This is a genomic window from Paracoccus sediminilitoris, from assembly GCF_003259195.1.
GTDB lineage: Bacteria > Pseudomonadota > Alphaproteobacteria > Rhodobacterales > Rhodobacteraceae > Paracoccus > Paracoccus sediminilitoris.
In genome coordinates, this window is record NZ_QJPK01000011.1 from 57,672 (window position 1) to 115,342 (window position 57,671).

At 64.5% G+C, this 57,671-nt stretch carries 50 protein-coding genes and 4 pseudogenes (1 of these 54 only partly in view); 25 read left to right on the plus strand and 29 right to left on the minus strand.

Going from position 1 to position 57,671, the window contains the following annotated elements; all coding sequences use genetic code 11:
• From DKT70_RS10930 to DKT70_RS10950, 5 genes are all read left to right on the plus strand, one after another.
• Positions 1-343 carry the 3' end of a LamB/YcsF family protein gene (locus tag DKT70_RS10930; RefSeq protein WP_111559166.1) on the plus strand. Its footprint begins 425 nt before the window's first position, so 343 of the gene's 768 nt are visible here — the last part of the coding sequence; its start codon lies off the left edge, out of view; the stop codon is at positions 341-343.
• Positions 340-1,110: a putative hydro-lyase gene (locus DKT70_RS10935; RefSeq protein ID WP_111559167.1), complete on the plus strand. Its 771-nt coding sequence runs from the start codon at positions 340-342 to the stop codon at positions 1,108-1,110. Before DKT70_RS10930 ends, DKT70_RS10935 begins: the two co-directional genes overlap by 4 nt.
• Entirely contained in the window at positions 1,107-2,675 is a 1,569-nt protein-coding gene (locus DKT70_RS10940; protein WP_111559168.1) for a 5-oxoprolinase subunit B/C family protein, read from the plus strand. Before DKT70_RS10935 ends, DKT70_RS10940 begins: the two co-directional genes overlap by 4 nt.
• Complete coding sequence (locus DKT70_RS10945; protein ID WP_233490534.1) at positions 2,672-4,441, plus strand: acetyl/propionyl/methylcrotonyl-CoA carboxylase subunit alpha; 1,770 nt, start codon at positions 2,672-2,674, stop codon at positions 4,439-4,441. The genes DKT70_RS10940 and DKT70_RS10945 overlap by 4 nt, the downstream gene beginning before the upstream one ends.
• 162 nt (positions 4,442-4,603) lie before the next feature.
• Positions 4,604-4,849, plus strand: coding sequence for a hypothetical protein (locus tag DKT70_RS10950; RefSeq protein ID WP_146612619.1), 246 nt, complete (start codon positions 4,604-4,606; stop codon positions 4,847-4,849).
• On the opposite strand, the gene DKT70_RS10955 is transcribed toward DKT70_RS10950, so the two are convergent.
• From DKT70_RS10955 to DKT70_RS10985, 7 genes are all read right to left on the minus strand, one after another.
• Positions 4,834-6,303 carry a mannitol dehydrogenase family protein gene (locus DKT70_RS10955; protein ID WP_111559170.1) on the minus strand — a complete coding sequence of 490 codons (1,470 nt, stop codon included), beginning with the start codon at positions 6,301-6,303 and terminating at the stop codon, positions 4,834-4,836. The genes DKT70_RS10950 and DKT70_RS10955 overlap by 16 nt on opposite strands.
• A gap of 84 nt (positions 6,304-6,387) precedes the next feature.
• A complete protein-coding gene (locus DKT70_RS10960) occupies positions 6,388-7,392 on the minus strand; it encodes an ABC transporter ATP-binding protein (protein ID WP_111559171.1) in 1,005 nt (334 codons plus the stop codon).
• A 10-nt stretch (positions 7,393-7,402) separates the two neighbouring features.
• A complete protein-coding gene (locus DKT70_RS10965) occupies positions 7,403-8,227 on the minus strand; it encodes a carbohydrate ABC transporter permease (RefSeq protein ID WP_111559172.1) in 825 nt (274 codons plus the stop codon).
• Between the two features lie 10 nt (positions 8,228-8,237).
• The gene (locus DKT70_RS10970) at positions 8,238-9,107 is read right to left on the minus strand and encodes a carbohydrate ABC transporter permease (RefSeq protein ID WP_111559173.1); all 870 of its coding nucleotides are present in this window, start codon (positions 9,105-9,107) and stop codon (positions 8,238-8,240) included.
• Between the two features lie 63 nt (positions 9,108-9,170).
• Positions 9,171-10,496: an ABC transporter substrate-binding protein gene (locus DKT70_RS10975; protein WP_111559174.1), complete on the minus strand. Its 1,326-nt coding sequence runs from the start codon at positions 10,494-10,496 to the stop codon at positions 9,171-9,173.
• Between the two features lie 144 nt (positions 10,497-10,640).
• The gene (locus DKT70_RS10980; RefSeq protein ID WP_111559175.1) at positions 10,641-11,597 is read right to left on the minus strand and encodes a sugar-binding transcriptional regulator; all 957 of its coding nucleotides are present in this window, start codon (positions 11,595-11,597) and stop codon (positions 10,641-10,643) included.
• Positions 11,594-12,262, minus strand: coding sequence for an HAD family hydrolase (locus DKT70_RS10985; RefSeq protein WP_111559176.1), 669 nt, complete (start codon positions 12,260-12,262; stop codon positions 11,594-11,596). The genes DKT70_RS10980 and DKT70_RS10985 overlap by 4 nt, the downstream gene beginning before the upstream one ends.
• A 260-nt stretch (positions 12,263-12,522) precedes the next feature.
• Between DKT70_RS10985 and DKT70_RS10990 the strand changes: the two genes are divergently transcribed.
• Complete coding sequence (locus tag DKT70_RS10990) at positions 12,523-13,536, plus strand: nucleotidyltransferase family protein (RefSeq protein WP_111559177.1); 1,014 nt, start codon at positions 12,523-12,525, stop codon at positions 13,534-13,536.
• Here DKT70_RS10990 and DKT70_RS10995 read toward each other — a convergent pair.
• Positions 13,533-14,294: a DeoR/GlpR family DNA-binding transcription regulator gene (locus DKT70_RS10995; RefSeq protein ID WP_111559178.1), complete on the minus strand. Its 762-nt coding sequence runs from the start codon at positions 14,292-14,294 to the stop codon at positions 13,533-13,535. The two genes, DKT70_RS10990 and DKT70_RS10995, sit on opposite strands and share 4 nt — an antisense overlap.
• A gap of 268 nt (positions 14,295-14,562) precedes the next feature.
• Between DKT70_RS10995 and glpD the strand changes: the two genes are divergently transcribed.
• From glpD to DKT70_RS11040, 9 genes are all read left to right on the plus strand, one after another.
• Complete coding sequence (glpD, locus tag DKT70_RS11000; RefSeq protein ID WP_111559179.1) at positions 14,563-16,158, plus strand: glycerol-3-phosphate dehydrogenase; 1,596 nt, start codon at positions 14,563-14,565, stop codon at positions 16,156-16,158.
• A gap of 29 nt (positions 16,159-16,187) precedes the next feature.
• Entirely contained in the window at positions 16,188-17,273 is a 1,086-nt protein-coding gene (locus DKT70_RS11005; protein WP_111559180.1) for an ABC transporter ATP-binding protein, read from the plus strand.
• Positions 17,274-17,288: 15 nt separating this feature from the next.
• Entirely contained in the window at positions 17,289-18,359 is a 1,071-nt protein-coding gene (locus DKT70_RS11010; protein ID WP_111559181.1) for an ABC transporter ATP-binding protein, read from the plus strand.
• 27 nt (positions 18,360-18,386) lie between these two features.
• A complete protein-coding gene (locus DKT70_RS11015; protein WP_111559182.1) occupies positions 18,387-19,253 on the plus strand; it encodes a carbohydrate ABC transporter permease in 867 nt (288 codons plus the stop codon).
• Between the two features lie 3 nt (positions 19,254-19,256).
• Positions 19,257-20,066: a carbohydrate ABC transporter permease gene (locus tag DKT70_RS11020; RefSeq protein ID WP_111559183.1), complete on the plus strand. Its 810-nt coding sequence runs from the start codon at positions 19,257-19,259 to the stop codon at positions 20,064-20,066.
• Between the two features lie 15 nt (positions 20,067-20,081).
• The gene (locus DKT70_RS11025) at positions 20,082-20,354 is read left to right on the plus strand and encodes a DUF2160 domain-containing protein (RefSeq protein ID WP_072298019.1); all 273 of its coding nucleotides are present in this window, start codon (positions 20,082-20,084) and stop codon (positions 20,352-20,354) included.
• A 77-nt stretch (positions 20,355-20,431) separates the two neighbouring features.
• Positions 20,432-22,135 carry an ABC transporter substrate-binding protein gene (locus DKT70_RS11030; RefSeq protein WP_111559184.1) on the plus strand — a complete coding sequence of 568 codons (1,704 nt, stop codon included), beginning with the start codon at positions 20,432-20,434 and terminating at the stop codon, positions 22,133-22,135.
• Positions 22,136-22,207: 72 nt separating this feature from the next.
• Positions 22,208-23,686, plus strand: a complete 1,479-nt coding sequence (gene glpK, locus DKT70_RS11035; protein ID WP_111559185.1) for a glycerol kinase GlpK — start codon at positions 22,208-22,210, stop codon at positions 23,684-23,686.
• A gap of 73 nt (positions 23,687-23,759) precedes the next feature.
• Positions 23,760-24,836: an FAD-dependent oxidoreductase gene (locus tag DKT70_RS11040; protein ID WP_158530005.1), complete on the plus strand. Its 1,077-nt coding sequence runs from the start codon at positions 23,760-23,762 to the stop codon at positions 24,834-24,836.
• On the opposite strand, the gene DKT70_RS11045 is transcribed toward DKT70_RS11040, so the two are convergent.
• Complete coding sequence (locus DKT70_RS11045; protein ID WP_233490535.1) at positions 24,833-25,735, minus strand: endonuclease/exonuclease/phosphatase family protein; 903 nt, start codon at positions 25,733-25,735, stop codon at positions 24,833-24,835. The genes DKT70_RS11040 and DKT70_RS11045 overlap by 4 nt on opposite strands.
• A gap of 132 nt (positions 25,736-25,867) precedes the next feature.
• Between DKT70_RS11045 and DKT70_RS11050 the strand changes: the two genes are divergently transcribed.
• From DKT70_RS11050 to DKT70_RS11070, 5 genes are all read left to right on the plus strand, one after another.
• A complete protein-coding gene (locus DKT70_RS11050; RefSeq protein ID WP_111559187.1) occupies positions 25,868-26,818 on the plus strand; it encodes a nucleoside hydrolase in 951 nt (316 codons plus the stop codon).
• 155 nt (positions 26,819-26,973) lie between these two features.
• Positions 26,974-27,225, plus strand: a complete 252-nt coding sequence (locus tag DKT70_RS11055; RefSeq protein ID WP_111559188.1) for a hypothetical protein — start codon at positions 26,974-26,976, stop codon at positions 27,223-27,225.
• Positions 27,225-28,244, plus strand: coding sequence for a LysR family transcriptional regulator (locus DKT70_RS11060; protein WP_111559189.1), 1,020 nt, complete (start codon positions 27,225-27,227; stop codon positions 28,242-28,244). Before DKT70_RS11055 ends, DKT70_RS11060 begins: the two co-directional genes overlap by 1 nt.
• An 83-nt stretch (positions 28,245-28,327) precedes the next feature.
• The gene (locus DKT70_RS11065; protein WP_158530011.1) at positions 28,328-29,251 is read left to right on the plus strand and encodes an NAD(P)/FAD-dependent oxidoreductase; all 924 of its coding nucleotides are present in this window, start codon (positions 28,328-28,330) and stop codon (positions 29,249-29,251) included.
• Positions 29,244-30,566: an ABC1 kinase family protein gene (locus DKT70_RS11070; RefSeq protein WP_111559191.1), complete on the plus strand. Its 1,323-nt coding sequence runs from the start codon at positions 29,244-29,246 to the stop codon at positions 30,564-30,566. Before DKT70_RS11065 ends, DKT70_RS11070 begins: the two co-directional genes overlap by 8 nt.
• On the opposite strand, the gene DKT70_RS11075 is transcribed toward DKT70_RS11070, so the two are convergent.
• Positions 30,559-30,819: a hypothetical protein gene (locus tag DKT70_RS11075; protein WP_111559192.1), complete on the minus strand. Its 261-nt coding sequence runs from the start codon at positions 30,817-30,819 to the stop codon at positions 30,559-30,561. The genes DKT70_RS11070 and DKT70_RS11075 overlap by 8 nt on opposite strands.
• 139 nt (positions 30,820-30,958) lie before the next feature.
• Between DKT70_RS11075 and DKT70_RS11080 the strand changes: the two genes are divergently transcribed.
• Positions 30,959-31,558: a hypothetical protein gene (locus DKT70_RS11080; protein ID WP_111559193.1), complete on the plus strand. Its 600-nt coding sequence runs from the start codon at positions 30,959-30,961 to the stop codon at positions 31,556-31,558.
• 3 nt (positions 31,559-31,561) lie between these two features.
• On the opposite strand, the gene DKT70_RS11085 is transcribed toward DKT70_RS11080, so the two are convergent.
• Positions 31,562-32,737, minus strand: a complete 1,176-nt coding sequence (locus DKT70_RS11085) for a nucleotide sugar dehydrogenase (RefSeq protein ID WP_111559231.1) — start codon at positions 32,735-32,737, stop codon at positions 31,562-31,564.
• Positions 32,738-32,831: 94 nt separating this feature from the next.
• Positions 32,832-34,973, minus strand: coding sequence for a malate synthase G (locus DKT70_RS11090; RefSeq protein ID WP_111559232.1), 2,142 nt, complete (start codon positions 34,971-34,973; stop codon positions 32,832-32,834).
• A 197-nt stretch (positions 34,974-35,170) separates the two neighbouring features.
• Between DKT70_RS11090 and DKT70_RS11095 the strand changes: the two genes are divergently transcribed.
• The 4 genes from DKT70_RS11095 to DKT70_RS11110 all read left to right on the plus strand — a co-directional run bounded on the left by DKT70_RS11095 (position 35,171) and on the right by DKT70_RS11110 (position 39,403).
• On the plus strand, positions 35,171-36,154 hold the full coding sequence (locus tag DKT70_RS11095) for a siderophore-interacting protein (RefSeq protein WP_111559194.1): 984 nt from the start codon (positions 35,171-35,173) through the stop codon (positions 36,152-36,154).
• 73 nt (positions 36,155-36,227) lie between these two features.
• Positions 36,228-36,971, plus strand: coding sequence for a hypothetical protein (locus tag DKT70_RS11100; RefSeq protein ID WP_111559195.1), 744 nt, complete (start codon positions 36,228-36,230; stop codon positions 36,969-36,971).
• A 118-nt stretch (positions 36,972-37,089) separates the two neighbouring features.
• The gene (locus DKT70_RS11105; RefSeq protein ID WP_111559196.1) at positions 37,090-38,322 is read left to right on the plus strand and encodes an aromatic ring-hydroxylating oxygenase subunit alpha; all 1,233 of its coding nucleotides are present in this window, start codon (positions 37,090-37,092) and stop codon (positions 38,320-38,322) included.
• A gap of 4 nt (positions 38,323-38,326) precedes the next feature.
• A complete protein-coding gene (locus DKT70_RS11110; protein WP_111559197.1) occupies positions 38,327-39,403 on the plus strand; it encodes a hybrid-cluster NAD(P)-dependent oxidoreductase in 1,077 nt (358 codons plus the stop codon).
• A 222-nt stretch (positions 39,404-39,625) separates the two neighbouring features.
• Here DKT70_RS11110 and DKT70_RS11115 read toward each other — a convergent pair.
• The 17 genes and pseudogenes from DKT70_RS11115 to DKT70_RS11195 form a co-directional block, all read right to left on the minus strand.
• Positions 39,626-39,970: pseudogene (locus DKT70_RS11115) on the minus strand (calcium-binding protein); the annotation flags it as partial.
• Positions 39,946-40,347, minus strand: coding sequence for a calcium-binding protein (locus DKT70_RS11120; protein WP_111559199.1), 402 nt, complete (start codon positions 40,345-40,347; stop codon positions 39,946-39,948). The gene DKT70_RS11120 and the pseudogene DKT70_RS11115, both read right to left, overlap by 25 nt.
• A 418-nt stretch (positions 40,348-40,765) precedes the next feature.
• Positions 40,766-41,638: pseudogene (gene rfbA / locus DKT70_RS11125) on the minus strand (glucose-1-phosphate thymidylyltransferase RfbA).
• A 41-nt stretch (positions 41,639-41,679) separates the two neighbouring features.
• Positions 41,680-42,482, minus strand: a pseudogene (gene rfbD, locus DKT70_RS11130) (dTDP-4-dehydrorhamnose reductase).
• Positions 42,482-43,518: pseudogene (rfbB, locus tag DKT70_RS11135) on the minus strand (dTDP-glucose 4,6-dehydratase). Before rfbB ends, rfbD begins: the two co-directional pseudogenes overlap by 1 nt.
• Positions 43,515-44,072: a dTDP-4-dehydrorhamnose 3,5-epimerase gene (gene rfbC, locus DKT70_RS11140; protein ID WP_111559200.1), complete on the minus strand. Its 558-nt coding sequence runs from the start codon at positions 44,070-44,072 to the stop codon at positions 43,515-43,517. The pseudogene rfbB and the gene rfbC overlap by 4 nt, the downstream one beginning before the upstream one ends.
• A gap of 53 nt (positions 44,073-44,125) precedes the next feature.
• Positions 44,126-45,610 carry a hypothetical protein gene (locus DKT70_RS11145; protein ID WP_111559201.1) on the minus strand — a complete coding sequence of 495 codons (1,485 nt, stop codon included), beginning with the start codon at positions 45,608-45,610 and terminating at the stop codon, positions 44,126-44,128.
• A gap of 45 nt (positions 45,611-45,655) precedes the next feature.
• A complete protein-coding gene (locus DKT70_RS11150; protein WP_158530015.1) occupies positions 45,656-47,866 on the minus strand; it encodes a tetratricopeptide repeat protein in 2,211 nt (736 codons plus the stop codon).
• 5 nt (positions 47,867-47,871) lie between these two features.
• Positions 47,872-48,834: a GDP-L-fucose synthase gene (gene fcl / locus DKT70_RS11155; protein ID WP_111559203.1), complete on the minus strand. Its 963-nt coding sequence runs from the start codon at positions 48,832-48,834 to the stop codon at positions 47,872-47,874.
• A gap of 8 nt (positions 48,835-48,842) precedes the next feature.
• Positions 48,843-49,964: a GDP-mannose 4,6-dehydratase gene (gene gmd, locus DKT70_RS11160; protein ID WP_111559204.1), complete on the minus strand. Its 1,122-nt coding sequence runs from the start codon at positions 49,962-49,964 to the stop codon at positions 48,843-48,845.
• Positions 49,965-50,191: 227 nt separating this feature from the next.
• Positions 50,192-51,049: an SMP-30/gluconolactonase/LRE family protein gene (locus DKT70_RS11165; RefSeq protein WP_111559233.1), complete on the minus strand. Its 858-nt coding sequence runs from the start codon at positions 51,047-51,049 to the stop codon at positions 50,192-50,194.
• Positions 51,046-51,651, minus strand: a complete 606-nt coding sequence (locus DKT70_RS11170; protein ID WP_111559205.1) for a 2-dehydro-3-deoxy-6-phosphogalactonate aldolase — start codon at positions 51,649-51,651, stop codon at positions 51,046-51,048. The genes DKT70_RS11165 and DKT70_RS11170 overlap by 4 nt, the downstream gene beginning before the upstream one ends.
• Before the next feature lie 15 nt (positions 51,652-51,666).
• Complete coding sequence (locus DKT70_RS11175; protein WP_111559206.1) at positions 51,667-52,554, minus strand: 2-dehydro-3-deoxygalactonokinase; 888 nt, start codon at positions 52,552-52,554, stop codon at positions 51,667-51,669.
• Positions 52,551-54,599 (minus strand): alpha-galactosidase, encoded by a 2,049-nt coding sequence (locus DKT70_RS11180; protein ID WP_111559207.1) that lies wholly within the window; start codon positions 54,597-54,599, stop codon positions 52,551-52,553. The genes DKT70_RS11175 and DKT70_RS11180 overlap by 4 nt, the downstream gene beginning before the upstream one ends.
• Positions 54,596-55,441: a carbohydrate ABC transporter permease gene (locus tag DKT70_RS11185; protein ID WP_111559208.1), complete on the minus strand. Its 846-nt coding sequence runs from the start codon at positions 55,439-55,441 to the stop codon at positions 54,596-54,598. The genes DKT70_RS11180 and DKT70_RS11185 overlap by 4 nt, the downstream gene beginning before the upstream one ends.
• Before the next feature lie 4 nt (positions 55,442-55,445).
• A complete protein-coding gene (locus tag DKT70_RS11190) occupies positions 55,446-56,357 on the minus strand; it encodes a carbohydrate ABC transporter permease (RefSeq protein WP_233490536.1) in 912 nt (303 codons plus the stop codon).
• Positions 56,358-56,429: 72 nt separating this feature from the next.
• Positions 56,430-57,662, minus strand: coding sequence for an ABC transporter substrate-binding protein (locus tag DKT70_RS11195; RefSeq protein ID WP_111559209.1), 1,233 nt, complete (start codon positions 57,660-57,662; stop codon positions 56,430-56,432).
• Positions 57,663-57,671 lie beyond the last annotated feature (9 nt).

Sequence of the window (57,671 nt, forward strand, 5' to 3'; positions counted from 1 at the left end):
GATGGGCTTGGCCGGCGCGCCGATCCTGGACCGCGCCCGCGCCGCCGGTCTGCGCGTCGTGGCCGAGGCTTTTGCCGACCGCGCCTATACGCCCGAAGGGGCGCTGGTCTCGCGCCGCCAGCCCGGCGCCGTGCTGCATGATCCCGAAACCGTCGCCGCGCGCATGGTTCAGCTGGCGACCACCGGGGTCATCCAGGCCGTGGACGGGTCGGACCTGCATCTGCAGGCCGACAGCATCTGCGTGCATGGCGACAGCCGGGGCGCGGTGCAGATGGCGGCGCAGATCCGTCAGGCGCTGTTGGCGCAGGGCGTGACCATCGCAGCCTTCGCAGGTGCCGCATGACCCCGGCCGAGGCACGGGCCATCTGCCGCAACGGCCCCCCGCGCCCGACCGCCGGAATGGCGCGCGGGTTCACCCAATGCAACATGATATCTCTGCCGCGGGATTGGGCCTGGGATTTTCTGCTGTTCGCGCAGCGCAACCCCAAGCCCTGCCCGGTTCTGGATGTCACCGACCCCGGCAGCCATGTGACCGCACTGGCCCCCGATGCCGATCTGCGCCGGGACATTCCGCTCTATCGCATCTGGCGCGACGGCGTGCTGGCGCAGGAAACGCCCGATGCGACCGATGCGTGGGCCGAACACCCCGATCTGGTCAGCTTCCTGATCGGCTGTTCCTTCACCTTCGAGGCAGGTCTGCTGGCGGCGGGCATTCCCGTCGCCCATGTCGAACAGGGCTGCAACGTGCCGATGTATCTGACCGACCGCGAATGCCGCCCCGCGGGTCGGCTGTCGGGGCGGATGGTGGTGTCCATGCGACCCATCCCGGCCGATCGCGTGTCCGAGGCCGTGATGATCTCGGGGCGGATGCCTGCGGTGCATGGGGCACCGGTGCATGTAGGCGACCCAGCCACACTGGGCATCACCGATCTGTCGCGGCCCGATTTCGGCGATCCGGTGGCGATCGAACCGGGACAGGTGCCGGTCTTCTGGGCCTGCGGGGTGACGCCGCAGGCGGCGGTCATGGCATCGCGTCCGCCCTTTGCCATCACCCATGCACCGGGGCACATGTTCATCACCGACACGCCCGACACGCGGTGGCAGACATGACCGCGCGTTTCCTGCCCGTCGGCCCCCGCTGCCTGCTGGTCGAGCTGGCCGATCTGGATGCGACCCTGGCCCTGTTCGACGCGCTGCGGGCCGATCCCGTTCCCGGCGTGGCCGAGATCGTCCCCGCAGCCCGCACGCTGATGATCACCACGGGTCCCGGGGTGGCAGCTGATGCGACGTTGGCAGGGGCCATCGCCCATCGCCAGCCCGCCCCCGGCACGGTCCCTGCGCCGCGCAGCACCGAGACGGTGGAAATCCCCGTCACCTATGACGGCGAGGATCTGCGTGACGTGGCCGACCATATGGGCCTGACCACCGATCAGGTCATCGCCGCCCACCAGGAGGTGCTGTGGCAGGTGGCCTTTTGCGGCTTTGCACCCGGTTTTGCCTATATGACCTGCGACGATGCCCGCTTTGACCTGCCGCGCCGTTCCGCGCCGCGCACCCGCATCCCGGCAGGGTCGGTCGCGCTGGCGGGCCGGTTCTGCGGCGTTTATCCGCAGGAAACGCCCGGTGGCTGGCAGTTGATCGGCCGGACCGAGCTGCCGATGTTCGACCTGACCCGCGACCCTTCGGCCTTGCTGCGTCCCGGTGTGCGGGCGCGCTTTGTCGAAGGGGCTGCCAAAGTTCATGTCGTGCCAACACCCGCGCCCGCGACAACCCAGACCGGCTTGGCCGTGGTCCAGACCGCCTTTCCGATTCTGGTGCAGGATGCAGGGCGGATGGGGCAGGCGGGGCAGGGGGTCTCGGCCTCGGGGGCGTTGGATCTGGGGGCGCTGCGGCGCGCGAACCGCGCGGTGGGCAATCCTGCAAACGACCCGGCGCTGGAAATCACCCTTGGTCCTGTCCGCCTGCGCGCCGATTGCGCCATGACTTTGGCCTTGGCCGGCGCGGGGCAGGCGTTGGTGATCCATCCGCAGGGCCGCACGACCGTTGCGCCGGGCGCAGCCTTTGCGCTGGATGCGGGCGATGAGGTCCAGATCGATCCGCCCGCGCGCGGCATGCGCAGCTATCTGGCGCTGCGCGGTGGGTTCGATGTGACGCCGGTTCTGGGGTCCGCCGCGACGGACACGCTGGCCCATGTCGGCCCGCCCGCGCTGACATCCGGCGACGCCATCGCGCCTGCCGGACGTCCCGCCGGCGCGGTGGCGGATCCGCAACCCGCCCCCATCCTGCCCGCCGGCGATCAGGTCGTCGAACTGCCCGTGACGCTTGGACCGCGCACGGATTGGTTCAGCGCCGAGATGGTCGCACGGTTCCTGGATCAGGACTGGCAGGTGACGGCCCAATCCTCGCGCGTGGGGATACGGCTGTCGGGTGATGCGCTGAGCCGCGATGCCAACGAACTGCCGTCCGAGGGCACGGCCACCGGTGCCATCCAGATCCCGCATTCCGGTCAGCCGGTGCTGTTTCTGGCCGATCACCCGCTGACCGGCGGCTATCCCGTCATCGCCACGGTCCAGCCGCAGGCGCTGGATCTGGCCGGTCAGATCCCGCCCGGCGCGCGCATCCGCTTCGTCACCGACGCTCCCTTCGCCCCCATCACCCCGGAAGGCCAACCATGACCCTGTTCCATGACAGCGCCGATCTGCGCCCCATCGACCGCCTGCTGATCGCCAATCGCGGCGAAATCGCTCTGCGCGTGATCCGCGCCTGCCGCGATATGGGGATCGAAACCATCGCCGTCTATGCCGATCCCGACCGGGATGCACCCTTCGTGCGCATGGCCGACCACGCCTATGCGCTGGACGGGTTCCGACCAGGCGACACCTATCTGGATCAAGGCAAGATCCTGAAGATCGCGGCACGCGCGGGCGCCGACGCGATCCATCCGGGCTATGGCTTCCTGTCGGAAAACGCTGATTTCGCCCGCGCCGTGCAGGATGCGGGCCTGATCTGGGTCGGGCCCGATCCAGATGTCATCGACGCACTTGGCGACAAGATCCGTGCGCGCGAGATCGCGCAGGCGGTCGGGGCGCCTCTGGTTGCGGGCAGTCCGGGTCCGGTGGACAGCGGCGCGGATGCGCTGGCCTTTGCGCGCGAATACGGGCTGCCCATCGCCATCAAGGCGGCCTTCGGCGGCGGCGGTCGCGGCATGAAGGTCGCGTGGGATCTGGACGAGGTCGAAGAGCTGTTCGACAGCGCGGTGCGCGAGGCCGTGACGGCCTTTGGTCGCGGCGAATGCTTCATCGAGCAGTTCCTGGACCGCCCCCGCCATATCGAGGCGCAGGTCTTGGGCGACCGCCACGGCACGGTCAAGGTCCTGGGCACCCGCGATTGTTCGCTGCAACGGCGCAACCAGAAGCTGGTCGAGGAAGCGCCCACCCCTTTCCTGACCGACGAACAGCGCGGCCGCATCCATGATTCCGCCCGAGCAATCTGCGCCTATGCGGGTTACAGCGGTGCCGGTACCGTCGAATTCCTGCTGTCGGCCAATGGCACGATCTCGTTTCTTGAGGTGAACACCCGATTGCAGGTCGAACATCCGGTGACCGAGGAAACGACCGGCATCGACCTGGTCGCCGCGATGATCCGCGTGGCGCAGGGTGCCGCGATTGCCGATGACAGCGTGCCCACCCCCCGCGGCCATGCGATCGAGTTCCGCATCAATGCCGAGGATCCGGGCCGCGGCTTTCTGCCGACCCCCGGCCCCATCGACCTGTGGCAGCCGCCGGGTGGTCCCGGCATCCGCTTGGACAGCGGTGTCGAACAGGGCGGGCAGGTCGCCGGCAGCTTTGACAGCATGATGGCCAAGCTGATCGTGACGGGGGCGGATCGCCGGCAGGCCTTGGCCCGTGCGGTGCGCGCGCTGGACGAATTCCGGATCGGGGGCGTGGCCTCGGTCCTGCCCTTCCATCGCGCGGTCGTCATGGCGCCCGAGTTTCGGGCCGAGGATGGCGATTTCGGCGTTCACTGTCGCTGGATCGAAACCGATTTCGCCGAACGGCTGGCGGCCGCCGTCGCGCCTGCCGACCGTGTGACACCCGCCCCCGAAACCCCCATGCTGCGGCTGTCCATCGAGATCGACGGCAAGCGCCATAACCTGTCCCTGCCGCAGGGCATCCTGTCCGCCGCCCCACCGTCGGGCGGGCCTGAAAAGGCTGAAACCGCGCCCGAACCGGGCGCCGTCACCGCCCCCGTAGCCGGCATCCTGTCCCTGTGGCAGGCCGAGGACGGGGCCCAGATCACCGAAGGCCAGGTCATCGCGGTGATCGAGGCGATGAAGATGGAAACGCGAATTGAAGCCCCCCGCGCGGGCCGACTGACGCACAAGGCCAGGCAGGGCGAGACCTTGGCCCATGGCGCGCCGATCGCGGTGATCGAGGCCTGACGACCCTAGTCCTGCCCATGAAACCGGGCAGGACCCTTGGTCGGGGGTGCAGGACGTGCAGATTTATGCGCGCGATCCCGCCCAAGCGATACCGACTTGTGGCTTCATGCGCTTTGTATTGCTAGCTTTAACTTTTAAGCGTTGCGATTTTACGAGGCCATGATGACCCAGACCGTCGACATGATAGGCCACGATTCCCCATCCTTGGTGGGTCGGGCGGATTTCACCCTGGAGATGATCCGAAATCTGCTTGTCGTGGCCGAAGCGACCGGAGAGGGGCGGCCGATCACGGTCGAATTCCGCAGTTTCGGCATCTGGGCCCTGACCCCCGAAGGACACAGGCTGTTTGTCGGCCATGTCGAACGCACGCATCCCGACACGGCCGAACCGCCTCAGCCCGCCACATAGGCCGCAAGCGTCGGCGCGACCCCCTTTTCGTGCAGCCCGCGAAGCTGCGCGGCAAAGGCCTGTTGCAGGGACGCGTCGTCCGAAAGATTTCCGAAGATCGCGGCATTGGCCAGGAAGGCGGCCGGATCATTCCGGGCGGCCAGCGCATTGGCCTTCAGCTGTTCATGCTGGGCGTCGTTCGGTGCGATTGGCGCGCCGTCCTGCGTCGTGCCCTCGCAGTAACGGCACCACAGGGCCAGTTCCAGGGCCAGCCCGTCGATGGAGGCATCCGCCGCCAACCTGTCGCGCAGTGTCGGCAGGATGAATTTGGGCTGGCGGTTCGACCCGTCCAGGCAAAGCCGCGGAATGGTGTCGCCGATGCGCGGGTTCGAGAAACGCTGCAGGATCAGCTGCAGGTAATCGTCATAGCTGACGCCGGGAATGGGATGCAGGGTGGGGATCACCTCGCGCGTTTCAAGAGCGGTCAGCCAGTCGACGATGCGCGCGTCGGCCATGGCGTCATGCACAAAATGATGCCCCAGCAGCGCCCCGGCATAAGCAATGGCCGCGTGGCCGCCATTCAGGATGCGCAGCTTCATCAGCTCATGGCGGCTGACGTCCTGGACAAATTCGGCGCCCACCTGTTCCAGCGCAGGACGGCCTTGCGGGAAATTGTCCTCCAGCACCCATTGGCGGAACGGCTCGCAGACGACGGGGGCGGCATCGGTGATGCCGAAGCGGTCGCGCACCAGGTCGCGTTCCCGGTCCGAGGTCGCGGGCGTGATGCAATCGACCATCGAATTGGGAAAGGCGATGTTGGCGGCGATCCAGTCGGCCAGATCGGGGTCGGACAAAGCCGCAAGCCCGCGCAGGGTGCGCGCGCAGACATGGCCGTTCTCTGGCAGGTTGTCGCAGGACAGCACGGTGAAGGGCGCGTGACCGGCATCGCGGCGGGCGCGGATCGCGGCCAGCATCATCCCGAAGACGCTGCGCGGGGTATCGGGATGGGCCGCGTCATGGACCATGTCGGCATGGGACGCATCGAAACCGTCGGTCTTGGCATCGACATAATAGCCGCCCTCGGTAATCGTCAGCGACACGATCCTGATGGCCGGATCGGACATGGCCGAAATGACCGCCTTGGGGTCGATCGGCAGAAAGTCGATCATCGACCCCAACACCCGGGCGGACAGCCCCTCCGGATCAAGTTCGACTAGGGTGCTCAGCCAATCCTGGGCAGCCAGGCGGTCGCGCATGTCGGCATCGCCGGGACGGACGCCAGCGCCCACCAGGGCCCAGTCATGGTCGCAACCGGTCGCGAAAAGCCGGTCAAGATACCATGCCATGTGGGCGCGGTGGAAATTGCCCACCCCGACATGCAGGATGCCCGCCCGCAGCGCGCTGCGGTCATAGTCCGGGCGGCCCACATCCGCGGGCAGATCGGAAAGGGTGGATTGGCTCAGGGCAGTGGTCATGGTCGGACCTTTCGTCAAGGCGACCCATGCCGCGATACGTGATGCATGCGCGGGGGTCGGCAGATCATGGGGCGGGCTGGGGCATCAGGCGATGCGGTCGCCCTTGTCGTCAAAGCGGTGCATTTCGGCGGTGTCGGGCGTCAGCCAGACCGTGTCGCCGTGATGCAGGTCGATATTGCCGCCCGAACGGACGGTGATCGTCTCGGCCAGGCCGGTATCCTCGACATAGAGGAAGGTGTCGCTGCCCAGATGTTCGCTGACGCCGATGCGGCCCTTCCACTTGCCCTCGGTCGCCGAGACCGAGATGTGTTCGGGACGAATACCGATGGTGGTGGCGCCGAATTCGGCAGCGGCGGGGCCGCCGATCAGGTTCATCTTGGGGCTGCCGATGAAGCCCGCAACGAACAGGTTCTTGGGCGCGCGATAAAGATCCATCGGGCTGCCCACCTGTTCGATCCGCCCCGCATGCAGCACGACGATCTTGTCGGCCATGGTCATCGCCTCGACCTGGTCATGGGTCACATAGACCATGGTCGTGCGCAGGCGGTTGTGCAGTTCGCTGATCTCAAGGCGCATGCCGACGCGCAGGGCGGCATCCAGATTGGACAGCGGCTCGTCGAACAGGAACGCTGCCGGTTCGCGCACGATGGCGCGGCCGATGGCCACGCGCTGGCGCTGGCCGCCCGACAGCTGGCCCGGCTTGCGGTCCAGATAGTCGGTCAGGTTCAGCGCCTTGGCGGCGGCGCCGATGCGGCGGGTCTGCTCATCCTCGGGGATGCCGGCCATGCGCATCGGGAAGGCGATGTTCTTCCTGACCGACATGTGCGGATAAAGCGCATAGGACTGGAACACCATCGCCAAGCCGCGCTTGGCGGGGGGCGTGTCGGTGGCGTCCTTGCCGTCGATCAGGATGCGCCCGCCGGATGTATCCTCCAGCCCCGCGATCAGGCGCAGCAGGGTCGACTTGCCGCAGCCCGACGGGCCCACGAAGACCACGAATTCGCCGTCATTGATGTCCAGATCCAGTGGCGGGATGACTTCGACGTCGCCGAACCGCTTGGTCACGTTCTCCAAGGTGATGCGTCCCATGGTCGTCCCCTTATTTCACCGCGCCGAAGGTCAGGCCGCGGACAAGTTGTTTCTGGCTGAACCAGCCCATGATCAGGATCGGCGCGATGGCCATGACGGATGCCGCCGACAGTTTCGCCCAGAACAGCCCCTGCGGGCTGGAGAAGCTGGCGATGAAGGCCGAGAGCGGTGCCGCGTTGGTGGTGGTCAGCTGGATCGTCCAGAACGCCTCGTTCCAGGCCAGGATGACGTTCAGCAGCATGGTCGACGCGATGCCCGGCACCGCCATGGGCGTCAGCACGTACAGGATCTCGTCCTTGAGCGTGGCGCCGTCCATGCGCGCGGCCTCCAGGATCTCTCCGGGGATCTCGCGGAAATAGGTGTACAGCATCCAGACCACAATCGGCAGGTTGATCAGCATCAGCATGACCGTCAGGCCGATCCGCGTGTCCATCAGACCGGTGCGCAGAAAGATCAGATAGATCGGCACCAGCACCGCGACGGCGGGCATCATCTTGGTCGACAGCATCCACATCAGGATGTTCTTGGTGTTCTTGGTGGGCGAAAAGGCCATCGCCCAGGCCGCCGGGATTGCCACGATCAGGGCCAGGATGGTCGAGCCGACCGCCAGAATCACCGAGTTGGTGAACGGCTTCCAATAGTTGTTCTGGCTCTGCACCGCCTCGAAGCTGGACAGGGTGAAGGACGGGATCAGGTCGAAGCCCGAGATCGCCTCCTGTTCCGTCTTGAGGCTGGTGATGATCGCGTAGAGGATCGGGAAGAAGATCAGCAGGGCCACGATCCAGGCCGCGGCGGTATAGCCGATCCTGGTGCGGGTCGAGACTGCACGTGCCATGAGATGCTCCTCAGTCCAGGTTCTTGCCGACGGCGCGCATCAGGAAGACGGCGACGATATTGGCCAGGATGACGGCGATGATGCCCCCGGCAGCGGCGCCGCCGATGTCGAAGTTCAGTCGGGCCGCGCGATAGATCAGATAGGTCAGGTTCGTGCTGGCATTGCCGGGGCCGCCATTGGTGGTCACCAGGATCTCGGCATAGATGCCCAGAAGGAAGATGGTCTGGATCAGGATCACCACCGTGATCGCGCGCGCCATATGCGGCAGCGTCAGGTGGATGAACCGGCTGAACGCGCCGGCGCCGTCCATCTCGGCGGCCTCCATCTGTTCGCCGTCCAGCGATTGCAGCGCCGTCAGCAGGATCAGCGTGGCAAAGGGCAGCCATTGCCATGCCACGATGATGATGATCGAGGTCAGCGGAAACTGCGCGAACCAGTCCACCGGCTGCGCCCCGAAGAACCGGGCGATATCGGCAAAGACGCCATAGGACGGATGCATGATCATGTTCTTCCAGATCAGCGCCGCCACCGGCGGCATGACGAAGAACGGAGAGATGATCAGGATCCGCACGATCCCCTGCCCGAAGATCGGCTTGTCGATCAGCAGCGCGATGGCGATGCCGCCGACAACGGTGATCGCCAGCACGCCCAGCACCAGAACCAGCGTATTCCAGATCGCGTCGAAGAAGGCGGGATCGGAATAGAAATACTGATAGTTGAACCAGCCGGCCCAACTGGTCCCGGTCGGGTTCAGCAAGTTGTAGTTCAGGAATGAATAATACAGCGTCATCCCCAACGGGACGATCATCCAGATCAGCAGCAGGATGATGGCGGGTGCGCGCATCAGGCGCGCAAGACTCGCGGTCTGGCGGGTGGCCATGGCTTGCGTCCTTCGGGGGATGGGTGGTGCGCCGCCCCGTCGATGGGGGCGGCGCGGATCGTCTTACTTGGGATAGCCGGCGCGGGTCATCTCACGCGCGGTCGTGGACTGTGCCGCGGCCAGCGCGTCCTCGGCCGACATCTGGCCTGCCAGCGCCGCCGAGAAGGTCTGCCCGACCGCCGTGCCGATGCCCTGGAATTCCGGGATCGCGACGAACTGGCCGCCGGTATACGGAATGTCCTGAACCGACGATTTCTGCGTGTCGGCGGCGTTGATCGATTCCAGCGTCATCGCGGCGAAGGGTGCGGCTTCCTGGTATTCGGTGTTCTCATAGAGCGAGGTCCGCGTGCCCGGAGGTGCGGCGCGCCAGCCTTCGGCCTCGGCCACCATGTTGGTGTATTCCTTGCTGGTCGCCCAAGCCACGAAGGTCTTGGCCGCGTCCTGCTTCTGGCTGGATGCCGGGATGGCTAGGTTCCACGCCCACAGCCAGTTGCCATGGTTGTCAACGCCTTCCTTGTTGGGGAACTGGGCAAAGCCCACGCTGTCGGCGACGGTCGAATCCTCGGGGTCGGTCACGAAGCTGGCGGCGACGGTCGCGTCGATCCACATGCCGCATTTGCCCTGCTGGAACAGCGACAGGTTTTCGTTGAAGCCGTTCGACGACGCACCCGGAGGTCCGTATTCGTTCATCAGCGTCAGATAGTCGGTCAGCGTCGCCTGCCATTCGGGGCTGTCGAACTGGGGCGCCCATTCGGTGTCGAACCAGCGCGCGCCATAGCTGTTGGCCATGGCGGTCAGGAAGGCCATGTTCTCGCCCCAGCCCGGCTTGCCGCGCAGGCAGATGCCATAGACCTCGTTGTCCTTGTCCGTCATCGCCTTGGCGGCGGCGGTGATGTCGGTCCAGGTCGGATTGTCGGGGATGGTCACGCCGGCGGCTTCGGCCAGATCGGTGCGGTACATCACCATTGCCGATTCCGCATAGAAGGGCGCGGCATAGAGCGTGTCGTCGACCGACAGCGCCTGACGGACGGCCGGGACCAGATCGTCGACGTCATAGCCTTCGGGAAGGTCGTTCAGCGGCGTCAGCCATTCCTGATTGGCCCAGATCGGAACCTCGTAGGTGCCGATGGTCAGCACGTCGTACTGGCCGCCATTGGTGGCGATGTCGGTGGTGACGCGCTCGCGCAGGATGTTTTCTTCCAGCGTGACCCATTCCAGCTCGATGTCCGGGTTCGCTTCGGTGAAATCCGAGGTCAGCGACTGCATACGGATCATGTCACCGTTGTTGACGGTCGCGATGGTCAGGGTCGTCTTGTCCTGTGCAATGGCGGCACCGCCAATGGCACATAGGGCCGTAGCGCCCAGAAGGGCGCGCAATGTGGTGTTCATGAAGTCCTCCCTTGCCGGATGGGCATTTGCCCGACCGATGGGCATATCTTCGGCGGCAAAGGGGATTCTGTCAATGACCCATGTAAAATCCGCTGGAAAAATCCCGCAAGTCCTTGGCAGCGCGAAAAACTAATCGGGTGGATATCAGGCCAGAAGACGCTCGGCGGTCGCTTCGGAGGTGATCAGGCCGCTGATCAGTCGGCCCTTCAGCGCGGCTCTGATCGCGGGCAACTTGGACTGCCCCGAAGCCAGCGCCACGACCGGTTTGTCGGGATCCGAGGGCAGAGGGGCAGAGGCGACCCGGCGGTTGAAGGCGCAGTCCATGATCCGGCCCTCGCCGTCATAGACCCAACTGGTGATTTCGCCTGCAGCCCCGTCCGCGATCAGCGCGCGGATCTCGGCATCCGACAGGAAGCCGTCCACATGCAGCGGGGCGGTCATGTCCATCTGCCCGATCCCCACCAGCGAGATATCCGCCTGGCTGCACAGGTTGATGGTGTTGCGGGCGCCCAGCTGCTGCTGCATGGCGCGCAGTTCCTCGGGGCTGGGGGCCAGAACCGGCAGCGGATAGGGGAAATGCGGCGCACCCACGCGTTCCGCCAGGCGGATGGTGGCGTTATAAGGGGTCGCCGATCCGTCCTCCATCATGTTGCCAAGGCGGGACACGATGACATGCTGGGGGCAGGACATCCGCGGCAGTTGTTCGACCACCGCCCGCAGGGTCCGTCCGGTGCCCAGGCTGATGATCCGACGTTCGGGCGATTTCAGCACGCGCTCCAGCTCGGCGGCGGCGGCGATGGCGATGCCGGCCAGCAGGTCCGGCGCGTCGGGGTCCGAGGGCGCGACCTCACAGATGACCAGCCCGAAACGCGCGCGCAGCGCCGCCGCCAGGTCCATGCAGCGCCCGATCGGGTGATCCAGCCGCACCTTGACCAGGCGTTCGCTGATGGCCATCGCCACCAGCCGTTGCGCGGTCTGGCGGCTGACGCCCAGCTTGCGTGCGATCTCGTCCTGCGTGTTGCCGGCGACGTAATAGAGCCAGCCCGCCCGGGCGGCGTCGTCGAGGCGCGACGATTCGGGGCTGAAATGTCCGTTTGTCATCTGCGCCCCCCCGCCGGGGGCAGATCGGCGATGCGGTCGGGCAGCTGAGACCAGTCGTCAAAGCTTTCGACGCCCTGATGGGCGGGTTGGTCGCGCAGATGCGCGCCGCCGGTGTAATGCAGCACGCGGATATCGGCCGCTTGAGCGGCCTGGATTCCGGGGGCGCTGTCTTCGATGACGATCGCCCGGTCGGGGGCGCAGCCCATCTGATCGGCCGCGAACAGGAACAGGTCGGGGGCGGGCTTTCCGCGTGCGACTTGGCTGGCGGTAAAGACATGCGCGCCGAAGCGATCGGTCAGCCCCAGAACCTTCAGCGTATGGGCCACGCGCGGCGGGCTGGACGATGTGGCCACGCAAATGCGCCGGTCGCCTAGGGATGACAGCATTGCATTGAAACCCGGGGTCGGCTTCAGGTCGGTGTCGAAGCGCTGCAGCAGGCGGGCGCGATAGGTCGCCTCGAAATCGGGCGGCAGGGTCAGGTCGAAGCGGCTGCGAATGGTTGCCGCGACGGTGGGAAAGCTGCGCCCCAGGAAATCGCGGCGCACGTCCTGCATGGTGATCGGCACCCCCAGCTGCGCCAGCTGGTCGATCAGCACGCTTGCGGACAAAAGCTCGCTGTCTGCGATCACGCCGTCGCAGTCGAAGATGATCAGATCGATCTGCATTCGGCCTTCCCTTCCGGTTTTCTGCCGCAGACATAGTCGCAAAGCGCTGGTCAGGAAATAGGGGAACTGCCATGTCCCGTTCGCGCCATCACGCGCGCCCCCAGCACAGCACTGGCCTCGCCCGCCCGATCTGGGTCAGCCGAATGCCTGCCAGGGCCCGACGCGCGCATCTGTTCGCCAAATCCAGCCCGAGCCCATGTTCAACAATCTTGTCGTTCGTTGAACATGGGTGTATTCAACAATCGAAAGGTTTGTTGAACATGTCGGCTGCACCCCATTCCGCCCTGGCCCATGCGGCCTATCACGATCTGCTGCGGTCGCTGCGCGACGAAGGTCTGCGCGACCTGCGCGGGACGCCAAGCCTGGTGACGCGCAACGGGCGCGGATACTGGTATGACAGCTTTCGCGTGGGGGTCGACGTCCGCAAGCGCTATATCGGCGAGGACAGCCCCGATCTGGCCGCCCGCATGGAACGCGCCCGCGCCGATCGCGCACCGGCCGATCAGCGCCGCCGCGACCGGTCGCGTCTTGTGCGCCTGTTGCGGGCCGAGGGGTTTCTGGGTCTTGATCCCACCACCGGCAGCCTGATGGCGGCGCTTGCGGGGGCGGGGGTGTTCCGGCTTGGCGGCACCGTCGTCGGCACCCATGCCTTCCGCCTTTATGAGGGAGAGCTGAACCTGCGTCTTGGGTTGGATCAGGTGGCGCAGACCGATGATCTGGACATCGCCAGCTTTGAACGCCTATCGCTGGCGCTCGAGGATGCCGCCGCCCCTCCGGTCCAGCAGGTGCTGGCCGATTTCGACTTCGACCCCGCGCCCAGCATCGAGCCCGGTCGCGCATGGCGCTGGCGTCAGACTGCCGGCAATGCGCTGGTCGAGTTCCTGACCCCGGCCTTCGACCAAGAGGGTCTGCGCGACCTGCCCGCGCTTGGCGTGCAGGCGCAGGCGCTGCGGCACCTGAACTATCTCATCGCCGAACCCATCCACGCCGCCATCCCCTATCGCAGCGGCGTTCTGGTGCAGATCCCCCGCCCCGAGCGTTTCGCCATCCACAAGCTGATCGTGGCCGACCGCCGCCGCGATCAGGACCGCCTGAAATCGGCCAAGGATCGCGCGCAGGCGGCCTTGCTGATCGAAACCCTGGCCCGCGACCGCCCCGACGACCTTGCCGAGGCGCATGAGGATGCCCTGTCGCGCGGCCCCCGATGGCGGGACCAGATCGCCGCCAGCCTGGCGCGCATGCCCGACACGGCCGCAGTCCTGGCTACGCTCTAATCCGTGACGACGATGCGGGTCTGCCAATCCTGGCAGGCCTGGGTCAGATCGCGGGGCAGGGCCTTGTCGGTGAACAGGCAGTTGACCTGCGACAGGCTGGCGATCCGGGCGGGCGCGCTGCGGGTCAGCTTGGAATGGTCGGCCACCAGGAAGGTACGGCGCGACTGGCGCAGGATGGTCTGGCTGACGCCGACCTCCTGGATGTCGAAATCCAGCATATCGCCATCGCGGTCCAATGCCGAACAGCCGATCACCGCCAGGTCGAACTTGAACTGCTGGATGGTCTGCGCGGCCAGCGATCCGACCAGCCCGCCATCGGACCGCCGCAGGCTGCCACCCGTGACGATGACGTCACAATCGGGGTTGGCGGCCAGAATATTGGCGACGTTGATGTTGTTCGTGACCACCAGCATGTTGCGATGGCCCAGCAATTCACGGGCCACGGCTTCGGTGCTGGTGCCGATGTTCAAAAACAGCGAGATGTTTTCAGGCACCTCGGCGGCGCAGGCGCGGGCGATGCGGGTCTTGGCATCCTGATGCAGCGCGCGGCGATCCTCATAGCCGATATTGGCCACCCCCGAGGACAGGATCGCACCGCCATGCACGCGTTCCAGGCGTCCGGTATCGGCCAGTTCCGACAGGTCGCGTCGGATGGTCTGCAGCGTGACGCCGAAATGATCGGCCAAACCCTCGACCGTGACCTTGCCGTCGCGGCGCGCAATTTCGAGGATCTGGGGCTGGCGAAAACTCTGCGACATCCTGCGTCCTTTTTTCAAAGATGTGCCATGCGCGCATCGATCAGACAAGATGTTCGTTTTCTTGCGCTTTGTGCAATATGGCAAGGGGGTCACAGGTGATATCGGGCACTGGGTGGACGAATAAACGGCATATGCTGTGACCTAACCAGTGCAAAATATTGAAAAAGTGAACTATTCCTAAATGAAAAGAAACGAAAATTAGGGGCTTTCTTTTTTGTGCGCTTCGGTTCAGAACTTGGGGGACGCAAGACGTGGAAAGGAATGCCCCTTGTCCGACAGCAGCACCCCGGATCTTGTCGATCTGTTCGTGATCGGCGGCGGCATCAACGGCTGTGGCATTGCACGCGATGCGGCCGGGCGCGGTCTGTCTGTGACCTTGGCCGAGATGGGCGATCTGGCGCAGGCGACGTCGTCATCCTCGACCAAGCTGTTCCACGGCGGGCTGCGCTATCTGGAATATTTCGAGTTCCGCCTGGTCCGCGAGGCGCTGATCGAGCGCGAGGTCCTGCTGCAGGCCATGCCCCATATCAGCTGGCCGATGCGCTTCGTGCTGCCCTGGCATCCCGACATGCGCTTCGAATCCGATACGCCGACCTCGAAGCTGCTGGGGATGGTGATGCCCTGGATGAAGGGTCGCCGGCCGTCCTGGCTGATCCGTCTGGGGCTGTTCATGTATGACAACCTGGGCGGTCGCAAGATCCTGCCCGGCACGCGGACCCTGTCGCTGGACGGCACGCCCGAGGGCGCTCCGCTGCAGGACCGCTTTCACCACGCCTATGAATATTCCGATTGCTGGGTCGAGGATTCGCGCCTGGTCGTCCTGAACGCCCGCGACGCCGAGGCGCGCGGCGCCTGGATCATGACGCGGACCAAGGTCGTGTCCGCCGACCGTCATGCCGATCATTGGGTGGTCACCGTCGAGGGTCCCGACGGGCAGCGCCGGACCCATTGCGCCCGGATGCTCATCAATGCGGGCGGGCCTTGGGTCGGCGACATCATCCAAGGCAAGATCCGCCTGAATTCCTCCGAGGGGGTGCGCCTGGTGCGCGGGTCCCATATCGTGACGCGCAAGCTCTATGATCACGACAAATGCTATTTCTTCCAGGGAACGGATGGCCGGATCATCTTTGCCATCCCCTATGAAACCGACTTCACGCTGATCGGCACCACCGATGCCGAACATCACGACCCGTCGGTCAAGCCCGAATGCACCCCTGAGGAGCGCGACTATCTGCTGAACTTCGCCAACCAGTATTTCCGCCGGCAGCTGTCGGCGGATGACGTGGTCTGGTCCTATTCGGGGGTCCGTCCGCTCTATGACGACGGCGCGCAAAGCGCGACGGCGGCCACGCGGGACTATACGCTGAAGGTGGACAGCGACGGCGGCGCGCCGGTGCTGAACGTGTTCGGAGGCAAGATCACCACCTATCGCCGCCTGGCGGAATCGGCGCTGGAAAAGATCGGCGGGCATTTCGACGGATTGTCAGGCCCCTGGACGCGGGGCGTCGCCCTGCCGGGGGGCGATTTTCCGGTGGATGGGGTCGCCGATCTGGTGGCCTCGCTGCGCCGGGCGCATCCGTTCCTGACGGATCGTTGGGCGCTGCGTCTGGTCCGCGCCTATGGCCGCGAGGCGTCCGAGATCCTGAACGGTGCCATCACCGCCGCGGATCTGGGCGTCGATTTCGGCGCGACCCTGACCGAGGCCGAAGTGATCTGGCTGATGGACCGCGAATATGCCACCTGCGCCGCCGACGTGATCTGGCGCCGCAGCAAGCTGGGCCTGCACATGTCCGAGGCGCAGGTCCGGATACTGGATGAATGGATAAGAGCCCGCACGGGCCACATGGTCGCCGCCGCACCATAAGCGACGCGTCCTTGGGAGGGGAACAAGACATGACTTTGGAACTGAAAGGCGTCAGCAAGATCGTCGAGGGGCAGGTGCATATCCACCCCACCGATCTGACGCTGGAACGCGGCACCATGAACGTGCTCTTGGGACCGACGCTATCGGGCAAGACCTCGCTGATGCGCCTGATGGCCGGGCTGGACAAGCCGGCCGCGGGGCGCATCTTCTGGAACGACAAGGATGTCACCGGCATGCGGGTGCAGGATCGCCAGGTGGCGATGGTGTATCAGCAATTCGTCAACTATCCGGCGATGACGGTCTTCGACAACATCGCCTCGCCCCTGCGGCTGATGGGTGTGGACGCGGCCCAGATCGACGTCCGCGTGCGCGAAACCGCCGATATGATGAAACTGACGCCGATGCTGCAGCGCAAGCCGCTGGAACTGTCGGGTGGCCAGCAGCAGCGCTGCGCCCTGGCGCGGGCGCTGGTCAAGAATGCCGGGCTGGTCCTGCTGGACGAACCGCTGGCGAACCTGGACTACAAGCTGCGTGAGGAGTTGCGCGTCGAGATCCCGCGCATCTTCGAGGCCTCGGGTGCGATCTTCGTCTATGCCACGACCGAACCCGAAGAAGCCCTGCTGCTGGGCGGCAACACCGCCACCCTGTGGGAAGGCCGCGTCACGCAATTCGGGCCGACGCCCCATGTCTATCGCCAGCCGTCATCGGCGACGACGGCGCGGGTGTTTTCCGATCCGCCGATGAATTTCGTCGGCATGGACAAGCGCGGCGGCCGTCTTTCCTTTGATGGCGAGCAGGCTGCCGATGCGGGGGTGCTGTCGGGCCTGTCCGACGGGCGATATCAGGCGGGCTTCCGGCCCAACCACCTGCATTTGTCCCAGCCTTCGGATGATGCGCTGCGCTTTGACGCCACGCTGGTCGTGACCGAGCTGACCGGGTCCGAGACCTTTGTCCACCTGCACCACCACGGGCAGCGGTGGGTCGGCCTGATCCATGGCATCCACGACCTGCCCCTGGGCCGGACCCTGCCTGTCTGGCTGGACCCCCGCCATGTCTATGTCTTCGCCGAGGATGGCCGCCTGGTCACCCCCGCCGCCTATGCAACCGCAGCCTGAGGGGGGACCGCGACGATGGCCAAGATCACGCTTGAAAACCTGGCGCATTCCTATCTGCCGAACCCGCAGTCGGAAGACGATTACGCATTGAAACAGCTGGACCATGACTGGGATGACGGGGCGGCCTATGCGCTGCTGGGGTCGTCGGGTTGCGGGAAATCGACGCTGCTGAACATCATTTCGGGGCTGCTGATCCCCAGCCAGGGTCGCATCCTGTTCGACGGTCAGGACGTGACCCGCGCCCCCACGGCGGAACGCAACATTGCGCAGGTCTTTCAGTTTCCGGTCGTCTACGACACCATGACCGTGCGCGACAACTTGGCCTTCCCGCTGCGCAACCGCGGCCGGGACGAGGCCTATGTCGCCGAACGCGTGAACGAGATCGCCCGCATGATCGGCATGGAGCACATGCTGTCGCGCAAGGCCCAGGGCCTGACCGCCGATGCCAAGCAGAAGATCAGCCTGGGGCGCGGCATGGTCCGCAAGGACGTGAACGCGCTGCTGTTCGACGAACCGCTGACGGTGATCGACCCGCACATGAAGTGGGAGCTGCGCACCCAGCTGAAGAAGCTGCACCATGATTTCGGTCACACGATGATTTATGTCACCCATGACCAGACCGAGGCGCTGACCTTCGCCGACAAGGTCGTGGTCATGTATGACGGCCGCGTCGTCCAGATCGGCACCCCCGAGGAACTGTTCGAACGTCCCGAACACACTTTCGTCGGCTATTTCATCGGATCGCCCGGCATGAACCTGCTGCCTGCCAAGATCGACGGCCGGCAGGCGCTGGTGCCGGGCGGCACGACACCCCTGGTGCAGGGCTACGGCCCCGTCTCCGGGAACGTCCAGCTGGGCATCCGCCCCGAACATATCCGCCTGTCGTCGGATCAAGGGCTGCCCGTCACCATCCGCCGGATCGAGGATGTGGGCCGCCACAAGATCATCCGCGCCGATCTGATGGGCCACGAGATCAACATCATCGCCCCCGAGGACCAGCCGATCGGGCCGGACATGACCCGCGCGGTCTTTGATCCGGCGCATGTCAATATCTACGCCGACGACTGGCGCGTCGCGCCCCTCTAGGGGCCGGCAAGGGGAGGGGAAAGAAAAATGGACAAGACAGTCAACAACAAGGCATGGTTCCTGGTCCTGCCGGTGCTGGTTCTGGTCGCCTTCTCGGCGGTGATCCCGCTGATGACGGTGGTCAACTACTCGGTTCAGGACACGTTCGGGAACAACGTCTTCTTCTGGGCCGGGCTGGACTGGTTCAGAGACCTGCTGGCGTCGGACCGGATGTGGAACGCCCTGGGCCGCCAGCTGGCGTTTTCCGCCATCATCATCGCGATCGAGATCCCGCTTGGCATCTTCGTGGCGCTGAACATGCCCAAGCGCGGCTTCTGGGCCAGCGTCGTGCTGGTGCTGATGTCGCTGCCGCTCTTGATCCCGTGGAACGTCGTCGGCACCATCTGGCAGATCTTCGGGCGCGTCGATATCGGCCTGCTGGGCTATACGCTGGATGCTCTTGGCATCGACTACAACTATACCCAGAACACCGTTCATGCCTGGGCCACGGTCATCGTGATGGATGTCTGGCACTGGACGTCGCTGGTGGCACTTCTGGCCTATGCGGGCCTGCAATCGATCCCCGACGCCTATTACCAGGCCGCCAAGATCGACCAGGCCAGCCGCTGGAAGGTCTTCCGCTATATCGAGCTGCCCAAGATGGCGGGCGTCCTGATGATCGCCATCCTGCTGCGCTTCATGGACAGCTTCATGATCTATACCGAGCCCTTCGTCGTCACCGGCGGCGGTCCGGGCAACGCGACGACCTTCCTGTCGATCGACCTGGTCAAGATGGCGCTCGGGCAGTTCGACCTGGGTCCGGCCGCGGCCTTCTCGCTGATGTATTTCCTGGTCATCCTGCTGATATCGTGGGTGTTCTATACCGTGATGACCAATCTGGACAAAAGGGGCTGACCCATGGGCAAGCGCATCAACGGCAGCGCCGTCGTCATGATCCTCTATCTTATGTTCCTGATGCTGCCGATCTATTGGCTGATCAACATGAGCCTGAAGACCAATGCCGAGATCACCGGCACCTTCAGCCTGTGGCCACAGAACCTGACATTCGCCAATTACGCGACCATCCTGACCGACCCCGCCTGGTACATGGGTTACGTGAACAGCCTGATCTATGTGGTGATGAACACGGTGATTTCCGTCGCCGTGGCACTGCCGGCGGCCTATGCTTTCAGCCGCTATCACTTCATGGGCGACAAGCACCTGTTCTTCTGGCTGCTGACCAACCGCATGGCGCCGCCCGCGGTCTTTGCGCTGCCCTTCTTCCAACTCTATTCCTCGGTTGGCCTCTTCGACACCCATATCGCCGTGGCGCTGGCGCATTGCCTGTTCAACGTGCCGCTGGCCGTCTGGATCCTGGAAGGCTTCATGCGCGGCGTCCCAAAGGAAATCGACGAAACCGCCTATATCGACGGCTACAGCTTCGGGCGGTTCTTCGTGAAGATCTTCATGCCGCTGATCTCATCCGGCATCGGCGTGGCCGCCTTCTTCTGCTTCATGTTCAGCTGGGTCGAGCTGCTGCTGTCGCGCACGCTGACCTCGGTGGCCGCCAAGCCTATTGCGGCGACGATGACGCGGACGCAAGGTGCTTCGGGGGTGGATTGGGGCGTGCTGGCCGCGGCCGGCGTGCTGACCATCGTGCCGGGTGCCTTGGTCATCTGGTTCGTCCGAAACTATATTGCCAAGGGCTTTGCCCTGGGCCGCGTGTAAGGGGGGAATTGCATCATGTCCTGGATGGCCTGGACCATGCCGACGGCGCTCTTCTTCGCCACCATCGCGGTGTTGCTGATCGTCTTCACGATCCTTGCGGTCCGATACCCCGAAACGCCGCGCACCGGCGTCCTGGGGATCGAGACGACGCGCGGCGACCGACTGTTCATCACGCTTCTGGGCTCGGCCTTCATCAACCTGGCATGGCTGGGTCTGGTGGGGCTGGCACAGCCTTGGGCGTTGCTGGTCTGCCTGATCTATGCGGCTGCCGTCTTTCGGTGGGTGTGATCGCGCAGGGCCTGCGGGGGTAAGGATCCCGCCGGTCGACGACAAGAAACTGACAATATCCCAGGGAGGGAAAACACATGAACAGAAGATTGCTATCCACCACTGCCGTGCTGATGGCGCTGACCGGACCAGCATTCGCGGATATGGCAGCCGCCACCAAGTTCCTTGACGCCGAGATCGGCGACCAGTCGGTCCTGTCGCGTGAAGATCAGGAAGCCGAGATGCAGTGGTTCATCGATGCGGCAGAGCCCCTGAAGGGCATGTCTATCAACGTGGTTTCGGAAACGATCACTACCCACGAATATGAAAGCCGCGTCCTGGCGCCCGCCTTCACCGCCATCACCGGCATCGAGGTCACCCACGACCTGATCGGCGAGGGCGACGTCGTCGAAAAGCTGCAGACCCAGATGCAGACCGGCGAGAACGTCTATGACATGTATATCAACGATGCCGACCTGATCGGGACGCATTGGCGCTATCAGCAGGCCCGCAACATCACCGACTGGATGGCCGAAGAGGGCAAGGACTTCACCAACCCCGATCTGGATCTGGACGATTTCATCGGTCTGGCATCGGCGACCGGCCCCGACGACAAGCTGTACCAGTTGCCCGTCCAGCAGTTCGCGAACCTCTACTGGTTCCGCCACGATTGGTTCACCGATCCCGACATCATGGCCGAATTCCGCGCCGAATACGGCTACGACCTGGGCGTTCCGGTCAACTGGTCGGCCTATGAGGACATCGCCAAGTTCTTCACCGGCCGCGAGATCGACGGCCAGGAAGTCTTCGGCAACATGGACTACGGCAAGAAGGATCCGTCGCTCGGCTGGCGCTTCACCGATGCGTGGATGTCCATGGCCGGGATGGGCGACAAGGGTGAACCCAACGGCTTCCCGGTCGATGAATGGGGCATCCGCGTCAATGAAAACTATCAGCCCGTGGGATCGTGCATGGCGCGTGGCGGTGCCACGAACAGCCCCGCCGCCGTCTATGCCATCGAGAAATACATCGACTGGCTGAAGAACTACACGCCCCCCGCCGCGGCCGGCATGACCTTCAGCGAGGCCGGTCCCGTCCCCGCGCAGGGCAACATCGCCCAGCAGATGTTCTGGTACACTGCCTTCACCGCCGACATGGTCAAGGAAGGTCTGCCCGTCATGAACGAGGACGGCACGCCGAAATGGCGCATGGCTCCGTCCCCCTATGGCGCCTATTGGGAAGAGGGCATGAAGGTCGGCTATCAGGATGTGGGTGCCGCCACGCTGATGAAATCGACCCCGGTGGATCGTGCGCAGGCTGCATGGCTCTACGCCCAGTTCATCGTGTCCAAGACTGTCGACACCAAGAAAAGCCATGTCGGTCTGACCTTCGTGCGTGACAGCACCGTCCGCCACGAGAGCTTCACCGAACGTGCGCCGCAACTGGGTGGCCTGGTCGAGTTCTATCGCTCGCCCGACCGCACGCGTTGGTCGGATACCGGTCTGAACGTGCCGGATTATCCGCGCCTGGCGCAGCTGTGGTGGCAGAACATCGGCGATGCATCCTCGGGTGCCAAGACCGCGCAGGAAGCTCTGGACGCACTTTGCGAACAGCAGGAATCCGTGCTGGAGCGTCTGGAGCGTTCGGGCGTTCAGGGCGATCTGGGACCGAAGCTGAACGAGCCGCAGGACCCGCAGGTCTGGCTGGATCAGGAAGGCGCCCCCAAGCCCAAGCTGGAGAACGAAAAGCCCGCTCCGGTCACCATCGCCTATGAAGACCTGATCAAGCGCTGGCAGGAATAAGCCCGCGCCATGCGAAACGGGGGGCGCGGGCAGCCGCGCCCCCTTTTGACACGCCTGACAGGATGAATTGCCATGACCCATATCCTTGCCATCGATCAGGGCACGACCTCGTCCCGCGCCATCGTCTTTGACGGCAAGATGGCCATCACCGCCAGCGCGCAAGAGGAATTTCCCCAGCATTTCCCGCAATCGGGTTGGGTGGAACACGACCCCGCCGACCTGTGGGCCAGCGTCGCCGCCACCTGCCGCGCCGCCATCGAGAAGGCGGGCAACCCCACCATCGCCGCCATCGGCATCACCAACCAGCGCGAAACCACGCTGGTCTGGGACCGCCAGACCGGCAAGCCCATCCACAATGCCATCGTCTGGCAGGACCGCCGCACCGCTGATTTCTGCCGCGAGCTTGAGGCCGCCGGCCACGCGCCGATGATCACCGAGCGCACCGGCCTGCTGGTCGATCCCTATTTCTCGGCCACCAAGCTGAAGTGGATATTGGACCATGTCGACGGCGCCCGCGAGCGCGCCGAGGCGGGTGAGCTGCTATTCGGCACCGTCGACAGCTGGCTGATCTGGAACCTGACGGGCGGTCAGGTCCATGCGACCGATGCCACCAACGCCGCCCGCACCATGCTCTATGACATCCACAAGGGCCGCTGGAGCCGCACGATCAGCGATCTGTTCGGCATCCCGCTCAAGATGCTGCCCGACGTGCGCGATTGTTCCGACGATTTCGGCACCACGCGGCCCGATCTGTTCGGGCGTCCCATCCCGATCACTGGCGTCGCGGGCGATCAGCAGGCCGCGACCGTGGGCCAGGCCTGCTTCAAGCCCGGCATGATGAAATCGACCTATGGCACCGGCTGCTTTGCGCTGCTGAATACCGGCGACACGCCCGTTACCTCGACCAAGCGGCTGCTGACGACCATCGCCTATCAGCTGGACGGCAAGCCGACCTATGCGCTGGAGGGGTCGATCTTCATCGCGGGCGCGGTCGTGCAGTGGCTGCGCGACGGGTTGCAGATCATCCGCAATGCCGCAGAGACCCAGCCTTTGGCCGAGAAGGCCGATCCGGGGCAGCAGGTGATCCTGGTCCCGGCCTTCACCGGCCTTGGTGCGCCCTATTGGCAGCCCGATTGCCGCGGCGCCATCTATGGGCTGACCCGCAATTCCGGTCCCGCCGAATTCGCCCGCGCCGCATTGGAGAGCGTCGGTTTTCAGACCCGCGACCTGCTCGAGGCGATGAAGGCCGACTGGCAGGCCAAGGGCGAAACCGCCCTGCGCGTCGATGGCGGGATGAGCGCGTCCGATTGGGCCATGCAGTTCCTGTCCGACATCCTGGGCGCACAGGTCGACCGTCCCCGCGTGACCGAAACCACCGCGCTTGGCGCGGCTTGGCTGGCGGGGCAGAAATGCGGGATCTATCCCGACGCCCAGGGCTTTGCCGATGAATGGCGGCTGGACCGTAGCTTTACACCGCAGATGGACGAACAGGACCGCGAAGCCCGCTATGCGGCCTGGGGCCGGGCGGTCAAGGCGACGATGACGCTCTAGCCTGCTTGTCGCGCTTGCCAAGGGGGGCGTTCGTGCGCAACCCTTGGCATGTGGCGACATGGCAGGACCCAAGATGCAGGATGCACCCCGGATATTGCTGATCGGCGCGGGCCACGCCCATTTGGTCGCCCTTGCCACGATCAGGCGCCAGATGCCCGATGCGCAGGTCACCCTGATCGACCCGTCCCCCTTTGCCGCCTATTCCGCGATGCTGCCGGGGGTCATCGCGGGACATTATAAGGCCGCTGATGCGCGCTTTGACCTGGCCCGGATCGCTGCACGGCACGGGGTTCGCCTGGTCACAGGCAAGGTCGACGGCATCGACCCCTTGCATCGGCAGGCCACGACGACCGCGGGAAGGATGGGTTTCGACATCGCCTCGATCGATATTGGCATCCAGGGCGCGCTGTCTCAGATCCCCGGTTTCGCCGAACATGCCGTGGCGGTCAAACCCCTGTCGGCCTTTGCCGATCGTTGGGCGCGCTTTCTGGACAATCCCGGTCCCGTCGCCATCATCGGCGGCGGCGTGGCCGGGGTCGAGCTGGCCTTGGCCGCGGCCTATCGCATCGGTCCCCATGTCACGCTGATCGAATCCGGGCCGCGAATCCTTGGTGAACTGCCGCCCGCGTCACGCCGCATGCTGCTGGAAACGCTGGCCGACCGGCAGGTGACGGTCCACATCAAATCCCAGGTCGCCTGCATCCTGCCCGAGGATGTGATCCTGACCGACCGCACCCGCATCGCCAGCGACCTGACCATCGCGGCGGCGGGGGGGCGGCCCGCTCCGTGGCTTGCGCGCTGCCTGCCCTGCGATGCCAAGGGCTTCGTCTCCGTCGGACCGGACCTGCAGGTTCAGGGTCACGCGGGCATCTTCGCGGTCGGCGACTGCGCCGTCATCATCGATGCACCACGTCCTAGGGCAGGTGTTCACGCGGTCCGGCAAGGGCCTGTTCTGGCCCAGAACATCCTGGCCCTGCTGTTGGACAAGCCGCTGCTGGCGCACAAGCCGCAGCGACATCACCTGAAGATCGTCTCGCTTGGCGGCAAGTCGGGGCTGGCCCTGTGGCGCGGTCTGCATGTCGCGGGGCCTTGGGTCTGGCGGTGGAAGGACCGGATCGACCGCCGCTTCATGGCGCGCACCGGCCGCTAGGACCCGCAGCGGCCCGCGCCGGGGATGATCTGCGACAGGATCGGATAGTGATCGCTTGGCCATTCCCCCGCGAAACGCTTGCGGATCGCGACGGGTCGCGCCGGCATGGCCGTTCCGCAATCATGCATGACGTGATCGATCGCGCCGAAAAGGTTCAGCCCCCGGTTCAGGTGATAGGTCGCCCCCCGGACAGGCGTCAGGGCCAGCCCGGCCTGTTTCAGGATGTCGACGGTCTGCGACCCGGCCATGGCGTTCAGATCACCTGCCAGCACGACATGTTCGCCCGCCCCGGTCCAGGCCGCGACCCTGTCGCGGACCAGCTGCGCCGAACGCAGGCGGTTCTGCCCGCTGCCATAGTCGAAATGCACATTCACCACCCGCAGATCCCGTCCGCTGCGTCGGTCGTTGAACCGCGCCCACGAGGCAAAGGCCGGATAGGACCCGTTGAAGGTGCGCGAATAGATCACCTCGGGCGTTTCGGAAAAGAAGAACCAGCCCTGGTCCATCAGCTCCAGACGCTTTGGACGATAAAAGATCGGTTGCGTCGACGGAAAGCTGCGCGAGTCGCCGGTCGCGGCGGCGCGATAATCCGGCATGGCATCCAGCAGGGCATCGCGCGCCAGGTTCAGCGCCCCGTCATCGCCGTGGCGAAAGCTTTCCATTTCCTGAAAGGCGATGATGTCCGCACCAAGGCTGGCCAGCGCCTGGATCATGGCAGGCTTGCGGCGGTCCCAATCGGCCACCGACCAGGCGCCGTCGGGCTTGTCCAGCAGGATGTAATGCACGTTGAAGCTGGCCAGCCGCAGATCCTGCGGCCCCGCTTCACCAAGCGCCTGCGCCCCCGATCCGCGCCCGTTCCACAGATGCACGGCCCCGACCGCCAGCACCAGCAGCAGCATGACCAGTCCTGCAATTCGTCCTGCCTTGCGCATTCGCGTCGTCCCGGCCCTGCCATCAGGGCGTGCGGGTGGTTGACCCTGCCGGACAGCAGGTTAAAGCAACCGCTTCTTCATGATAGGCAGGAACGGAACATGGGCAAGCACAAGGTCATCTTTGACACCGATCCCGGCGTGGACGACGCGCTTGCCCTCTGCTACCTGGTGCGGCATCCGCAGGTGCAGCTGGTGGGCGTGACGACGGTGTTTGGCAACGCCCCCGTGGCGGTCACGACGCGAAACGCGCGGTTCCTGTTGCGGTCCTGGGGCGTGACGGTCCCGGTCCATGCGGGTGCCGCCCAATCACTGACCCCCGACATGCCGACCGCGGATTTTCCCGTCCACATTCACGGGCAGAACGGTCTGGGGAATATCGACATTGCCGAACAGCCCGTCGATGAACCCGACAGCGCCGCGCAGTTCATCATCGACCAGGTTCGCGCCGATCCCGGCAATATCCGCATCCTGGCCGTCGGTCGGATGACCAACCTGGCGCGTGCACTGCAGATGGCCCCCGATATTGCCGACCTGGTGGGCGACGTGGTCATCATGGGCGGTGCCTTCCGCGTCCCCGGCGACATCACCCCCGCCGCCGAGGCCAATATCTGGGGCGACCCGCTGGCCGCCGACATGGTCTTCGGGGCCGACTGGCATGTCACGGCGATCCCGCTGGACCTGACCACGCGGACTCTGATCACGCGGCGCGAGTTGCAGGCCATTGCGGCCAGGGGTGGGGAGGGCATGCAGCTGGTGGCGGACCTGTCGCAGGACTATATCGGGTTCTACGGTCAGGCGGGTTATGACGGTATGGTCATCCATGACTGCTGCGCCGCGGTCTTTCTGACCGACCCCGATCTTTTCCGCCTGATCCACGGACAGGTCAGGGTGCTGTGGCAGGGGATCGGTCTTGGCCTGACCATCATGAACCCGCGCGACCGTAAAGGCCCGGATGCCGAATGGGCGGGTCTGCCGCTGCAGGCCTATGGCGCAGATGGCGACACGGACGCGATCCTGTCGCGCATTGCGCAGATCTGCGGCGGCAATTAATACCGCTCAGGTGAACGATGGTGCGCGATTATACCGCCATATCGAACACAGAAGGCGATAATTTGTGACTAATCAATGACGGTCGAGGCTCTTATCTGACAGTCATCGAAACGGCGCAGTCGTTTCCCTGACATTCACATACGGAGACTGAAACCATGAAAACCATCATGATCGCAATGACCGCCCTGACCCTGGCAACCGGCGCAGCAGGTGCCGCAGTCAGCGCCCGCAACGAACGCCCCGACGCCATCAACACCGTCGTCGCCGTCGAAACCATGGACGTCCGTGCAGATTCGGTGATGACCTCGGCCGAACTGGCCCGCGCCAACCTGAACGGCGATGAAATCCTGACCGTCACCGCCTTCCCGACCAGCACGAAAGTTGCAACCGACAACCAGGACCGCTAATGGTTCAGAAGCTGGTCGGTTCCGTCACGGAACCCTCCGACCGTCATGTCCAGTTCGGGCATGGCGGTCTTTCTTTATCTGGCACCGGGCCTGCGGGCGTCTTGGCTGAACGCGACGGGTCCCTGTTGGACATCGGCATGGATATCAAGGTTCTCCGCAGCTTTGCGGCCATCATCGACGAGGGAAGCTTTGCCAATGCCGCGCGCAAGGTCGGCATTTCCAAAAGCATGTGCAGCAAGCTGATCTCTGATCTCGAGGCGGATCTGGGAACGCGGCTGCTGACGCGCACCACGCGGGCGGTCAAGCCGACGGCCATCGGACTCAGCTTTTATGCCGAAATCAGTGACATCCTGGCCCGGCTGGACGCCGCGACCGAGGCCGTGCGCGCGGCTTCGCAGCGCCCATCGGGGCCCCTGAAGCTGGCCAGTCCGGTGCAATACACGCTGAAGGTCTTTCAGCCGCATCTGGTCCGCTTCATGGAGGAACATCCCGACATCCAGCTGGACGTGACGCTGGACGACGGGCGATCGGACATGACGCGCGACGGGTTCGACGCGGTCATCCGGATCGGCAACCTGGAGGACAGTACCCTTCATGCCCGCAAGCTGCATGATGCGCGGATCATGCTGGTCGCTTCGCCCGAGTACATCGCCGCCAAGGGCAGCCCGGACAGTCCCGCCCAGCTGCGCGATCATCAATGCCTGCATTACACCAACCTGCGCGGTCCCAGCACATGGCCCCTGCGCCATGAAAACGAGGTGATCTATCAAAAGATCACCCCGGCCTTTTCGTCGAATAACGGGGAATTGCTGCGGTCGCTGGCCGTGGCCGGCAAGGGCATCGCGCTGGCACCGGAATTTCAGGTCGCCGATGACCTGGCGCAGGGGCGGCTGGTGCCGGTCATGCCCGACTATGCCCTGCCCGGCGTGCCGGTCCATGTGCTCTATTCCAGCCGCAAGCTGGTGACGGCCGCGCTGGCCAGTTTCCTGGATTTTGTGGGTCACCTGAACCTGGACTGACGGGCTGGTGACAAATCGCCGCCTTGCACCGGTCGGCCCGACCTGCCCTGATGGGGCGTGCGGCACAAGGCAGGGGGCCATTCATGACCGATCAGGTGACCATCATCGGCGCGGGCATCACCGGCATTGCCTGTGCAAGGCTGCTGCACCGGGCCGGCCTTTTCGTGCGTGTCTTCGACAAGGGACGGGGCATCGGCGGACGAATGGCCACGCGGCGCGGCCCCCAAGGGATGCAATTCGATCACGGCGCCCAGGATCTGCCGGTGTCCGACCCGCAATTCCTGGCGATGCTGCAGGGGCTTGGCGATGCGGTGGCGCCGTGGGGTGATCGCGGGTGGGTCGGACGCCCCGGCATGTCCGATGTCGTGCGGGCCATGGCCGCCGGTCTGGATGTGACCCAAAGCGCGATGGTTGCCGGGCTGCGTCGCGATGGGGCGGGCTGGCAGATTGCCATCGACGACCGCTGGCAGGATGCGGGCCGGGTGGTTCTGGCCATTCCCGCGCCCCAAGCCCGCGACCTGTTGGGCTGCGATCATCCCTTTGCGGCGGCGCTGGATCAAGTGACCTATGACCCCTGCGTCACGATGATGGCAGGCCTGTCGCCCGATGCGCCCCGGCCCTTTGCCTGGGCCGAGGGATCGGGGGCCGCCGCCTGGATCGCCCATGACGGCGCCAAGCCGGGGCGCCAAGGCCAGCCGCTGGCGACATGGGTCATGCAGGCCGATCCGGAATACAGCGCCCGCCATATCGATCTGGCCTTCGACGATCTGGCGGCGATGATGGCCCCGGTTCTGCTGGACCATCTGGGAGCGGAACCGCGTCATCTGCAGCACAGTGCGGCGCATCGCTGGCTTTATGCCCGTGCCTCCCGCCCGCTTGGAGAGGCTTTCCTGGCCGATATGGATGCGGGTCTGCTGGTCGGCGGCGATTGGGCGCTTGGGCCGACCGCGCGGGACGGATGGTCCAGCGGCACCGCCATGGCGGCCCAGATACTGCGCCATGGATAGGCGCCCGCCCCGGCCCCTTGCCGTCCCCTCGGGTCGGTTGACGCGGCTGATGCGGATCGGGGGGCTGGCCACCGGCATCGGCAGTCGGGCCATCGCGCAGGGCTTGGGTCAGTTGGCGACCGGTCGTCGCCCCGATGCCCGCGAATTGCTGATGACGCCGGCGAATGCCGCCCGTCTTGCCGCGCAGCTGTCGCGGATGCGCGGTGCGGCGATGAAGGTGGGCCAGCTGGTCTCGATGGAGACGGGCCAGTTCCTGCCCCCGCAACTGGCCGTGACCTTGGAAGGATTGCAGGCCGGTTCCGATCATATGCCCGAACGCCAGCTGAGAACCGTGCTGACCCGGGCCTGGGGCGATGATTGGCAAATCCGCTTTTTCCGGTTCGACATGACGCCGACCGCGGCGGCCTCGATCGGACAGGTGCATCGGGCGGTGACGCGGGACGGGCGCACTCTGGCGGTCAAGGTTCAGTATCCGGGCGTCCGGGCCAGCATCGACAGCGACGTAGACAATTTGGGGATGCTGCTGCGCCTGTCAGGATTGCTGCCCCAGGGTCTGGACATCGCGCCCATGCTGACCGAGGCCCGCCAGCAGTTGCATGCCGAAGCTGATTATCTCGCCGAGGCCGCCAACATGACGGCCTATGGCAAGGTGTTGGGTGACCGTCCGGGCATCGTCATGCCGGCACCAGATATGGCTCTGACCTCGGATCAGGTCCTGGCGATGGATTTCATCGACAGCCAGCCGATCGACAGCCTTGTGACCGCCCCCGCCGAGACGCGCGACCGGGTGGGGCAGGACCTGATCGATCTGGCCATGGATGAATTGTTCACGTTCAACCTGATGCAGACTGATCCGAACTTCGCCAATTACCGCTGGCAGGGGGACAGCGGTCGCATCGTGCTGTTGGATTTCGGCGCCCTGCGCGGCTTTTCCACCGATCTGGCACCGAAATACAAGGCGCTGCTCCGGGCGGGACTGGCGAATGACCAAGCGGCTTTGCAAAAGGCTGCCATCAACATCGGCTATCTGGCGCCAAATGCCGGTGACGAACAGCGGGTCGCAGTGCTGCAGATGCTGGACCTGGCCTTCGCGCCATTGCGTCGGGGCGGGATCTTTGATGCCGCGGAAACCCTGATCCCGCAGCAGATCGCCGATATCGCCCTGCGCCTGTCCAAGTCCCCCCGCGCGGCGTATATGCCACCGCCAGAGGTCATGTTCCTGCATCGCAAGCTGGGAGGCATGTTCCTGCTGATGGCGCGCCTTCGGGTGCGGATTGACTTTGAACGGTTGCTGGCAAGGCTGAACGTCAGCTAGATCGTTCGGCCATGCTGTCGCCTGCCAAGGTGGCGATACGGGAGAATTCATCGGCCATGGCCAGCTCCAGCGCGCTTCCCTCTGTGGGGACGGCACCCGGATCTTCTTGTCCGTCCCGCATCACCTCGCGGTTGTCCATCCAGTCCATCATGGCGGTCCGATCGGCCTCGGGCAGGGCGGCGATCAGGCGAGCCAAGATGCGGCGATGGGCCAGCATGCGACCCTCGAATGCGCTTGGGGTGGGTTCGGTCATGGCAATTTCCTTTCGCGGACTGGGGTTGAACCCGCGCCCGTGCCACGAAGTTCCTAAGGTGGAACAACCACGCCATGCGCGTGTTGGGACCCGCAAACCGTGCAAGGGGTCAGGCGGGGGAAATGCCATGTGGGACTAGGTGTCCGAAAACAGCGGGATCGTCCAGGCGGGAATGGCGACCGTCACGGCGATGGTCTGGATGGTCTATCTGCACATCATCGTGTCCGGGCTGCGGCGACAGCGTCGGACCGAAATCTTGGTGCATCTGGGCGGCGCACGCGACCTGTCGGCTCGCATCTTGGTCAGCAATTTGGGGTTCGAGCCGATCTATGTATTGGAAATCATGCTGTCGGTGCGCACGGCGCAGGGCGAACGCATCTCCTCGGTCGCCGACCGGACCGAGATCGCGCGCGAACAGCACAGGACCCCGCGCGAGGCGACCCTGCAGGGGCCGCTGAAATCGGGCGATTCCGTGGATATCGGCAGCGTCACCGACCTTCTGGACCGCGCCCGCCACAACAGTTTCGACAATATCGACATCGAGGACATCACCGAGGTCGAGGTGACGGTCGCTGCGCTGACATCCGCCGACAGCCGCGTCGCCGCCGCCACCCGCCGTTTCCTGTTGAAGCATAACGAGGAAACGATCTGCCTGCTGCCCAGAAACCTGTACGCCAAGCAGATCAGATCGCGCTGGCGCCGCCGCCAGATCGAACAGCAACTGCGCCAGATGCTGTGACGGTCAGTCCGCCCCGAACAGGTCGCGAGTATAGATGCGGTCGCGGACATCATGCAGGTCCTGGGTCACGCGGTTGGCGACGATCAGGTCGGCGCGTGCCTTGAACTGGTCCAGATCCGCGACGACATCGGATCCGAAGAAGCTGTCCTCGGTCATCGCGGGTTCATAGACGATGACTTCCAGCCCCTTGGCCTTCAGCCGCTTCATGATGCCCTGAACGGCGCTTTGGCGGAAATTATCCGAACCGGCCTTCATGACCAGACGATAGATGCCGACGACCTTGGGGTTTCGCGCCAGGATTGCCTCAGAAATGGTGTCCTTGCGGGTGCGGTTTGCGTCGACGACGGCGGCGATCAGGTTCTGCGGCACATCGCGGTAATTGGCCAGCAACTGCTTGCTGTCCTTGGGCAGGCAATAACCGCCATAACCGAAGGACGGGTTGTTGTAATGGGTCCCGATCCGCGGATCGAGGCCCACGCCTTCGATGATCTGGCGGCTGTCCAGGCCTTGAGCCATGGCATAGCTGTCCAATTCGTTGAAATAGGCGACCCGCAGCGCAAGATAGGTGTTGGCGAACAGCTTGATCGCCTCGGCTTCGGTCGATCCGGTCAGCAGGATCGGCACGTCGTCGTCCAGCGCCGCCTCGGCCAGCAGGTCGGCAAAAGCGCGCCCGCGGGGGCTGTCCTCGCCCACCACGATCCGCGACGGGTGCAGGTTGTCATGCAGCGCCAGCCCCTCGCGCAGGAATTCCGGGCTGAAGATGACCTGGTCTGTTCCCATCTTGTCGCGCACCTGGCGGGTGAAACCCACGGGAACCGTCGATTTCACCACGATCAGCGCCTGCGGGGCCAACCGGATCACGTCTGCGATGACCGCTTCGACGCTGGAGGTGTCGAAATAATTCGTCACCGGATCGTAATTCGTGGGCGTGGCGACGATCACCACGTCGGCGTCGCGATAGGCCTCGGCGGGGTCGGTCGTCGCCGTCAGGTCCAGCTTGCGATGGGCCAGATGATCCGAGATGTCGTCGTCGACGATGGGACATTTCCGCCCGTTCAGCATCGCGACGCGGCTTTCATCCACATCCAGCGCGCGGACGCTGTTTCGTTCGGCCAGCAGGACGGCGTTCGACAGACCGACATAGCCGATCCCGGCCACCGCAATTCGTTTTCCCGCCATATGCCGTTCCAAGCCCCGCTGATATTTGCCGAACCAGCTTAGCAGGTGGCGCGGGCGCCGCAATGGCGCCCGCATTCACCTTTCGGAGGAGAGATCAGGCAGCCCGCTTGGCCTTGGCCCGCCATGCGTGCAGAGCCGGTTCGGTATAGCCCGAGGGCTGGTCCGCGCCGGTCAGGATCAACTCCCGGGCCGCGTTGAAGGCGGGCCCGTCGAAATCCGGTGCCATCGGGCGATAGGCGGGATCGCCTGCGTTCTGGTCATCGACCTTGGCGGCCATGCGGCGCAGGGCTTCCTCGACCTGATCCCGCGTGATCAGCCCGTGTTCCAGCCAATTGGCCAGGTATTGCGCGCTGATCCGGCAGGTGGCGCGGTCTTCCATCAGCTGCACGTCGTCGATGTCGGGCACCTTGGAACAGCCGATGCCCTGGTCGACCCACCGCACGACATAACCCAGGATCCCTTGCGCGCTGTTGTCCAGTTCGCGCATTACCTGGTCCTGCTGGATCGGGCCATCGGCCAGCGCCGGCGTCAGCAGCAGGTCTAGGCCTGGCAGGGGCTCGTCCTTCAGGTCTTCCTGACGCGCGGCGACATCGACCTGATGATAGTGCAGCGCATGCAGGACGGCTGCGGTGGGGCTGGGCACCCATGCCGTCGTGGCGCCCGATTTCGGGTGGCCGATCTTGACCTCCAGCATCTCGGCCATGGCGTCGGGCTTGGCCCACATGCCCTTACCGATCTGTCCCCGCCCCTTCATGCCCGCGGCCAACCCGATCAGCACGTTGCGATCCTCGTAGGCCTTCAGCCAGGTCGAGGTCTTCATGCCGTCGCGCCCGACGAAGGGGCCCGCCTGCATCGAGGTGTGTATTTCATCGCCCGTGCGGTCCAGGAAGCCGGTGTTGATAAAGACGATGCGGTTGCGAATCGCATGGATGCAGGCGGCCAGGTTCGCACTGGTGCGGCGTTCCTCATCCATCAGGCCCAGCTTGACGGTGTTGGGCGCAAGCCTCAGAACCTTTTCGACATGGGTAAAGACTTCATCGGCGAATGCCGCTTCGTCGGGGCCGTGCATCTTGGGTTTCACGACATAGATCGCGCCCGCCCGGCTGTTGCCCAGACCTTCGGTCCGTTTCAGATCGTGGATGGCGCAGGCGGTGGTGACCATCGCATCCATCAGGCCCTCGGGGGTCGGCTGACCGTCGATCCGCACGGCATCGGTGGTCATCAGGTGACCCACATTGCGCACCAGCAGCAACGCGCGACCGGGCAGGGTCAGCGTGCTGCCGTCGGGGCGGGTGATCTGGCGGTCATCGGCCAGGCGGCGGGTCATGGTCTTGCCGCCCTTCTCGAAGCTCTCGGTCAGGTCGCCCTTCATCAGGCCCAGCCAATTGCCATAGACGGCCACCTTGTCGGCGGCATCGACAGCGGCGACGCTGTCCTCGCAATCCTGGATGGCGGTCAGGGCCGCCTCGATCACGATGTCGCGCAACCCGCTGGCGGATGCCGCGCCGATGGGGTGGTCGGGGTTCAGAACCAGTTCGACATGCAGCCCGTGGTGACGCAAAACCAGCGCCGTATCCGCGCCGTCCGTGCGGGTGCCGACGAAGGCCGCCGGATCGGCCAGGGCCACGTCCTGACCGTCGACCGTCGCGCGCAGACCTGCCGCGTCGGCGGCATAGGCCGTCACATCGGCATGGCTGCCTTGGGTCAGCGGAAAGCTGTCGTCCAGGAATTGCGCCGCCCTTGCCACCACCGCATCACGGCGCGCCGTGTCGAACCCGCCCGAAGGCACCGGCCCCATCACGTCCGATCCGTATAGCGCATCGTAAAGCGATCCCCACCGCGCATTCGCCGCGTTCAGGGCAAAGCGGGCATTGCTGACCGGCACGACCAGTTGCGGACCGGCCAAGGTCGCGATCTCGGGGTCGACACTGCCGTTTTCGACGCTGAAAGGCGCAGGTTCCGGCACCAGATAGCCGATTTGGGTCAGGAATGCGCGATAGGCCGCAGGGTCCATATCGGGATTGGCACGGTGCCAGTCGTCGATCTGCCCCTGCAGCGCGGCGCGCTGATCCAGCAGCGCCCGGTTCCGTCCGGCGAATTCCGACAGCAGATCGGCATAGCCCTTCCAGAAATCATCCGGCTGCACGTCGGTGCCCGGCAGCACCTGCGTGTCGATGAAATCCGCAAGCCGGCCGTCGATCTGAAGGCCGTGGCGATGGGTGGTGCTGTCGGTCATGCTGTTCCTCCGGATTGCGGTGGAATCGGGTGCCACCGCCTGATGCGTCAGCTTGGCATACGACAGCGCGGGCGCTTTGCCAAGTATTTTGAAAAATCCTTCCATTAAATTGCAAAAGCCGGGCCGTGCTTTTTGTCAAAATTAGTTGACAAAATTTGTGGGGAATATCACACCTTCTGCAAAGGAAAGGTTTCGCCATGTCGCTCATGTCCAGCCACCGCCGTGTCGGCGTCATTCCTCGGGCCTCGGGGGCTGCGGCGGCGGCGTTGAAGGCCCGGGCCAGCGCGTGGGAGGCGCCGCTGACCGAAACGCCCGGTGTGCTCAGCCTGTTCGTCTGGGGCTGCGAATTGCGGCTGACCGCCGAATCCGACAGCGCCCGGGTCGAATTGCTGGCCCCCGAACTGCGTCTGATCGGCAATCTTCAGGACAGCGCATCCGAGATCTTTGCCGAAGCAGGGCTTGAGGTCGCATGGGATCATGTCGACGAAGGCGCGCTGGCCCCCGGCCTGTCGCCGATGCGGGTGGCGGGCGTCAGCCATCCCAGCCCCGGCTTTCTGCGGGTCCGCCTGACCGGACCCGATGCCGAGCGTTTCGGCCGCGACAGCCTGCATTTCCGCCTGCTGCTGCCCGCGACGGGACGCGATCCGGTCTGGCCGCGGGTCGGGGCCAAGGGGCGCACGATCTGGCCCGAGGGCGATGATTCCCTGCACCGTCCCGTCTATACCGTGGCGGCACAGGGGCAGGATTGGCTGGATTTCGACATCTTCCGCCATGACGGCAGCCCGACCTGCGCATGGGCCGAAACCGTCCGGGCCGGTACGCAGGTGGGCATCATCGGACCGGGCGGGGGGTGGTGTCCGCAGGTGCCGGCGCTGACCCTTATCGGCGATCAGACCGCCTTGCCGGCCATCGCGCGGATGCTGCACCTGTCGCGCGACCTGGTCCCGGGGCCGGTCCGGGCAATCGTCGATGCCGATCCCTCCGATCTTGGCAGCCTGGCCGATGACCCCCGCGTCTGCATCCGGCACGACCTGCTGACGGCGCTGTCGCAGGCCGATCTGCCCCAGGACGGGTTTGTCTGGTTCGCAGGGCGTGTGCCCGATGCCCGCGCTGCGCGCAAGATGCTCTTGGATCGGGGCGTGGCCAAGCGCGACTTCATGGCCGCCGCCTATTGGGACTGAGGCGAGGCGGGCTGTTGCCTGACCATTCGCCCGCGGGCATGCTGCAATCGGACAGACATCACAGGCCCGACCCATGATCCGCGCCCATCTGGCGACCTTTCCCCCGCGCGCGGGGATTCTGATGCAGACCGTCGCCTCGATCCTGCCGCAGGTGGACCGGTTGTGCATCTGCCTGAACGGGTATGATCGCATTCCCGACGCGCTGGCCGCCGATGACCGGATCGAGGCGATGATTCCCGACCGCGACCTGAAGGATGCCGGCAAGTTCGCTTTTCGGCCCGCAGATGACAACATGGTCTTCACCATCGACGACGACATCTTCTATCCGCCCGATTACGTCAGCCGGACGATGGCCTTTTTTGACGATCTGCCTGCCGATCGGAACGTGCTGGGCTTTCTTGGCAATGCCTGGGTTGCCAAAGACGACAAGGGGCAGCATGGGTGGAAGAACTGGATGTTCCACAAGCGTGCGCCCCATATGGTCAAGGTCGATATCCTGGGCACCGGCACCACCTGCCAACTGGGGCGCAACATGCCCCGCCTGGACCAGATCGAGGATGCCAAGGGCTTCGTCGATCTGCGCCACGCCCGCCATCATGCGCAGGCGGGCCGATGGATGTGGGTCGTGCCGCGACAGAACGGTTATCTGACCAGCACCATGACCGGCGATCTGGAAAAGACCGGCCTGTTCCACACCGTGAACCTGGCCCGCCCCCCGGCCATGGTCGCCGAACTGCGCGCCCTGATGGCGGAACTGGGCCCCCATTCGGGCGAACAGCTGGCCCGTCTGCGCGCGGCAGGGCTGGTGGCATCGTAAATTGCATCGCGTGTCTGTTTCCGCGGTCCGAATGTCGCAAATCTGCCACGTCGGATCGCGGCGCGCTTCTAGGTTCGGGTCACTGCCACCGCCAAGCGCCTAGGGAACGATCTGCGCCATGACATATGCCCCTTCGACTGCTCAGCTGATTGCCGAACGCCTTCCCGACCACGCCTTGCCGCGCGATCTTTATTGCGGAGAACAGGCCTATCGCGACGATCTGGACCAGATCTGGTACCGCGAATGGCTGTTCGTGGGGCCGTCCTGCGAATTGCCCAAGACGGGCAGCTTCGTCACCATGCAGGTGGGCGAATGCCCCGTTGTCGTCACCCGCGGCGATGACGGTCGGCTGCGCGCCTTTCACAACGTCTGCCGCCATCGCGGCCAACGGCTCTGCGCCAAATCCAGCGGCAGCAATCCCAAGCTGGTCTGCCCCTATCACCAATGGACCTATGACCTGACGGGCAAGCTGGTCTTTGCCCGCGACATGGGGCCTGATTTCGATGCGTCGAAATACGGGCTGAAGCCGGTCCATTGCGTCGATCTGGCGGGGATGGTGTTCATCTGCTTGGCCGATGTTCCGCCGGCGATCAGCGATTTCGCGCAGAACGTGATGCGCTATGCCGCGCCCTCGGGGCTGGCGGATGCCAAGATCGCCCATTCCAGCACCATCGCCGAACAGGGCAACTGGAAGCTGGTGATGGAGAACAACCGCGAATGCTATCACTGCGGCGGTTCGCATCCCTCGCTCTGCCGGACCTATTCCGACGATCCGCTGATGACGGTGATGGAAGGGCCGAACGCCGCCAGCCCCGAGATCCTGGACCATTGGTCCCGCTGCGACGCCGCAAACCTGCCGTCGCGCTTCGTCAATGATGCGCGGATGCAGTGGCGCATGGCCCGCGTGCCGCTGATGGACAATCAGGAAAGCTTTACCATGTCCGGCAAGGCTGCCGTCACGCGGCGCATGGGCAACATCCCGTGGAACGATGCGGGCAGCCTGATGCTCTACCACTTCCCCTCGACCTGGAACCATTTCCTGCCCGACCACGCCATCGTGTTCCGCGTCCTGCCGATCAGCCCCACCCAAACGCAGGTCACCACCCACTGGCTGGTCCACAAGGACGCGGTCGAGGGTGTGGATTACGACATCGAGACCCTGACCCGAGTCTGGCTGAACACCAATGACGAGGATCGCCAAGTGGTCGAGGAAAACCAGAAGGGCATCCTGTCGCCCGCCTATCAGCCCGGCCCCTATTCCCCCACCCAGGAAGCGGGCGTCATCCACTTCGTCGATTGGTATTGCGGCCTGATGTCCGCCCGCCTTGGAATGCAGCACGCCGCAGAGTGATCCGATGAAAAAGCCCCGCCTGAACTGGAACGTCGAACCCTGGTCCGACGACGAGCACCTGGAATGCGTCATGGTCGTGCCGGAAACGCGCGACACGACCACCTTCATCTTCCGGGCACCTTCGGGCGCATGGTTCGATTACCAACCGGGACAGTTCGTGACGCTGGACCTGCCGGTTCCGGGGGGCAACGTCCAGCGCACCTACACGATCTCGTCCTCGCCCTCGCGGCCGCTGTCGATCTCGGTGACGGCCAAGGCGCAGGCGGATTCGATCGGCACGCGCTGGATGATGGACCATCTGAAGCCGGGCATGCGGCTGAAGGCCTATGGGCCGGGCGGCATCTTCAGCTTCCACCGGCACATGGCGCCGAAATACCTGTTCATCTCGGCGGGGTCGGGGATCACGCCGATGATGTCGATGACGACATGGGCCTGGGACCAGGCGCAGAATGCCGACATCACCTTCGTCCATGCGGCCCGGCGGCCTTCGGACATCATCTTCCGTGAACGGCTGGAACAATTCGCGGCCCGCGTGCCGGGCGTCCAGCTGCGCTTCACCATCGAAGAACCCGAGCCCTATATCACCTGGACCGGATACCAAGGGCGTTTGAACCAGCTGATGCTGGGCCTGATGGCGCCCGATTACCTGGAACGCGAGGTCTTCTGCTGCGGGCCAGAACCCTTCATGCAGGCGGTGCGCGACATGCTGATCGCGCTTGGCTATGACATGGACCGATATCACCAGGAAAGCTTCGGTGCCCCCGTCGCCACCGAGGCCGAAGCCCCTGTCATCGAGGATATCGCCCCCGACGAGGATGCCCGCGCCCAGATCACCTTCGCCGCCAGCGGCGTGACGGCCGCCTGCGCGGAAACGGACACCGTGCTGGCCGTGGCCAAGCGCTCGGGTCTGAACATCCCCTCGGGCTGCACCTTCGGGCTGTGCGGAACCTGCAAGATCCGCAAGACCGCGGGCGATGTACACATGGTCCACAATGGCGGGATCAGCGATGACGACATCGCCGAGGGCTGGATCCTGGCCTGCTGTTCCAACCCGATGGGCCCCGTCACGGTCGAGGTCTGAGCGCATCCGGCAAGGGCCCCCTTATCAGCGTGATCATGTGCGGGTGGGCCTGAACAGTCGCTGCACATGCTTCGCCACCCCGGACTGGTCGGGAATTCGGGGTGAGATGCGCCTGAGTTTCCAAACGCCCTGAACGATACGCCTTCAGTCGTTGGCCTGGGGATGACGAAAAACGGGCGGCACCAAGCGATGCCGCCCGTTCCATATGTCATCGACCGGGGCTCAGATGAATTCGATGTGCGCGGCCAAGCCGGACAGGTCGGTCATGTTCTGGAAGATGATCATGTCTCCATCACCAAAATCCAGAGCGGCCACGCCGTCCACCGTCGTGCCATACATGTCGATGACGTCCTGGGCGCTCATCGGGGTGTCGAACAGCTTGCTACTCAGCTGCAGGACATCGCTGTCGCCACCGGTGGTGAAGTCGACAAAGCTGTCGCGGCCATCACCGTCCTGAAAGATGAAGGTGTCGGACCCCGCACCGCCGGTCAGCATGTCCGCTCCGGCACCGCCATCCAGGATGTCCTTGCCCTGGCCGCCGTTCAGCTCATCGCCGCCGCCGCCGCCGCTAAGGCGATCATCGCCATCACCGCCTTCAAGGCGGTCGGCCCGTCGCCTCCGAACATCTTGTCATTGCCGGCGCCACCGTCCAGCACGTCATTGCCAACGCCCCCGGACAGGTTGTCATTGCCGTCATTGCCGTCATTGCCGCGGATGGACTCGTCGCCCATCACGGTATCACGGCTCGCGCCGCCTTCGACCGGATCACCCCCTGCGCCGCCGTTGATGATATCGTCACCGGCATCGCCCTTCAGGTGATCGCTGCCCCCGCCTCTTTCGATGAGGTCATCGCCGTCACCACCGTTGATGATGTCCGCACCATCGGTGCCCATCAGATCGCCGTGATTCACCGTTCCATCGATCGTAGCCATGTCTTCCTCCATCGTAAAAAAGATACTCGTTTAAAAGCCGGCGCCGACATGACCCGGCGACTTCAAGGCCAGCCCACCCGGGCCGACCTGCAGTCGAACTGTCAGATTAAAGATTGCGATCTCCGACATTCCCCATGATCAAGGCGAAAGGAATCACCTTACGCCCCGGCGCCACATGGGCCAGTTGGAAACATTATCTTTATCCGACATGCGCTTGGCTTGGCAGCCTTGCGGGCAATCCGGTTCCTGGACGGTACCAGATCATCAGAAGACAAGGTGAAAAGCCTTATTCTTTCTACGCTCTATACTAATAAATAGCTAAAATCATAACGATAGTAAAATTCTTTAAATCGAATAAATTTATTCAGTTGTTATTTTGTTTTAATGCCATCGCAAGAGTTGTTTTAAAGCGTTTTGGGACTGATCAGGATCAATCAAGCAATTTGAACAGATAGGCGCCGTATCCGGTTTTCCGGAAAGTCCTGGCCTGGCGGACCAGGTCCTCGCGGCTGATCCACCCCGATTCGAAAGCGATTTCCTCGGGGCAGCCGGATTGCAGGCCTTGGCGGTTTTCCAGCGTCCGGACGAAATTCCCCGCGTCCAGCAGGCTTTGATGGGTTCCGGTGTCCAGCCAGGCAAAGCCGCGCCCCATCCGGTCGACATGCAGCTGCCCGTCATCCAGATAGGACTGAAGCAATGTGGTGATCTCAAGCTCTCCACGCGCCGACGGAGTTACCTTGGCCGCCCGATCCGGGGCCGTGCCGTCAAGAAAATACAGCCCCGTCACCGCAAATGAGGAGGGCGGCACGGACGGCTTTTCGACAATCGCCCGCACACCGCCCTGTTAATCGAAATCGATGACGCCATAGCGTTCAGGATCGCGTACGTGAAAGCCAAAGACCATTCCACCCGTCTGTCGCCCATCGGCGGCCAACAGCATTGGGGGCAACCCGTGCCCGGAGAAGATGTTGTTACCCAAAACCATCGCCGACGACGCCCCGTCCAGAAACCCGGCGGCCAACAGATAGGCCTGTGCCAGACCGTCGGGGCGGGGCTGCGCGATATAGGTGAAGCGTAGCCCCCATTGTCCGCCATCGCCCAGCAGCCGTTGGAACTGGGACTGGTCCTCGGGGGTGGTGATGATGGCGATCTCGCGGATGCCTGACAGCATCAGCACCGTGATCGGGTAGTAGATCATCGGCTTGTCGTAGAGCGGCAGCAGCTGCTTGGAGACGGCCAGCGTGATCGGATAGAGGCGTGTTCCACTGCCACCGGCCAGGATGATGCCCTTGCGGTCGGTCATGGCTGCCTTTCGCCGTTCAGGATGCGCCCCAAGGCCTGGCGTCAGTCGGGCCGCTCGATGCCGAAGGCTCGCCGGATGCGGCTGCACTCCAGCCGCGAGTTCAGCGGCCGAGGCGCGGGAGTGGGGTAAACTGCGGTCGGGATCGGATCGACCCGGCAGGACAGCCCCGCGTCGTGAAAGATCTGCGTGGCGAAACCCGCCCATGAAATGTCTGGCGCGCCCGACAGGTGAAAGATGCCACCCTTGCTAGGATCGTCGCGCATAGCTGCGGCCATCGTCAGAAGGGCGGCGGCAATGTCGGCGGCCGGGGTTGGACCACCCACCTGATCGTCCACGACCGAGAGGCTGTCGCGCGACGCCCCCAAGCGCAGCATGGTCGTCACGATATTCCGCACATGCCCCGAAAACACCCATGATGTCTGCAGGATCGCCGATTGCCCGCCCTGTTCCATCACCGCCCGTTCACCCGCCAGCTTTGACGCCCCATAGACGTTCAGGGGGGTCGGTGGCTGCGTCTTCGGCACGCGGCGCTTCCTTGGCCCGAAAAGACATAGTCCGAGGAGATGTGCAGAAAGGGAATGTCGCGCATCCGGCACGCCAATGCGATGGCGGCGGGCGCATCGGCATTGATCCGGTGGGCCATCTTCGGATCGCTCTGGGCCTGATCCACGGCGGTATAGGCGGCGGCATTGATGACGGCGGTCGCATTCCCGATGGCGTCCGCGCAGGCCTGCGGATCCGCCAGATCGGCCTTGTCGCGTCCCAGAAACCGTGCGTCCGGGGCCAGGGCCGCCAGTTCCCGCGCCACCTGGCCCGTGCGTCCAATGACCAGAAGCCCTTGCATCACGCCATCCCCAGACGCTGTCCGACGCCTTGCCGGTTCAGCAGGGGCCGCCACCAAATCTCGTTTTGCAGGAACCATTCTACCGTTCGCCGCAGCCCCTGTTCCAGCGTGACCGAAGGCCTCCATCCCAGTTCGGATCGCATGCGGGTGGGTCGATGGCATAGCGCCGTTTATGGCCGGGTCGGTCGGGCACGAAGCGGATCAGATCGGCATGCGGGGCGGCGGCGGGCCGCAGATCGTCCATATGGGCGCAGATCATGCGGACAAGATCAATGTTGCGCGCCTCGTTTTCGCCGCCGATGTTATAACTGCGCCCGACCCGGCCCTTGTCCAGCACCGTCAGCAGCGCATCGGCATGATCTTCGACATAGAGCCAGTCGCGGATGTTGCCGCCATCGCCATAGACCGGGATCGACTGCCCGGCCAGCGCATTCAGGATCACCACCGGCACCAGCTTTTCGGGGAGATGATAAGGCCCGTAATTGTTGGAGCAATTGCTGAGAACCACCGGCAATCCATAGGTTTCATGCCAAGCCCTCACCAGATGATCCGAAGCTGCCTTGCTGGCCGAATAGGGGCTGCGCGGGTCATAGGCGGTAGTTTCGGTGAATTGTCCCGTGGGTCCAAGACTGCCGAAAACCTCGTCGGTCGAGACGTGGTGAAACCTGAATCCTGCCGGCCGTCCCGCCGCATCCCAATAGCTCCGCACCGCCTCGAGCAGGTGGAAACTGCCCAGGATATTGGTCTGGACGAAGGCCGCCGGCCCATCGATGGAACGGTCCACGTGACTTTCGGCAGCCAGGTGCATGACCGCGTCGGGTCGGTGTCGCGACAGAATCCGGTCAAGCGCCTCGCGGTCGCGAATGTCGGCCTTTTCAAAGGAATAGGCCGGGTTTCCCTCGACCGCTGCCAGATTTTGAAGGTTCGCCGCATAGGTCAGGGCATCAAGGTTCACCACCCGGTGGCCGCGCGCAATCGCCAGTCGGACCACCGCCGATCCGATGAAGCCCGCGCCCCCTGTGACCAGCAGCTTCATGTCGCCTGCCACGAAAACGGCGACTGCCAGTCGGCGAACTCTGGGGCTGCACGGTCTTTGTCCGACAGGATGGGGCTGTCGACCCCCCAATCGATGCCAAGGGAATCCCACGCCACCGCGCCATCACAGTCGGGATCATAATGGTCGGTGCATTTATAGACGATCTCGGTATCGTCCTGTCTTGTGACGAAGCCATGCAGAAACCCTGCCGGAATCCACAGCTGGCGACCGTTCTCAAAGCTCAGATCCACGCCCACCCATTGCCCCCAGGTCGGGCTGCCCTGGCGGACATCCACCGCGACATCGAACAGCGCCCCACGCCCGCAACGCACCAGCTTGCCCTGGGCATGGGGCGGGGCCTGGTAATGCAACCCGCGCAACGTGCCGGCATGGCGCGACACGGAATGGTTGTCCTGGACAAAGTTGGGCAGATGCAATCCCGCCGCATCCAGACTGCGCCGGTTCCAGCTCTCGCTGAAAAAACCGCGGCTGTCGCCATACCGGACGGGGGTAATGACCGTCACGCCCGGCAAGGCTGTCGTCTGGATCTGCATTGTCGCCTCCGGGTCGCGTTGGGGGGACAGGGTTAGCAGCCCTGTCCGGCCAGTCAATGACCGCCGTGATCTCCCTCCGGAGAAGGATCGACCGGTGCGGGGACATGATCGACCAGCATCCAGTCCATCAGACGGCGCGACACCTCTTCCGAAAGGATCTTGTCCTTGCCCGCCACCTCGACCTCGATCGGCATGAAGTCCAGTTCGTCCAGCAAGGCGACGAAACGTTCCATCGCCAGGGCGCCCTTGCTGGATTTGACGTTCTTGTGGGCCGACTTGAAGATGGCGCGGGCATCGTCGGTGAACAGGGTCCAGACAAAGCCCGACATCACCTTGCGCCGCAGATCGGGCATCTGCGCCTCGGCGTCGCGCAGGGCGGTGACGGCCAGGGTCGGCACATCCTCCATGGTCGGTTCGCGGCCTTGGGCATGGACGGCGGCGGCACGGTCGCGGAAGGCCTGAATGGCCAGTTCCCAGAAGAAGGGAGCCTCTTCCAGGTATTTGTTCAGGACGTGCAGGCGGGAATTGGTGATGCGGTTATCGGCCACCGCCAGTTGCAGGTGGTCGCGACACAGCGTGGGCCGGGGTTCCTTCAACAGCTCCTCCAGCTCGGCCGCCAGCACGGGTTGGGGAACCTTGTCGGGATGGACCGGGACAGGTTCGCCCGGAACCAGGTTGCGCAGCAGATGCGACAGCACGGTCAGGTCGGGTTCATCGCGCACCAGGAAATCATCCGGCATGGCACGCGCCGCGATCAGCGAGACATAGCCGATATGGGTCTGCAGGCGCGGCACATGGCGATTGCGCTGCCGCACATCCTCGGCCGCACCGAATGCGCCGCCCTCGGAAAAATCGAAATAATGCGCGCCAGTCTTGTGGGCCAGGATCGAGCCGACCGACTGGTCATGGCGGTGGTCGCGAAAGACCTCGTGGGTCTTGCCCATCTCGTCGGGCTGGTCGGTCAGGATGCGGGGGTCGCGACAATAGTCCAACCATTGTTCGAGAAACGCGAAACTTTCCTTCGAGGGCATGAACAGCAGCGGGCCAGCGCAGACCTGGGCCGCCAGACGTTGTTCGTCCGTGTCGGCATCCATCAGGATAAAGGCATCCCGCTTCGTGTAATGCCCCTGGATCTGCCAGTTCGAGATGAAGCCGTGGATGAACCGCTTGGGCGTCAGGGCGCAAAGTTCGACCGCCGCATGGGGAAAGGACGGAAACTGGTGAAAGCTGCCCGCGCCGTACCGGCCCGCGTCGTTATAGATGACGATGTCGTCAGGGCCGACCTCGCGCAGCTTCTGCAGGATGATCCACGGCTTCCACAGCCAATAGCCGGCGCCACGTTCCTGTTCCAGGATGAAGCGGTTTTCGTCCCAGAAGGGTGTTTTCTTCAGGTCTGCCTCGGTGACATGGCGGGCGCTGTCGAACCCGACCTTCAGGGCCGAGGCACAGTAATCATCGGCATTGCGGGCAAAGGGTTCGACCCCGTTCGAATAGACCAGGAAATGTGCCTGCCCGACCCTGCTGTGACCACGTCTCATCCTTGCTCTCCTGCCTTTGGGTGGGCATCGGGGCCACCCGCCCCCTTACAACTTTGCCAGTTTCTTGTGACGCCGCATATATTGCGTCTTGTCCGGGTAACGGATCATCAGCCGTTCCAGGAATGCGCGGGCCTCATCGACCTGGCCCGCCTGCACCAGCAGGTCGGATTTCAGCATCACAAGCGGAGGGTGATCGTCGGCCCATTGCAGGGCCCAGTCCAAGACCGCACCCGCCCCCGCGGCATCGCCCAGCTTAACCTTCATTTCGGCCAGCGCATGTTGACGCCGCCAGTTCAACGGCGCCAGCGACAGACCCTTTTCCAGGATCCGCACGGCGTCGGCGGTCCGGCCCGCATCCCGCGCCGCGTCGGCTGCCAGGAAATAGACCGACGGAAATTGCAGCTGCCCCTCGTCGATGATCCCGACCAGCAGATCGGCCGCGCCCGGGGCATGGCCGGCGCGCAGCTGGAACAACCCGCGCATGGCCCGAAAGATCGTCACCCCGGGGTCCAGTGCAATTGCCCGGTCCATCGCCTCGAGGGCCTCACCATGTCGGTTCTGTTCGTGGCGCAGCTCGGCCAGCCGCTTGTGAAACAGCGCGACTTCGGGCTTGGCCTCGATGGCGCCCATCAGCAGGGCCTCGGCCAGGCCCGGATCGCCCTCGCGCAGGGCGATCATGCCGGTGAAGCTGTCGAAATGCGGCTTGATGTCACCCGACCAGCTGCGGCGTTCAAGGATGCGCAGGATCGACCGGAAATGCCCGCGGAAGCGATAGTGGCTGCGCAGATCCGATCGCGTGAAATCGGGCCATTCCCAGACCATCACCCGGTTCGTCGGGATCATCTTGTCAAAGCTCAGGATGCCCGCTTCGACCGGTGCCGTATAGAAGGTCTTGATGTGATCGACGATGAAGCGGTTCGGAAACAACTGTTCGATCTGGGTGTCCGTCACCCAGAAATTGCCGTCATGATAATCGCCCTGACTGCGCAGAAGGCCGGCAAGGGCGTTGATCTCGCCCTCGACCGGTTCGTGCCAGAAGGCCGACGTGATCTGCTCCATCGCCTCGGCCTTTCGGCCCAGCATCAAAAGCGCCAGGCCGTGATAGAGCGCGATCTGCGCATAGCTGCGCTGAAAGGTGACAAAGCCGCGATCGACCGCCGGGCGCAGATCGCAGATGGCCTGATACTGGCCGTCGAAGAACATTTCGCGGACGGTCATGGCATAGATGAAGGCGATGTTCAGGCCGGAATTTATATGCTGACGCGCCAGATCGACGAATTCGCCGCGACGGCCGGTCTTGGTCAGATGCTCGCAGGCATAAACCAGGTATTGCCCGATCTCGCCTTGGTTGGCGAACAGGTCGGGCCGGTCCTTCAGGCGGCTGGCAAGCAGGTCCAGCGCGGCATGGCGCGCATCCGGCGTGATTTCGGATTCAACGTCGCGGAAATCGCCGCCGCCGATGGTCTTGGCGGTCGAGCTGAAGGCCGAAGAGGGCGGCGCCACGATCAGGTCCGACAGGGAGATCGCAAACAGCTCCAGCGCGTCGCGCTGCACCTCGGTCAGCGTGCCGGTATCGGCGATGCGGTCAAAGGTCAGCAGGTCGGGGAACATGCGGGTATAGCGGTCCAACACGTTTTGATTGTCGCTGAACAGGATGGTGCGCGTTGCGGCGCCGTCCAGGTTTGCGCGGATATGGGCCTCGAATAATTCGTCAGGGACGAACTTGTTCGGCCAGGCGCGGTTCATGGCCCGCAGGTCGCTGGTCAGATCCCCGCGCCGGATGTGGTAGGCGACGGTCCGCCGCCCGTCGCGCAGCTTGCCGCGCAGGGCCTGCAGATGGCGGGCCAGATCCGGGTTCAGGGGCAGGGTGTCGACCACGTCGCGGAAGGTGCGGTGGACCTCGGCCTCATCCTCGAAGGGCATTTTCAGGACGTCGAAGGGCGGGTCCAGCAGGACGTGCATGCCGCCCTTCAGATTGTCCAGGAACTGCTCCTTGGTCGAGCTGTGAATGACCGTGCCGATCGCGGTCGCATTGCTTTTCATCGCCTGATAGGTGGGCTTGTCGATGAAATGATCGCGGACGAAATTCTCGGCGAACAACTCGGTCCCGTCACCCAGCCCGTCGCTGTCGCGCCAATGGACGACAAAGGGCAGATCGAAGCTGCGCGCGAAACGCATCGTGTTCAGCAGCGCGATCAGCCGCCCCCCCATCCGGTCGGCGCGAAAGGCGATCAGTTTGCCCTGCTGATCGGACATGGCCATCAACCGGAGCGGTTCTCGAGGAACCAGCGATAGGTCTGGGCGACGCCGCGTTCCAGATCGACCTGCGGTGTCCAGCCCATCGCCATCAGCTTGTCCGAGGACATCAGCTTGCGCATTGTGCCGTCGGGGCGGGTCAGGTCGTTCTCGATCCGGCCCTGGTATCCGGTGACGCGGGCCACCAGCTGCGCCAGATCGCCGATGGAAATATCCGTGCCGCTGCCAACGTTCAGGTGGGACAGCATCGGGTCGGTATTGGCCTGATAGGTCTCGCGGTCCAGGTCGAAGACGAACAGGGATGCGCGCGCCATGTCGTCGACATGCAGAAATTCGCGGCGCGGCGTGCCCGTGCCCCACATGACGACCCGGTCCAGCCCATCCCGCGCCGCTTCGTGAAAACGTCGGATCAGGGCGGGCATGACGTGGCTGTTCTCCGGGTCGAAATTGTCGCCCGGACCATAAAGGTTCGACGGCATGACCGACCGGTAATCGGTGCCGTATTGCCGGTTGTAGCTTTCGCAGAGCTTGATGCCCGCGATCTTGGCGATGGCATAGGGCTCGTTCGTTGGCTCCAGGATGCCGGTCAGCAGTGCATCCTCGCGGATGGGCTGGGGTGCCTCGCGCGGATAGATGCAGCTGGACCCCAGCTGCAACAGCCGCGTCACCCCGGCGGCCCAAGCCTCGTGGATGACATTGCATTCGATCATCAGGTTCTTGTGGATGAACTCGGCCGGATATGTGTTGTTGGCATGGATGCCGCCCACCTTCGCCGCCGCCAGGATCACCGCATCCGGGCGTTCGGTCGCCATGAAGTCGCGCACTGCCGCCTGTTCGGTCAGGTCCAGTTCGCCGCTGGTGCGGGTGATCAGGTCAAGATCCTCGCCGGCGTCGCGCCTTGCCTGCAACTGGCGCAGGATGGCGCTGCCGACCATGCCGCGATGACCTGCCACGAATATCCGCGTCATGTCGAACCTCAGCTTTCCTGATAGAGCGGCAGGTCATAGCCATGCGTCTTCAACAACGCATGGCGGCGTGCGGCCTTGAGGTCTTCGCTGACCATTTCCCGGCACATTTCCTGCGTGGTGATCTGGGGCGTCCAGCCCAGCTTTTCGCGCGCCTTGGTGGGATCGCCCAACAGGGTTTCGACCTCGGTCGGGCGGAAATAGCGCGGATCGACGCGCACGATCACCTGTCCGGGGGTCACGCCCGGGGCATCGTCACCCTGGACCGATGCGACGATGCCGACCTCGGCCTCGGCCTCGCCCTCGAAGCGCAGGGTGATGCCCACCTGGCTGGCCGACCATTCGATGAACTGGCGCACCGAATACTGGACGCCCGTGGCGATGACGAAATCCTCGGGCTGATCCTGCTGCAGCATCATCCACTGCATGCGGACGTAATCCTTGGCATGTCCCCAGTCCCGCAGGGCGTCCATGTTGCCCATGTAGAGGCAATCTTCCAGCCCCTGGGCGATATTGGCGATGCCGCGGGTGATCTTGCGGGTCACGAAGGTCTCGCCCCGGCGGGGGGACTCGTGGTTGAACAGGATGCCGTTGCAGGCATAGATGCCATAGGCCTCGCGATAGTTCACCGCGATCCAATAGGCATACATCTTGGCCACCGCATAGGGCGAACGCGGATAGAAGGGCGTGGTCTCGCGCTGCGGGATTTCCTGGACCTTGCCATAAAGCTCCGAGGTCGAGGCCTGGTAGAACTTGGTCTTGCCCTCCAGCTTCAGGAACCGGATCGCTTCCAGGATTCGCAGCGTGCCAAGCGCATCGACATTGGCGGTGTATTCGGGCGTCTCGAAGCTGACGGCGACATGGGATTGCGCCCCGAGGTTATAGACCTCGTCGGGGCGGACGGCCTCCATGATGCGCATGACGGATGACGTGTCACCCAAGTCGCCGTAATGCAGGAACATGCGGGCATTTTCGGCATGCGGATCCTGATAGATGTGGTCGATGCGCTGCGTGTTCAGCGAGGATGAACGGCGCTTGATGCCATGCACCTCGTAGCCCTTTTCCATCAGAAGTTCCGCGAGGTAGGAGCCGTCCTGACCGGTGATCCCGGTGATAAGCGCCCGTTTCGTCATCGAAATTTCCTCACTTACACAGCTTTACTCGTCATGGTGGGCAAACCCGCCCACAACCCCCGGTTTACGGCATGACCTGCCCTTTCTCCAAGAGGCAAGTTTGCCGGACGGACCGGATGGCACAGGCAACACATTTTCACCGCAAATGAAATCAGACCATGATCCGGCAACCAGGATGTGACAAGACGATGAGCAAAAACTGGCGGCTTTTACCCCGCTGCCCGGTCTCAGGACACCGAGGATGGCAGAATTACCCGGTGTTCTGACTGGCCCCGTTCATCCACCGTGACCGCGAAGGTGCAGCCGTCATCGGGACCGGGCGCGTCCAGCTCCTGCCGTGCCGATGTGGCAAACAGGGTGTCCAGATCCGCCCCGCCGATCGAAGGGCAGGAGATATGGGCCGCAGGCAGCATCACCGCCCGATCGAACCGCCCCTGCGCGTCATATCGCGCGACGCGGCCCGCCCCCCATTGCGCCGACCACAGGCCGCCTTGGGCATCCATCACCGCGCCGTCGGGGCTCAGCCCTTCGGCGCGCAGGTCGATGAAGGGCTGCGGATCGCCCGCAGGCCAGCCATCCGCGTCCAGCGCGACCCGCATGATCACGCCTTGGTCGGTATCGGTGAAACAGGCGCTGTCGCCCTGCGGGGCAAAGCAGATGGCGTTGGTGATGGTGATATCGGCGAACAGACGCCGCAATTCCCCGCGATGATAGCGCCATATCGACCCGGCGCCCGCTTCGGCGTTCAGCCCCATCGTGCCGATCCAGAAACCGCCCTGCGGATCGGCGCGCCCGTCATTCGATCGGGTGACGGGGTTGTCCGCCTCCAGATCCACCAAGGGTGTGCGGCTGCCATCGCGCAGGTCGAACAGCAGCAGCGCCCGCGACGACGCCACGATCAGCCGGTCTGCATCCACGATCCCCGCCGCCGAGACATGGTCGTCGAAATCCCAATGCCGCCGCTGGCCGCCGATAGGTTTCAGATACATGCGCTTGGCGATAATATCGAACCAGATCAGGGCGTTCAGGTCGGAATGCCACAAGGCGCCCTCGCCCAGAGTGCAGGGGGTGTCGTCGAAGATCATGCCGCCACCCCGTCCCATGCCGCGACCATGGCACGCGCCTTGGCGGTGACCGCCGCCGCGTCATCGCCCGGCTTGTAGAGCGACGATCCGATGCCGAAGCCCGCGGCCCCCGCCTGGTGCCATTCGCCCATGTTGTCGGCGGACACGCCCCCCACAGCCCACATCGCCGTGCCCGCAGGCAGGATGGCCCGCATCGCGCGCAGCCCCTTGGGGCCGATCAACTCGCCCGGGAACAGCTTCAGCCCCGAGGCCCCTGCGTTCAGCGCCACGAAAGCCTCGGAAGGGGTCATGATGCCCGGAAAGCTGTCCATGCCTGCCGCCCGCGTGGCGCGGATGACGTCGGCGTCACAATTGGGCGACAGCACCATCCGCCCGCCCGCATCGACCACCGACTGCACCTGCGCAGGGGTCAGCACCGTGCCCGCGCCGATGGTCGCGACATCACCGAAGTCGCGGGCCAGCAGGGCGATGCTGTCCAAGGGATCGGGCGAGTTCAGCGGCACCTCGATGCGGGTGATGCCGGCCTCGATCAGGGCCTGGGCGATGGCGGGGGCCTCGGGCGGGGTCAGGCCGCGCAGGATGGCGATCAGGGGGCGGGACATGGCGGGGCCTTTCGGTCAGTTTGTCTTGAAATGCTGATATGCGGCGGCAAGACCGGCAAGGGTCGCATCCTCGACCGACATCATGGCGGCTGGCACGCCCTGCACACGCAACGCCTGTTCATAGAGCGAGGACAGCCCCGGCGCGCCGATGATGGTCACGTCGCAGCCCAGCCACCAAGGCTTGGCCGCGGCCAGTTCCCACCCGATCAGCGTCCCCGACAGGCGGGCGCGGGCGACAGCAGGCTCCAACCCATGCAGCAGCGATTCCGCGCGCAGCTGGAACAATCCGCCATAGCCGCGCTCGGGGCGGGCCATCGCGTCTGACAGGGCGGTCATGAGGGCATCCTGGTCGCAGTCGTCGCCGCCGACCGAATGGCGCAGCACCGATTGGCCCGCGATCAGGGCGAACAGTTCACCCGTCATCAGGCTCTTGAAATTGCAGATCTCGCCTGCCGAGATGCGCACCCATTTCGTATGGGTCCCGGGCAGGCAGGCGATGCCGTCGAAATCGGGGGTCATGGCCAGAAGACCGGCAATCTGGGTTTCCTCGCCGCGCATGACATCGGCGGGGCTGTCCTGCCGGATGCCGCAGACGATGCGGACGGGGCGCCCGCCCGGATCGCCGGGGACGGCGACCATGCGGGGCGTGGCGGGGCAGGGGACGGGGGCATAGGGGGCCTCGACCCAGCCCTGGCGCGATCCGACCATGCCGCTGGCGATGACGGGAACGGCGGGCCAGCCTTGCGTCGCTTGGGCAAGGACGGCGGCGAAATCATCGGGCCCCAGAACGCCCATCCCCCGGTCCGAGGTCCGTCGTTCCACCACCTTGCGGCCCGACATGGCCCAGAGGCGCAGGTTCGTCGTGCCCCAATCGGCGGCGATCCAGTCTATATCGGCAGTCACAAACGCATTCCTTCAATCACGGCCACGGTCTGCGGGAAGGAGGGCGGCAGGGCAACCCCCTGCGCCATCAGCGCGGCCCCCGTCAGCGTCACCTCGTCCCTACTGATCGCCGTATGGGACGTATGGTGCCCAAGCGGCTTTTCAATCATCCGCAACCTGTAGCGCGCCTTGGGATCAAGCCCCGTCAGGCGCAGGGGGGGCGGCTGGACGGCCACGGGGCTGTCCAGCGTCGCCGCAAAGATCACCAGCCGCGATCCATCCGCCGCCATCTGCATTTCGGCCAGCGACCCTTGGGGGCGGTCCAGCCGCCAGATGTCGCCCGCCAGCATCCAATCGCGATTGGCCTTCCACCACGTCGTGACGCGGGTCAGGGTGTCAGCCTCGGGCTCGGTCAGTTCGCGCGGGTCCATCTCGAAACCCAGATGCCGTTGGGCTGCGGTCCAGGCGCGCAGCGCCATGGGCATCACACGCCCCGACGTGTGGCAGTCGCGCGGGCCGACATGGCTGCCCGTGGCGATCGCGGGCAGGAAACAGGCCGCGTGATGCTGAATGCGCAGGCGTTCCTGCGCGTCGTTGCTGTCGGACAGCCAGACGCGCGGACAGCGTGTCAGGATGCCCGCATCGATGCGACCCCCGCCCGAGGCGCAGCTCTCGATCTCGACCTGCGGATGGGCCGCGCGCAGCCGGTCAAGCAGGTCATAGACGCCGCGCGTCTGACCCGCATCGGGGAAGGGCGTCAGACGGTTGTGGTCCCATTTGACATAGTCGATGTCCCAATCGCGCAGGATCGCGTCCAGCCGCGCGAACAGGTGGTCGCGCACATCGTCGCGCGTCATGTCCAGATGCAGCTGGTTGCGGCCCCGGATCTGGTCGGCAGGCCCCAATACCCAATCGGGATGGGCGCGATAGAGGTCGCTGTCCTCGTTGATCATCTCGGGCTCGACCCACAGGCCGAAGCGCATGCCCAGTTCCTGCACGCGGTCGATCAGCGGCTGGAAGCCTTGCGGATGCTTGCGCGGATCGATCTGCCAATCGCCAAGCGAGGTCGTGTCATCGTCGCGCCGCCCGAACCACCCGTCATCCAATACGAAACGTTCCGCCCCAAGGGCTGCGGCGCGGGCGGCGATTTCGGCCAGTTCTTCGGCGTCGTGGCGGAAATAGATCGCCTCCCACCCGTTGTAATGGACGGGGCGGGGCTGGCGGGCATGGGGCAGGCGGTCGCGGATGGCCCGCTGGAACGGGATGGACACGCTGTTCAGCCCCGCATCGCCCCGGGCCAGCAGCATCTCGGCACTGTCGAAACGGGTGGCGGCGGTGCGTTCAGACCCCGAGGCATGGCCCAACTGGATCTGGCGGCGACCCTCGGGCAGGGCCTCGACCACCATGCGGTGACCGCCCGACCAGCCGTAATGCAGGGCTATGACATCGCCCCGCGTATGGGTCGTGCCATGGGTGGCCAGCCACAGATGCGGAGGGTGTTCATGCCCCGAACGGCCCGTGCGGGCGTCGCGGATGCGGGCGCCGTGATCCAGATCGCTGGTCACGGGCTGGAATTCGCGCGTCCATCGGCCTGCCAGCTCGGTCAGCTGGTCCATATGAGGCGGGACCGGCAGGGCGGCGGCGGCCAGCCAATGCAGGCGGATCGGGCGATCGGCGCTGAGGCTGGCGGTGATGGCGACCAGACCATGCGGTTGCGGTCGGATGCGGTGGGTCAAGGTCAGCCCGTCTGCCGCGTGAACCAGCGTCAGCCCATCGTCCTGATCAGCAGATTGCAGTGCCCATGCCGGTTCCAGCGGCGTCCCGTCGGTGTCGAATGCGATCAGCCCCGGCTGGCCCGGAAAGCTGCGCCGCGCCTCGGGCAGCAGCGACAGGGGCGGCAGCTGGTCCAGCATGCCGCCGGTCAGGCCACCCGCGCCCGCCGCCAGCAGATCGCCCGGATCCTGATCGGCGGGCAAGGGCGCCCCCCAGTAGTGACAGCACGCCATGCCGCCATCGCTGCCAAAGACCAGGGTCTGGGTGTCGGTATCGATGCGCCAGACCCTCATTTCACGGCCCCCAGGGTCAGACCGGCGATGAAGTGCCGCTGCATCAGGAAGAACATCAGCACCGGCGGCATGGCCGCCAGAATGGACCCCGCCGAGACCAGGTGCCACGCCGCGACCCATTGGCCGTTCAGGCTGTTCAGGCCGGCGGTGATCGGCTGCGTGTCGGCGCCGGTGGTCAGTACCATCGCCCAGAAATAGTCGTTCCAGATGAAGGTGAAGACCAGCACCGACAGCGCCGCGATGGCCGGGCGGACCAGCGGCAAAACGATATGCCAGAAGATCTGCCATTCATTGACGCCCTCGACACGGGCGGCCTCGATCAATTCGCGCGGCAGGGCCTTGATGAAGTTGCGCATGAACAGCGTGCAGAACCCGGTCTGGAAGGCGATGTGGAACAGCGCCAGACCGGTGACGGTGTTATAAAGGCCCATGTTTACCGTCAGGTCGCGCACCGGCACCATCAGGATCTGGAAGGGCACGAAATTGCCCGCCACGAACATGAAGAACACCACCAGCGACAGCCGGAACTTGTAGACCGCTAGCGCATAGCCCGTCAGGCAGGACAGGCCGACCGCGCCGATCACCGTGGGGATGGTGATGCGAAAGCTGTTCAGCAGGTATTGCGCGATCGGCGAATTGCGGAAGACGTCGGCATAGTTCTCGAACGCGATGCGCGACGGGATGCCGAAATAATTGCCGGCCGCCAGGTCGCCCGAGGGACGCAGCGAGGTCAGCGCCACCCCCAGCAAAGGCAGCAGCCACAGGACCAGCATGATCGGCAACGCGATCTTGTAGCTGCGCTGAAAGGCGGGGGACATGGTCTGGATGGGACGGGGGAACATCGGATCAAAGCCCTCTTTCGTCGCGCCACATCTTCCAGATGAAGCCCGTGATGAAGATCATCATGATGGCGAACAGCGCCACGGCGATGGCCGCGCCGTAACCCATGCGATAGCCGTATTCCGACAGCGCCTGTTCGTACATGTAATAGGACAGCACGCGGCTGGACCCGAAGGGCCCGCCCGAGGTCATGATGCTGACCAGGTCGAAGCTGCGCAGCGCGCCGATGACGGTGACGACCACCGCGATGAAGGTCGCGGGGCGCAGTTGCGGCAGTACGACATGCCACAGCATCCGCCATCCCTTGGCGCCGTCCAGGCGCGCGGCCTCGATCTGGTCGGGGGCGACCGCGTTCAACCCGGTCAGATAGAGGATCATGCAATAGGCGATCTGCGGCCACAGTCCCGCCGCGATGATGCCATAGGTAACATAGCGCTCATCGGCGAGGATCGCGACGCCCGTGCCCGTGACCCATTCGATCAGCACGTAAAGCAGCCCGAAGCCCGGCGCATAGAACCACGAGAAGATCAGCCCTACGACCACCTGGCTGATCACGAAGGGAAAGAAGAACAGCGATTTATAGATGCGGATGCCCTTGACGGTCTGGTTCAAAAACAGCGCGATCATCAGCCCGATGGGCACGGCCAGCAGATAGAGCGCCAGCCAGATGATGTTGTTCTTCAGGCTGGTATAGAAGGCGTCGTCCCACCACAGCTCGGAATAATTGGCCAGACCGACCCAACGCATCGGTCCCAAGCCGTCCCATTCGTGGAACGACACCCAGACTGACTGGAAGATCGGGACCAGCACATAGACGGCGAACATCAGCATCCCCGGCGCCAGGAACAGCCATGGGGTCAGGCTGTTCCGGCGGCGTGCGCGGGCTTTCGGCGGGTGGATGTCGGGAAGGGCGGTCATGCGGGACCTCCGGGGAAAGCGGGTGGGTGCGTGGGGGATGCGGGCGGACCGATGGGGACCGCCCGCATGATGTCAGCCGGCTTCGCGCTGGCGCACGCGCTCCAGCCTTTCCAGGATGGTGTCCAGGCGTTCGGGACGGACCATGAATTCCTGGAAGCCCTCCATGCCCGCCTTGGCCATTTCGGGGGATGCGTCGCGGTCGAAGAACTGGGCGATGCCGCCCTCTGCCGTCGACAGCAATTCAAACCCTGCCTGCAGGTAGGGGTCATCCCCGACCGAGCTTTCGGCATTGATCGGCAGCTGGCCAAGCGTCTGGTTCATCTTGGTCTGCACGTCGGCGCGGGCCAGGAAGGCCAGGAACAGCTTGGCGTCTTCGGGGTTCTTGGCGCCGGACGGGATGTGGATCGTGTCGGTCGGCGCCTCTTCGGCGCGCGGGATGTCGGGGTTGATCGTGGGGAAGGGCATGAAGCCCAGGTTGTCATTGGTCATGCCGCCATCCTTGAAGGTGGCCGCGGCAAAGTTGCCCATGACGTAATTGGCGGCCTTGCCCTGCACGATGTTGGACACGGCATCCTGCCAGTCGATGGCGGCGTGGTTCTTCGAGATATAGGGCAGCAGCTTTTCCCATTCGGCGAAGACCGCCTTGACCTTGTCGTCGGTCCAGGGAATTTCACCGCGCGTCAGCTGCATGTGCCACTCATAGCCGTTGGTGCGCAGCGAGAGGTAATCGAAGATCCCCGCGATGGGCCAAAGCGCCTTCGAGCCGGTGGTCACGCAGTCGATCCCGGCCTCCTGGAACTTGGCGCAATTGGCAAGAAATTCTTCCCAATTGTCAGTGGGTTCGACGCCGACCTTCTCGTAGACATCCTTGTTATAATAGATGCCCCATTGATAGTAGGTATAGGGAATCCCCCACTGCTTGCCGTCGATGGTCATGGCCGATTCCGCCGAATGCAGGCTCTCGCTCAGGCCGTTTTCGGCCCAGACATCGGACACGTCCAGAAACTGGTTCGCCTGAACGAAGGGCGCCATGCGGTTGCCCGCGTACCAGTTGGCCAGATCCGGCGCATCGGCGGTCAGGAAGTTGCGGATGGCGGTCTTGTACCCCTCGTGGTCGAAGGTGTTCACCTTGACTTTGATGCCGGGATATTCGGCCTCGAAATCCGCGATCAGCTGTTCGAACGCCGCCTTGGGCGCGGGGTCGGACGCATCCGTGTTCATCACCAGTTCGCGGGTCTGCGCAAAGGCGGGTGCGGTGGTGGCCAGCAGCACGGCCAGCAGCAGCCCTCGTTTCGTATGGACCATGGTCTCCTC

Coding starts and splice junctions, on each gene's coding strand:
- DKT70_RS10935 (WP_111559167.1), top strand. CDS start 340: ATGACCCCGGCCGAGGCACGGGCCATCTGCCGCAACGGCCCCCCGCGC.
- DKT70_RS10940 (WP_111559168.1), top strand. CDS start 1,107: ATGACCGCGCGTTTCCTGCCCGTCGGCCCCCGCTGCCTGCTGGTCGAG.
- DKT70_RS10945 (WP_233490534.1), top strand. CDS start 2,672: ATGACCCTGTTCCATGACAGCGCCGATCTGCGCCCCATCGACCGCCTG.
- DKT70_RS10950 (WP_146612619.1), top strand. CDS start 4,604: ATGACCCAGACCGTCGACATGATAGGCCACGATTCCCCATCCTTGGTG.
- DKT70_RS10955 (WP_111559170.1), bottom strand. CDS start 6,303: ATGACCACTGCCCTGAGCCAATCCACCCTTTCCGATCTGCCCGCGGAT.
- DKT70_RS10960 (WP_111559171.1), bottom strand. CDS start 7,392: ATGGGACGCATCACCTTGGAGAACGTGACCAAGCGGTTCGGCGACGTC.
- DKT70_RS10965 (WP_111559172.1), bottom strand. CDS start 8,227: ATGGCACGTGCAGTCTCGACCCGCACCAGGATCGGCTATACCGCCGCG.
- DKT70_RS10970 (WP_111559173.1), bottom strand. CDS start 9,107: ATGGCCACCCGCCAGACCGCGAGTCTTGCGCGCCTGATGCGCGCACCC.
- DKT70_RS10975 (WP_111559174.1), bottom strand. CDS start 10,496: ATGAACACCACATTGCGCGCCCTTCTGGGCGCTACGGCCCTATGTGCC.
- DKT70_RS10980 (WP_111559175.1), bottom strand. CDS start 11,597: ATGACAAACGGACATTTCAGCCCCGAATCGTCGCGCCTCGACGACGCC.
- DKT70_RS10985 (WP_111559176.1), bottom strand. CDS start 12,262: ATGCAGATCGATCTGATCATCTTCGACTGCGACGGCGTGATCGCAGAC.
- DKT70_RS10990 (WP_111559177.1), top strand. CDS start 12,523: ATGTCGGCTGCACCCCATTCCGCCCTGGCCCATGCGGCCTATCACGAT.
- DKT70_RS10995 (WP_111559178.1), bottom strand. CDS start 14,294: ATGTCGCAGAGTTTTCGCCAGCCCCAGATCCTCGAAATTGCGCGCCGC.
- DKT70_RS11005 (WP_111559180.1), top strand. CDS start 16,188: ATGACTTTGGAACTGAAAGGCGTCAGCAAGATCGTCGAGGGGCAGGTG.
- DKT70_RS11010 (WP_111559181.1), top strand. CDS start 17,289: ATGGCCAAGATCACGCTTGAAAACCTGGCGCATTCCTATCTGCCGAAC.
- DKT70_RS11015 (WP_111559182.1), top strand. CDS start 18,387: ATGGACAAGACAGTCAACAACAAGGCATGGTTCCTGGTCCTGCCGGTG.
- DKT70_RS11020 (WP_111559183.1), top strand. CDS start 19,257: ATGGGCAAGCGCATCAACGGCAGCGCCGTCGTCATGATCCTCTATCTT.
- DKT70_RS11025 (WP_072298019.1), top strand. CDS start 20,082: ATGTCCTGGATGGCCTGGACCATGCCGACGGCGCTCTTCTTCGCCACC.
- DKT70_RS11030 (WP_111559184.1), top strand. CDS start 20,432: ATGAACAGAAGATTGCTATCCACCACTGCCGTGCTGATGGCGCTGACC.
- glpK (WP_111559185.1), top strand. CDS start 22,208: ATGACCCATATCCTTGCCATCGATCAGGGCACGACCTCGTCCCGCGCC.
- DKT70_RS11040 (WP_158530005.1), top strand. CDS start 23,760: ATGCAGGATGCACCCCGGATATTGCTGATCGGCGCGGGCCACGCCCAT.
- DKT70_RS11045 (WP_233490535.1), bottom strand. CDS start 25,735: ATGCTGCTGCTGGTGCTGGCGGTCGGGGCCGTGCATCTGTGGAACGGG.
- DKT70_RS11050 (WP_111559187.1), top strand. CDS start 25,868: ATGGGCAAGCACAAGGTCATCTTTGACACCGATCCCGGCGTGGACGAC.
- DKT70_RS11055 (WP_111559188.1), top strand. CDS start 26,974: ATGAAAACCATCATGATCGCAATGACCGCCCTGACCCTGGCAACCGGC.
- DKT70_RS11060 (WP_111559189.1), top strand. CDS start 27,225: ATGGTTCAGAAGCTGGTCGGTTCCGTCACGGAACCCTCCGACCGTCAT.
- DKT70_RS11065 (WP_158530011.1), top strand. CDS start 28,328: ATGACCGATCAGGTGACCATCATCGGCGCGGGCATCACCGGCATTGCC.
- DKT70_RS11070 (WP_111559191.1), top strand. CDS start 29,244: ATGGATAGGCGCCCGCCCCGGCCCCTTGCCGTCCCCTCGGGTCGGTTG.
- DKT70_RS11075 (WP_111559192.1), bottom strand. CDS start 30,819: ATGACCGAACCCACCCCAAGCGCATTCGAGGGTCGCATGCTGGCCCAT.
- DKT70_RS11085 (WP_111559231.1), bottom strand. CDS start 32,737: ATGGCGGGAAAACGAATTGCGGTGGCCGGGATCGGCTATGTCGGTCTG.
- DKT70_RS11090 (WP_111559232.1), bottom strand. CDS start 34,973: ATGACCGACAGCACCACCCATCGCCACGGCCTTCAGATCGACGGCCGG.
- DKT70_RS11095 (WP_111559194.1), top strand. CDS start 35,171: ATGTCGCTCATGTCCAGCCACCGCCGTGTCGGCGTCATTCCTCGGGCC.
- DKT70_RS11100 (WP_111559195.1), top strand. CDS start 36,228: ATGATCCGCGCCCATCTGGCGACCTTTCCCCCGCGCGCGGGGATTCTG.
- DKT70_RS11105 (WP_111559196.1), top strand. CDS start 37,090: ATGACATATGCCCCTTCGACTGCTCAGCTGATTGCCGAACGCCTTCCC.
- DKT70_RS11110 (WP_111559197.1), top strand. CDS start 38,327: ATGAAAAAGCCCCGCCTGAACTGGAACGTCGAACCCTGGTCCGACGAC.
- DKT70_RS11120 (WP_111559199.1), bottom strand. CDS start 40,347: ATGGAGGAAGACATGGCTACGATCGATGGAACGGTGAATCACGGCGAT.
- rfbC (WP_111559200.1), bottom strand. CDS start 44,072: ATGCAGATCCAGACGACAGCCTTGCCGGGCGTGACGGTCATTACCCCC.
- DKT70_RS11145 (WP_111559201.1), bottom strand. CDS start 45,610: ATGAGACGTGGTCACAGCAGGGTCGGGCAGGCACATTTCCTGGTCTAT.
- DKT70_RS11150 (WP_158530015.1), bottom strand. CDS start 47,866: ATGTCCGATCAGCAGGGCAAACTGATCGCCTTTCGCGCCGACCGGATG.
- fcl (WP_111559203.1), bottom strand. CDS start 48,834: ATGACGCGGATATTCGTGGCAGGTCATCGCGGCATGGTCGGCAGCGCC.
- gmd (WP_111559204.1), bottom strand. CDS start 49,964: ATGACGAAACGGGCGCTTATCACCGGGATCACCGGTCAGGACGGCTCC.
- DKT70_RS11165 (WP_111559233.1), bottom strand. CDS start 51,049: ATGATCTTCGACGACACCCCCTGCACTCTGGGCGAGGGCGCCTTGTGG.
- DKT70_RS11170 (WP_111559205.1), bottom strand. CDS start 51,651: ATGTCCCGCCCCCTGATCGCCATCCTGCGCGGCCTGACCCCGCCCGAG.
- DKT70_RS11180 (WP_111559207.1), bottom strand. CDS start 54,599: ATGAGGGTCTGGCGCATCGATACCGACACCCAGACCCTGGTCTTTGGC.
- DKT70_RS11185 (WP_111559208.1), bottom strand. CDS start 55,441: ATGTTCCCCCGTCCCATCCAGACCATGTCCCCCGCCTTTCAGCGCAGC.
- DKT70_RS11190 (WP_233490536.1), bottom strand. CDS start 56,357: ATGACCGCCCTTCCCGACATCCACCCGCCGAAAGCCCGCGCACGCCGC.
- DKT70_RS11195 (WP_111559209.1), bottom strand. CDS start 57,662: ATGGTCCATACGAAACGAGGGCTGCTGCTGGCCGTGCTGCTGGCCACC.